32 protein-coding genes and 2 pseudogenes (1 of these 34 only partly in view) are annotated in these 57,671 nt (G+C 48.2%); 12 read left to right on the top strand and 22 right to left on the bottom strand.

Going from position 1 to position 57,671, the window contains the following annotated elements:
• The 4 genes from PSE6802_RS35345 to PSE6802_RS31965 form a co-directional block, all read right to left on the bottom strand.
• Nucleotides 1–6,987 (bottom strand): Calx-beta domain-containing protein (locus PSE6802_RS35345; RefSeq protein ID WP_156815503.1); only part of this gene is annotated, 6,987 nt, incomplete at its 3' end.
• A gap of 399 nt (nucleotides 6,988–7,386) precedes the next feature.
• On the bottom strand, nucleotides 7,387–11,547 hold the full coding sequence (locus tag PSE6802_RS31065; protein WP_019500322.1) for an FG-GAP-like repeat-containing protein: 4,161 nt from the start codon (nucleotides 11,545–11,547) through the stop codon (nucleotides 7,387–7,389).
• 484 nt (nucleotides 11,548–12,031) lie between these two features.
• Nucleotides 12,032–12,907, bottom strand: a complete 876-nt coding sequence (locus PSE6802_RS0112095; RefSeq protein WP_019500323.1) for an Rpn family recombination-promoting nuclease/putative transposase — start codon at nucleotides 12,905–12,907, stop codon at nucleotides 12,032–12,034.
• Between the two features lie 90 nt (nucleotides 12,908–12,997).
• Complete coding sequence (locus PSE6802_RS31965) at nucleotides 12,998–13,126, bottom strand: DUF4351 domain-containing protein (RefSeq protein WP_019500324.1); 129 nt, start codon at nucleotides 13,124–13,126, stop codon at nucleotides 12,998–13,000.
• 53 nt (nucleotides 13,127–13,179) lie between these two features.
• On the opposite strand from PSE6802_RS31965, the gene PSE6802_RS0112105 reads away from it, so the two are divergent.
• Entirely contained in the window at nucleotides 13,180–14,058 is an 879-nt protein-coding gene (locus PSE6802_RS0112105; RefSeq protein WP_019500325.1) for a fructosamine kinase family protein, read from the top strand.
• Nucleotides 14,059–14,070: 12 nt separating this feature from the next.
• Complete coding sequence (locus PSE6802_RS0112110) at nucleotides 14,071–15,147, top strand: class I SAM-dependent methyltransferase (protein ID WP_019500326.1); 1,077 nt, start codon at nucleotides 14,071–14,073, stop codon at nucleotides 15,145–15,147.
• A gap of 13 nt (nucleotides 15,148–15,160) precedes the next feature.
• Here PSE6802_RS0112110 and PSE6802_RS0112115 read toward each other — a convergent pair whose 3' ends face one another.
• Complete coding sequence (locus PSE6802_RS0112115) at nucleotides 15,161–16,147, bottom strand: DMT family transporter (RefSeq protein WP_225902671.1); 987 nt, start codon at nucleotides 16,145–16,147, stop codon at nucleotides 15,161–15,163.
• A gap of 579 nt (nucleotides 16,148–16,726) precedes the next feature.
• On the opposite strand from PSE6802_RS0112115, the gene PSE6802_RS28775 reads away from it, so the two are divergent.
• The 3 genes from PSE6802_RS28775 to PSE6802_RS0112130 all read left to right on the top strand — a co-directional run bounded on the left by PSE6802_RS28775 (nucleotide 16,727) and on the right by PSE6802_RS0112130 (nucleotide 19,171).
• Nucleotides 16,727–17,842, top strand: a complete 1,116-nt coding sequence (locus tag PSE6802_RS28775; protein ID WP_019500328.1) for a sensor histidine kinase — start codon at nucleotides 16,727–16,729, stop codon at nucleotides 17,840–17,842.
• A gap of 18 nt (nucleotides 17,843–17,860) precedes the next feature.
• Complete coding sequence (locus PSE6802_RS0112125; protein ID WP_019500329.1) at nucleotides 17,861–18,535, top strand: response regulator transcription factor; 675 nt, start codon at nucleotides 17,861–17,863, stop codon at nucleotides 18,533–18,535.
• A 300-nt stretch (nucleotides 18,536–18,835) separates the two neighbouring features.
• Nucleotides 18,836–19,171: a chlorophyll a/b-binding protein gene (locus tag PSE6802_RS0112130; RefSeq protein ID WP_019500330.1), complete on the top strand. Its 336-nt coding sequence runs from the start codon at nucleotides 18,836–18,838 to the stop codon at nucleotides 19,169–19,171.
• Between the two features lie 23 nt (nucleotides 19,172–19,194).
• On the opposite strand, the gene PSE6802_RS0112135 is transcribed toward PSE6802_RS0112130, so the two are convergent.
• Nucleotides 19,195–19,416, bottom strand: coding sequence for a hypothetical protein (locus PSE6802_RS0112135; protein ID WP_019500331.1), 222 nt, complete (start codon nucleotides 19,414–19,416; stop codon nucleotides 19,195–19,197).
• A 313-nt stretch (nucleotides 19,417–19,729) separates the two neighbouring features.
• Between PSE6802_RS0112135 and PSE6802_RS0112140 the strand changes: the two genes are divergently transcribed.
• Nucleotides 19,730–21,082 carry a response regulator gene (locus tag PSE6802_RS0112140; protein WP_156815504.1) on the top strand — a complete coding sequence of 451 codons (1,353 nt, stop codon included), beginning with the start codon at nucleotides 19,730–19,732 and terminating at the stop codon, nucleotides 21,080–21,082.
• Here PSE6802_RS0112140 and PSE6802_RS0112145 read toward each other — a convergent pair.
• The 4 genes from PSE6802_RS0112145 to rplI all read right to left on the bottom strand — a co-directional run bounded on the left by PSE6802_RS0112145 (nucleotide 21,065) and on the right by rplI (nucleotide 28,254).
• A complete protein-coding gene (locus PSE6802_RS0112145) occupies nucleotides 21,065–22,432 on the bottom strand; it encodes an FAD-dependent oxidoreductase (RefSeq protein WP_019500333.1) in 1,368 nt (455 codons plus the stop codon). The genes PSE6802_RS0112140 and PSE6802_RS0112145 overlap by 18 nt on opposite strands.
• A gap of 120 nt (nucleotides 22,433–22,552) precedes the next feature.
• Nucleotides 22,553–23,752: an ABC transporter substrate-binding protein gene (locus tag PSE6802_RS0112150; protein WP_019500334.1), complete on the bottom strand. Its 1,200-nt coding sequence runs from the start codon at nucleotides 23,750–23,752 to the stop codon at nucleotides 22,553–22,555.
• Complete coding sequence (locus PSE6802_RS0112155; protein WP_019500335.1) at nucleotides 23,752–27,654, bottom strand: replicative DNA helicase; 3,903 nt, start codon at nucleotides 27,652–27,654, stop codon at nucleotides 23,752–23,754. Before PSE6802_RS0112155 ends, PSE6802_RS0112150 begins: the two co-directional genes overlap by 1 nt.
• Nucleotides 27,655–27,792: 138 nt before the next feature.
• Nucleotides 27,793–28,254, bottom strand: coding sequence for a 50S ribosomal protein L9 (gene rplI / locus PSE6802_RS0112160; protein WP_019500336.1), 462 nt, complete (start codon nucleotides 28,252–28,254; stop codon nucleotides 27,793–27,795).
• 127 nt (nucleotides 28,255–28,381) lie between these two features.
• Between rplI and PSE6802_RS0112165 the strand changes: the two genes are divergently transcribed.
• Nucleotides 28,382–29,518, top strand: a complete 1,137-nt coding sequence (locus tag PSE6802_RS0112165; RefSeq protein ID WP_019500337.1) for a FecR domain-containing protein — start codon at nucleotides 28,382–28,384, stop codon at nucleotides 29,516–29,518.
• A gap of 1 nt (nucleotide 29,519) precedes the next feature.
• Here PSE6802_RS0112165 and PSE6802_RS0112170 read toward each other — a convergent pair whose 3' ends face one another.
• Nucleotides 29,520–31,520 carry a tetratricopeptide repeat protein gene (locus PSE6802_RS0112170; protein WP_019500338.1) on the bottom strand — a complete coding sequence of 667 codons (2,001 nt, stop codon included), beginning with the start codon at nucleotides 31,518–31,520 and terminating at the stop codon, nucleotides 29,520–29,522.
• Between the two features lie 42 nt (nucleotides 31,521–31,562).
• Here PSE6802_RS0112170 and PSE6802_RS0112175 point away from each other — a divergent pair, with 42 nt between their 5' ends.
• Complete coding sequence (locus PSE6802_RS0112175; RefSeq protein WP_019500339.1) at nucleotides 31,563–32,483, top strand: sulfotransferase domain-containing protein; 921 nt, start codon at nucleotides 31,563–31,565, stop codon at nucleotides 32,481–32,483.
• Nucleotides 32,484–32,770: 287 nt separating this feature from the next.
• Complete coding sequence (locus tag PSE6802_RS0112180; protein ID WP_019500340.1) at nucleotides 32,771–34,327, top strand: calcium-binding protein; 1,557 nt, start codon at nucleotides 32,771–32,773, stop codon at nucleotides 34,325–34,327.
• A 322-nt stretch (nucleotides 34,328–34,649) separates the two neighbouring features.
• On the opposite strand, the gene PSE6802_RS33410 is transcribed toward PSE6802_RS0112180, so the two are convergent.
• Nucleotides 34,650–34,841 (bottom strand): hypothetical protein, encoded by a 192-nt coding sequence (locus PSE6802_RS33410; RefSeq protein WP_156815505.1) that lies wholly within the window; start codon nucleotides 34,839–34,841, stop codon nucleotides 34,650–34,652.
• Nucleotides 34,842–34,902: 61 nt separating this feature from the next.
• Entirely contained in the window at nucleotides 34,903–35,706 is an 804-nt protein-coding gene (locus tag PSE6802_RS0112185; RefSeq protein ID WP_019500341.1) for a hypothetical protein, read from the bottom strand.
• A 95-nt stretch (nucleotides 35,707–35,801) separates the two neighbouring features.
• On the opposite strand from PSE6802_RS0112185, the pseudogene PSE6802_RS28780 reads away from it, so the two are divergent.
• The 3 genes and pseudogenes from PSE6802_RS28780 to PSE6802_RS0112205 all read left to right on the top strand — a co-directional run.
• A pseudogene (locus PSE6802_RS28780) lies at nucleotides 35,802–36,434 on the top strand (transposase family protein); the annotation flags it as partial.
• Between the two features lie 74 nt (nucleotides 36,435–36,508).
• Nucleotides 36,509–37,674, top strand: a protein-coding gene (locus PSE6802_RS28785) for an IS3 family transposase (protein ID WP_156815385.1) whose coding sequence is annotated in 2 segments (ribosomal slippage) — nucleotides 36,509–36,779 and nucleotides 36,779–37,674 — 1,167 coding nt in all. Because the reading frame shifts where the segments join, the coding sequence is not laid out codon by codon here.
• Between the two features lie 98 nt (nucleotides 37,675–37,772).
• A pseudogene (locus tag PSE6802_RS0112205) lies at nucleotides 37,773–37,955 on the top strand (transposase family protein); the annotation flags it as partial.
• A gap of 76 nt (nucleotides 37,956–38,031) precedes the next feature.
• On the opposite strand, the gene pheS reads toward PSE6802_RS0112205, so the two are convergent.
• The 9 genes from pheS to PSE6802_RS28795 form a co-directional block, all read right to left on the bottom strand.
• On the bottom strand, nucleotides 38,032–39,036 hold the full coding sequence (pheS, locus tag PSE6802_RS0112210) for a phenylalanine--tRNA ligase subunit alpha (protein WP_019500344.1): 1,005 nt from the start codon (nucleotides 39,034–39,036) through the stop codon (nucleotides 38,032–38,034).
• Between the two features lie 254 nt (nucleotides 39,037–39,290).
• Nucleotides 39,291–42,140: a peptidoglycan DD-metalloendopeptidase family protein gene (locus PSE6802_RS31070; RefSeq protein ID WP_162139222.1), complete on the bottom strand. Its 2,850-nt coding sequence runs from the start codon at nucleotides 42,138–42,140 to the stop codon at nucleotides 39,291–39,293.
• Between the two features lie 598 nt (nucleotides 42,141–42,738).
• On the bottom strand, nucleotides 42,739–43,179 hold the full coding sequence (locus PSE6802_RS0112225; RefSeq protein ID WP_019500347.1) for a tRNA (cytidine(34)-2'-O)-methyltransferase: 441 nt from the start codon (nucleotides 43,177–43,179) through the stop codon (nucleotides 42,739–42,741).
• 107 nt (nucleotides 43,180–43,286) lie between these two features.
• Entirely contained in the window at nucleotides 43,287–44,315 is a 1,029-nt protein-coding gene (locus tag PSE6802_RS0112230) for an ABC transporter permease (RefSeq protein WP_019500348.1), read from the bottom strand.
• Between the two features lie 124 nt (nucleotides 44,316–44,439).
• Nucleotides 44,440–45,504: an N-acetyl-gamma-glutamyl-phosphate reductase gene (gene argC / locus PSE6802_RS0112235; protein WP_019500349.1), complete on the bottom strand. Its 1,065-nt coding sequence runs from the start codon at nucleotides 45,502–45,504 to the stop codon at nucleotides 44,440–44,442.
• A gap of 74 nt (nucleotides 45,505–45,578) precedes the next feature.
• Nucleotides 45,579–46,478, bottom strand: a complete 900-nt coding sequence (locus PSE6802_RS0112240) for a c-type heme family protein (protein ID WP_019500350.1) — start codon at nucleotides 46,476–46,478, stop codon at nucleotides 45,579–45,581.
• A gap of 457 nt (nucleotides 46,479–46,935) precedes the next feature.
• Nucleotides 46,936–47,835, bottom strand: coding sequence for a c-type heme family protein (locus PSE6802_RS0112245; protein ID WP_019500351.1), 900 nt, complete (start codon nucleotides 47,833–47,835; stop codon nucleotides 46,936–46,938).
• A 313-nt stretch (nucleotides 47,836–48,148) separates the two neighbouring features.
• Nucleotides 48,149–55,978, bottom strand: a complete 7,830-nt coding sequence (locus PSE6802_RS0112250) for a Tc toxin subunit A-related protein (protein WP_019500352.1) — start codon at nucleotides 55,976–55,978, stop codon at nucleotides 48,149–48,151.
• Between the two features lie 135 nt (nucleotides 55,979–56,113).
• Nucleotides 56,114–57,671 carry the final stretch of a SpvB/TcaC N-terminal domain-containing protein gene (locus PSE6802_RS28795; protein WP_019500353.1) on the bottom strand. It continues 5,825 nt past the right edge of the window, so only the last 1,558 of its 7,383 coding nucleotides appear in the window; its start codon lies beyond the right edge, outside the window — the gene reads right to left on this strand; its stop codon occupies nucleotides 56,114–56,116.

The raw sequence follows: 57,671 nt of genomic DNA on the forward strand, positions 1-57,671 counted from the left end.
TGTGCCTGGTGCAGTTGGTATAGCGATCGGCGATCCATCTGAAGTGCTGACGAGCGTCACGGTGAAGTCCTCATCCAGCTCGTTAACAATATCTCCTCGTACCTGGATATTCAGGATCTGGCTGGTTTGTCCTGCGAAGAAGGAAAGATAACTAGAGGGGAAGAAACCGCCAAAGTCATCGACATTGGCAGGATTGGTGCCGCTGCCGCTGACGGCATAGTTTACCAGTGCAAAATTGTTGATATTGACATTGCGACTGACATTAAATGTGAAATTTTTATAGCCAGAATTACCTTCTGTTTGGCTGGCGTTGACGGCAGTTATGGCGAAGCCTGAGCGGATAACGTCGTCGTTTTGAATCGTACCAGTCGCAGTAGCGGTAGTAATGTTTGCTCCAGATGCGTCGGAGAGAGTCACCGTAAAGTTCTCATCTAGTTCGACAGTCGTGTCACCGCTGACGTTTACGGTAATCGTTTTGCTGGTCTCATTGGCAGCGAAGTTGACCGTGCCCGTGGGAAGCGTGCCACCGAAGTCAGTCGCATTGGCAGGATTCCCACCCGATCCTGCTACTGTCCATGCTGCGGAGGCAGTACCGCTGGCATCTCCGGTGCGGTTCACTGTGAAGGTGAAGGCTTTGGTGCCGCTGTTACCTTCCGTTTGGGTAGCGCTGGCATCGGCGGCGATCGCTAAGCCTGCGTCGTCGTTTTGAATCGTACCAGTCGCAGTAGCGGTAGTAATGTTTGCTCCAGATGGGTTGGAGAGTGTGACAGTGAAGTTCTCATCTGGTTCTACTGTGGTGTCACCGCTGACGTTTACGGTAATCGTTTTGCTGGTCTCATTGGCAGCGAAGTTGACCGTGCCCGTGGGAAGCGCCCCGCCGAAGTCAGCAGCATTGGCGGGATTCGCTCCCGAACCCGTCACTGCCCAATTAGCCGAGGCGGTGCTACTGTTATCGCCCGATCGCGTCACTGTGAAGGTGAAAGCTTTGGTACCGCTATTGCCTTCGGTTGCAGTGGCACTAGCATCGGCGGCGATCGCCAAATTCGCATCATCATTCTGAATCGTACCTGTCGCCGTAGCAGTAGTAATCGTGGCGGGACTGGATGGATTGGAGAGCGTGATGGTAAAGTCCTCATCGGCTTCTATTACCGTGTCGCCGTTGACTGCAACGGTGATGGTTTTGGTAGTCTCGTTGGCGGCGAAGCTCACCGTACCCGTCGTGCTGCTAAAATCAGCGACATCGGCGGGATTGGTTCCCGTTCCTGCTACTGTCCAGGCGGCTGTGGTGGTTCCACTTCTATCGCCAGTGCGGGTGACCGCGAACGTGAAGGCTTTGGTGCCGCTGTTCCCTTCCGTTTGGATGGCATTTGCCGCCGCGATCGCTAGCTCGATGTCGTTGTCGATAATCGCAACATTGCGTGTAGTTGTAGTACCGAGGACAATTCCCGCTGAGGGATTGGAAATCGTAAAGGTAGCTGTCTCTGGTCCTTCGATCGCGGTATCGTCGTTGACGTTGACCGTGAAGGATCTGGATGTTTGTCCGCTGGGAATGGTAATTTGGGTGGGAATGGTGCCCGTGAAATCGCTAGCAGTGACCCCCGTACCGCTAAGTGCCACGTTCACGGTCTGATCCCCTACCACTGCTTGCGCAGCTGTAGCAGTCACAGTAATTGCGGTTCTGCCTGCTTCCGTACCTATACTGGGTGAAACGGAGAGGTTGACAGGGACATCGTTGTCGGTAATCGCCACATTGCCGGTCGTTGTAGCACCGAGCACAATTCCCGCTGAGGGATTGGCGATCGTAAAGGTGGCTGTTTCCAGTCCTTCAGTCGCAGCATCATCGTTGATGTTGACCGTAAAGGAGCCGGATGTTTGTCCGCTGGGAATGGTAATTTGGGTGGGAATATTACCCGTAAAATCGCTAGCAGTAACCCCCGTACCGCTGAGAGCCACGTTTACAGTTTGATCTCCTGCCACGGCGCGCCCAGCCGTTGCAGTCACGGTAATTGTGGTTCTGCCTGCTTCTGTGCCCGTGCTGGGTGAAACGGAGAGATTAACGGCAGGGAAATCGTTGTCGGCGATCGCCACATTGCCAGTCGTTGTGGCACCAAGCACAATTCCCGCTGAGGGATTGGAAATCGTAAAGGTAGCTGTCTCCAATCCTTCCACTAGAGCATCGTCGTTGACGTTGATCGTGAAGGCCCCAGCTATTTGTCCGTTGGGAATGGTAATTTGGGCGGGAAAATTGGCGAAAGGAATCCCCGCTCTCGTGAAATCGCTAGGGGTAATCCCCGTACCGCTGAGAGCCAAATTCACAGTCTGATCCCCTACCACTGGTTGTGAAGCAGTAGCAGTCACAGTAATTGCGGTTCTGTCTGCTTCCGTGCCCGTACTAGGTGAAACGGAGAGATTAACGGTACGGAAATCGTTATCGGCGATCGCCACATTGCCGATCGTCGTGGCACCGAGCACTATTCCCGCTGAGGGATTAGAAATCGTAAAGGTAGCTGTCTCCAATCCTTCCACTAGAGCATCATCGTTGACGTTGACTGTGAAGGAGCTGGATGTTTGTCCGGCGGGAATGGTAATTTGGGTGGGAATGATGCCCGTGAAATCGCCAGCGGTGACCCCCGTACCGCTGAGAGCCAGGTTCACAGTTTGGTTACCTACCACTGCTTGCGACGCAGTGGCAGTCACAGTAATTGCGGTTCTGTCTGCTTCCGTGCCCGTACTGGGTGAAACGGAGAGATTGACAGCCGGAATGATGCTATCGAAGACAATCGTGCCATAGATGTCATCGTTATCGTTGACTGTGATGCCGTCACCAACCGTGGGATTGGTATTGGCATTATTGGCGGCATTGCTGCCCGCGATGGAGAATTGACCATTAGCCGTGACCGTACCGCCGAGGTTAAAGATGGCACCGCCCTTACCCTGTCCGCTATTAGCTCCAGTACCACCAGTAGCGTTGCCATTAAAAAGGTTGGTATTGGTAAGGGTAAGGCTACCGGCTCTGACGAATACAGCACCACCAAAGCCCGCGCCACCGCCACCAATAAGATTAGCAGCACTATCGCGACCGCCAGCACCACCACCAAAACCACCAGCACCAAAACCACTAATACCACTACCACCACCACCACCAAAACCACCAGTACCACCAGTACCACCAGCACCACCACCGCCACCACCAAAACCACCAGCACCAGCACCAGAAGCACTACCGCCACCGCCGCCGAAGTCGCCGCCAGCAGCACCAGCATCAACAAAACCACCACCACCGCCACCACCGCCACCACCAAAACTACCGGCCTGAGCGGGGATATTGCTCTGGCCGCCTCTAGAAGCTTCAGTAGCGCCAGTGCCACCGCCAGTTACGCCACCAGTCCCTCCAGCTCCAGTAGACGCATTACCACCGTTGCCAATCGTGCCCCCCCCGCCACCACCTGACTGGCCTGGATTGCTGCCGCCCCCGTTACCTCCATTACCTACTAAACCACCGCCACCGCCACCGAAGTTACCAGTTCCACCACCGCTTCCCCCATTACCACCAGCGCCACCGCCACCGCCACCGCCGATTAACCCACTAATATTATTAGTGCCGCCGTTACCACCGATCGCGGTGTTGCCAAGAAATGTGACGTTATCGAGCGTGACGTTACCACCGTTAATAAACAATCCCCCACCCATACCAGCACCACCGCCGCCACCAGGAACTCCAGAGCCGCCGTTGCCGCCTCTAGCCCGACCGCCTGAAATTGTGAGGTCAGACAAGGTCACTGTTCCAGATTGGACAAAGAATGGACGCACGTCTCCACTGTCGTTAATGGAATTATTGTTGACATCCCCACTGACGGTAAAATTGCCGCCGATGAATCTGATATTGCTATCGATTGTGACTTTCGGTACGGCGGTAAATCTCACGTTGGTTTGGAAAGTTACCGTATCATCGCCACTTCTGGCATTAGCTTGAGCGATCGCCCAACTCAGCGTGTTCAGCGTATCCCCCAACCCATTATCGGTAGGTTGCGTGACGATGAGGGGACTATTACTGCCAGTACCATCAATTATTGTGGCAGTGACTTGCTGCGTGCCGTTCTCTGCCCCATTCGTCACACCAGTGATATCGACGATCGCCGTCTCATTCCCTTCTGCAATGATATCGTTAATGCCAGAGAGCGTTATCGAACCCGTCATGCTACCAGCCGGGATTGTAATCGTGTTGGCGGATGAATTGTAGTCGATATCTTTGGTGGCAGTGCCGCTAAAGCCAAGATTGACCGTGACGTTCTGCGTGGAAGGGTTGGAGAGCGTCGCTGTCACCGTTGCCGCCCCTCCGTTCTCGGGGAATGGCGATCCGCTCAGACCGAGCGTGACCGTAGGAGCACTTTCGTCGTCGGCAATTGTGGCGGTAACTTGTTGCGTGCCGTTTTCTGTCCCATTTGTAACGCTAGAGATCGCGACGATCGCCGTCTCATTCCCTTCAAATGTGGCATCGTTAATGCCAACGAGGGAGATAGAACCCGTCGTCCTCCCAGCCGGGATTATAATCCTGGTGTCGACTGGGATTCTGTAGTCGGTATTTCCGGTGGCAGAGCCGCTAAAGCTGAGATTGACCGTGACAATCTGCGTCGAGGGATTGGAGAGCGTTGCCGTTACCGTTGCTACCCCTCCATTTTCGGCAAATGGCGATCCGCTCAGACCGAGCGTAACCGTAGGAGCGCTATCGTCGTCTGCGATCGTGGCAGTAACTTGTTGTGTGCCGTTTTCTGTCCCATTCGTGACGCTAGCGATATCGACGATTGCCGTCTCATTCCCTTCAAATGTGGCATCGTTAATGCCAGTGAGCGTTATCGAACCCGTCGTGCTACCAGCCGGAATTGTAATCGTGCTGGTAGATGGATTGTAGTCGGTACCTCTGGTACCAGTGCCGCTAAAGCCGAGGTTGACCGTGACATCCTGCGCGGAGGGATTGGAAAGCGTCGCCATCACTGTCGCCACCCCTCCATTTTCGGCAAATGGCGATCCGCTCAGACCGAGCGCGACCGTTGGTGGGGTATTGTTATCTGCGATCGTAACAGAGGCGGTTTCAGTACCAGCAGCACCGAGGTCATAGGTGGCGGTATCGGTAAGCGCGATCGCGACCGTTTCGCTACCTTCAGTAATCGCATCGTCAACTGGGGTAATTGTGACATCGACCGTGCTGGAACCGACCGGGATCGTGGCCGTACCTGTGAGTGTGGGGGTGTAGTCGGTGCCGTTGGTAGCCGTCCCTGCGATCGTATAGGAGACATTCAACGCGGTGCTGGTGTTGCCCGTGCGATTAATCCTGAACGTGCCGGGGTTAAGCCCTGCTTCGGCGGCATTGGGGTCGGGGGCAGCGATCGTAACGATGGGGAGAGCGGAAACCGTAGTATTGAGCAGCACCGACACGTTATTGGAAAAGAAGTTCGCCGTCGCTAGATCGGGCTTGCCATCGCCATTGAAGTCACCCGCCACCAGTCCAACAGGACGATTTCCCGTCGCGAAAGTAGTCAGGGTACTGAAGCCACCATTACCATTCCCCAATAGCACCGAGGCATTATAGAAACCAAGTCCCGCCATAGCTAAGTCAGCAGGCCCATCGCCATTGAAGTCACCCACTACCAGGGAACGAGCAACATCTCCCACTGCGAAGGTAGACTGGGCACCGAAGCCGCCACTACCATTTCCCAACAGCACCGATACATTGTTGGAGCCATCGTTCGTCACGGCTAAGTCGAGGCGACCGTCGCCATTGAAGTCTCCCACCGCCACGGAAAAAGGCTGAGTTCCTACGGCAAAGGAGGTCCGGGAAACAAAGCCGCCACTACCATTCCCCAACAGCACCGATACATTATTGGAGCCATAATTCACCACGGCTAAGTCGAGGCGACCGTCGCCATTGAAGTCTCCCACCGCTATGTCATAAGGCTGAGTTCCCACCGTGAAGGCAGTCGGTGCCACAAAGCCGCCACTACCATTCCCCAACAGCACCCATACATCGTTGGAATCGCGGTTCGCCACGGCTAAATCGAGGCGGCTATCGCCATTAAAGTCACCTACTGCCACGTTAACGGGCTGACTTCCCACCGCGAAGGTAGTTTGGGCGCTAAAGCCACCACTGCCATTCCCCAATAGCACTGATACGACATTGTCGAAATCTTCATTTGCCACGACTAAATCGGGGCGACCATCGCCATTGAAGTCTCCCACCACTACGGAATCAGGCCGACCTCCCGCCGCGAAGGTGGTCTGAGCGCTGAAGCCACCGCTACCATTTCCCAACAGCACCGATACACTGTCGCCCAAAAAATTCGTTACGGCTAAATCGGGGCGGCCATCGCCATTGAAGTCACCCACCGCCACCGAATTGGCTCCAGATCCAGCAGTGAAGGTGGTTTGGGCACTGAAACTCACCAGCACGCCTGGATATACCTGACAGGTCCGATCGCTAAAGGCAAGCGTTTCCAGTCGGTTGCCATGGCGATCCTCTAGCTGCCAGTTACCACCCAGGTCTGCACGACCGACTTTTCCCGTAGCCGCCGCCACCCTCGCTCCAGTTTGTTCGCTGAGTTGGGCAATCAGATCTCGATCGCATCCCACTTCGCAGGCATAGAGGGCAAGTTCGCTAATTCCCCAAGTTTGGAACTGCTCCTGATACTGGTTCAGATTGCCTCGATCCAGTCTGCCATTGCCCAGGTGCAATCGCCCAACCCCATCCTCATAACTGCCATGACAAACAACGTGCAGCGCTGAAACGGGTTGCTGTGTTGCCTGCCTTAATGCCAATCGGCGGCTAATTTGAGTGAGACTGTCTTCGCGATCGCCCAACAGTAACACCTCAGCGCCTGGTTGCAACCCCGACATCAGTACTTCAGGATCTTTGACATTTGAGGCGATCGCCACCAGCATGTTTGTTTTGGGAGAGACAATCTGGTTTTGCAGAGCAGGTTGGGAGATGTTCACGATCGAAGCCTCGTTAATCTAGAATAAGGGCAGCAATTGCCATATATTATCCCCAAATAACGATTGATACCCCATTCTTTTCACTAATTCTTAATCACAGCGATCGCCAGCCTTTATCAGCTATTTGTACTAGGAATCCGTTACCTTTAGATAAGCGATCGCTATAGCGTTTTTCAATTGAGAACGGATTTTATTGACGGGGTGAAGGGGTGGAACCCCTTCTTGGGGGCAACGCCCCCAAACCCCCTTCTCGTTTTCATCTGAAAACCGCTATATACCCGCGTTTGCCTGATATCGCTTAGTTGAAACATTGCCTCTATCTCATGCTGACTTAACTTAGAAAACTTCGACACTAAAACTGTCTCTAGCGATCGCCCCTTATTTCGCATCAGCCTGGGCTTAAACCGCAATGAAAGAGAGTGCTGTGGGAACGTTACCCTGCACCACGGCAACCAGATCCGAGCCGAGATAAAGCGCCGTGCCGGAAGCGATCCCTGGCGGTCTGGCTCCACCAATCGTCAATGGTTCGCTCGCATGGACTTGAATCAGATCGCCAGCACCAAAGTCAGTAATGAGGGCATAGTCGGATATCCCATTACCAAGGTAGTAAGTTCTGGTGCTATCAGCCAGGATAAAGCGATCGCTTCCTGTTCCGCCAGTTAATCTATCGATTTCTCCCTGTCCAAATCCACTGGTGGGATCGACTCCATTCAGCGTGTCATTTTCAGTGCCACCCAGCAGAGTATCGTTACCCAAGCCTCCAGTCAGAAAATCGTTACCCGCTCCGCCATCAATGGAATCATTCCCTGCTAGACCGGATAACGTATCGGAACCTGCTAAGCCCGAAATCGTGTCATTGCCTGCACTGCCAGTGAGAGGATCGTTGCCTGCACTACCGACAATAATGTCGTCGTTGATAATCGTACCTGTTGCAGAGCTAGTACCAATAATCGCTCCATTGGTCGCGTTTGAGAGAGTAACCAAAAAGGTCTCATTTGGTTCTACTACCGTATCACCGCTGACATTGACTGTGACAACCTTACTGGTCTGCCCTGCGGTAAAGCTTAGTATATTTGAGGCTAGCGTACCGCCAAAATCAGTCGAGTCGGCACTTATACCGCTTACTGTCCAGCTCACATTATTTACACCTGTCGTATCGCCTGTGCGCGTCACTGTAAACGCGAACGCCTTATTCCCAGAATTGCCTTCGGTTTGATTGGCATTCGTAGCTGCGATCGCAAATGTAGGCACGGTATCATCATTGAGAATCGTACCCGTAGCACTAGCCGTAGCGAGCGTAGTACCAGGGGTAGGGGCTGAAAGAGTAACTGTGAAGCCCTCATCTGCCTCTAGCAAGATATCTCCTTTGACATTCACTGTAATAACTTGACTAGTTTGACCGGCGGTAAAGTTCAAAGTGCCGCTGGGCAAAGTAGTGCCAAAATCTGCGACATTGGCGGGATTCCCTCCACTACCCGCAACCGCCCACTTGACGGAAGTGGTGCCTGTGGTATCGCCACTGCGCGTCACTGTAAAAGTAAAGGGTTTGTTCCCAGTATTTCCTTCGGTTTGGATGGCATTTGTGGGCGCAATCGCCAAATTCACGAGATCGTCATTTTGAATCGTGCCCGTAGCTTTGGCATTGGTAATTGTGGCTCCTCCAGTGGGAGTAGATAGGGTGACGTCGAAATTCTCATTTGGTTCAAATGTGGTATCGCCATTGACATTAACTGCGACCGTCTTGCTTGTCTCACCTGCCGCAAAGCTAACAATGCCTTTGGGCAAGGCATTACCAACGAAATCAGCCGCATTAGTGGGATTAGTGGTGCCACCCGTCACTGCCCAGTTGACATTAGTGCTGCCCGTGGTGTTGCCGCTGCGGGTGACTGTAAAGGTGAAGGCGGTGCCACCGCTATTTCCTTCTGCTTGCACGGCGGTAGGATCGGCGGCGATCGCCAGACTCGTATCGTCATTGAGAATCGTCCCCGTAGCACTACCAGTGGCAATCACAGCATTATTCGTGGGGTTAGAGAGAGTAACGCTAAATCCTTCGTCTGGTTCGGCGATCGCATCTCCCTTGACATTGACCGTCACCACCTTGCTAGTCTGACCGGGGGTAAAACTCACGGTGCCTGCGGGAAAAGCCGTCCCGAAATCTGTCGCATTGGCGGGATTAATACCGCTACCCGTCACCGCCCAGTTGACGCTGTTACTACCAGCGGTATTGCTGGAGCGGGAGATAGTGAATGTGAAAGCCTTGGTACCGGTATTACCCTCAGTTTGGCTAGCATTTGTGGGCGCGATTGAGAATGAAGGAGCCTCATCGTCAGCAAGCGTGGCGGTTACCTGTTGCGTGCCACTTTCTGTTCCATTTGTGACATTTGTGATATCAACAATCGCCGTCCTATTACCTCTAAATACCGTGTCATTGATGCCAGTGAGTGATATCGCACCTGAAGTGTTACCAGCCGCGATCGCAATCGTGCTGGCGGATGGATTGTAGTCGGTGCCATTGATGGCAGTGCCGGTAAACCCGAGATCTACCGTAACATCCTGTGTGGAGGGATTGGAGAGTGTGGCTGTCACTGTCGCTATGCCTCCATTCTCAGAAAATGGCGATCCGGTTAGACCGAGCGTGACAGTTGGCTGGGCATCGTTGTCAGCGATCGTGACGGTAGCGGTTTCGGTACCAGCCGCGCCAAGGTCGTAGGTGGCAGTATCGACGAGTGTGAGGATAGCAGTTTCGCTACCTTCAAAAATGGCGTCGTCAACAGGCGCGATTGTAACATCAGTGAAACTGGAACCAATAGGAATCGTAGCTGTACCCGCGAGCGTGGGGGTGTAGTCGGTGCCATTGGTAGCAGAACCCGCAATCGTATAGGTGACATCCAACGGAGTGGTGGTGTCGCCCGTGCGGCTAATCCTGAACGTGCCAGGGTCGCTGCCTGCCTCGGCGGCGTTAGGGTCGGTGGCAGCGATCGTAACAACAGGCAGAGTCGTAGTATTGAGCAGCACCGACACATTGTTGGCATCACGGTTCGACACGGCTAAATCGGGGCGGCGATCGCCGTTGAAGTCCCCCACCGCCACGGAGACAGGACTAGCTCCCGTCGCGAAGGTGGTCTGGGCCGCGAAACCACCACTGCCCGTACCCAATAGCACCGATACAGTGTTGGAAGTAAGGTTCGACACGGCTAAATCAGGGCGGCTATCGCTATTGAAGTCCCCCACCACCACGGAATTAGAAAAACTTCCCGTTGCGAAGGTGGTCGGGGCAGAAAACCCGCCACTGCCATTCCCCAATAGCACTGATACAACACCGCTGAAGGTGAAGAGCGCCACCGCCAGATCGGGGCGGCTATCGCCATTGAAGTCCCCCACTGCCACGGAATTAGGGTTATTACCCGCCACGAAGGTAGTCGAGGCAGCGAACCCGCCACTGCCATTGCCTAGTAGCACTGATACAGTGTTGGAATTGTGGTTCGCCACCGCCAGATCGGGGCGGCTATCGCCATTGAAGTCCCCCACCGCCACGGAACTAGGAGCCCTGTCCCCCACCGCGAAGGTGGTCTGGGCAGAGAACCCGCCACTGCCATTCCCCAGTAGCACTGATACATTGTTGGAATTGAAGTTCGCCAGCGCCAGATCGGGACGGCTATCGCCATTGAAGTCCCCCACCGCCACGGAAAAAGGAAAACTTCCCGCCGCGAAGGTGGTCTGGGCAGAGAACCCGCCACTGCCATTCCCCAGTAGCACTGATACATTGTTGGACCTGCTGTTCGCCAGCGCCAGATCGGGGCGGCTATCGCCGTTGAAGTCCCCCACCGCCACGGAAAGAGGACTATTTCCCGTCGCAAACGTGGTCTGGGCAGAGAACCCGCCACTGCCATTCCCCAGTAGCACTGATACATTGTTGGAATTGAAGTTCGCCACCGCCAGATCGGGACGGCTATCGCCATTGAAGTCCCCCACCGCTACGGAATAAGGATTACTGCCCGCTGCGAAGGTAGTCTGGTTACTGAAGCTTACCAGCACTCCTGGATAGGTCTGACAGGTCTGTTCGCTAAAGGCAAGGGTTGCTAAAATTCTGCCATCTCGATCCGCTAGCTGCCAGTTGCCCCCCAGCGCAGCATTTCCCACCTTGCCCGTAGCAGCAGCTACCCTTGCCCCAGTTTGTGCGCTCAAATTGGCGATAAAATCTCGGTCTTGACCCACTTCACAGGCATAGAGCACAAGCTCGCTTACTCCCCAAGTTTGGAGTTGCTCCTGATACCGGGCAAAGTTACTTTGATTGAGAACTACATTGCCCAGATGTAATTGCCCATTGCCCTGATGATACGAACCATGACAAACCAGATGCAGGGTTTGGGCGGGTTTTACTGCCAAGATGCGGCTAATTTGAACGATGCCGTCTTCGCTGTCATTCAGCAGTACTACTTCAGTCCCAGGCAGCACTCCTGAAATTAGCACCTGAGGGTTTTCGACATCGGCGGCGATCGCCAGCATATTTGCTTTGGGGGAGGCAATCTGGTTTTGACGAGCAGCTTGGGGGATGTTCATAATTGAAACCTGGTTAATCTGGACAAAGGAATATCAAGCGCTATGTTTTCACAAATAACGATTGATACCAAATCCTGGGTTGTTAACCCTTTGATTTGAAAGCCTACACTTGCTAATTTCTATTGATGGCTCAAGTCTTTAGCGTTTAGATCCAAATGGGGGCAATCCGTGTGGATTTGGGATGAGGTTCATCATAAATGGGTTAGCGTGTTGCCCACATCTAATAAATGTCATTTCCAGACCGTTACAAATGTCATGACATGCCCATTACATTTATCACAATTAAAGACTCTTTGTGTCATCCTTACTTAATTGTGGAGGTGCTATCAGGCCTACTGTCTGTGCTGCTTACTTGACCGTCTACCGCTCCGACACTAACCTCAGTAGATGCCACCGCAGTCTTTTTATCTTGTCGGTGGTTCTGCGGTACCGTACTTTTAGTTTTTCACTGCTGTAATGGCTTGCAAAATCTCTCTCATAAATCTCAGCGCTCTGCAAATCTAACCTCTAACCAGCGATCTAAATCAGAGATATTCTCAAAATCCAGCAGTGCTTCACCCAAATCTTCTAGTTGTTCGAGTTCGAGATTATCGATCGCCTGGACATAGCGATCGCTCAGCTTGCCAAAACGTTTGGAGAACTGACGCAGTAATAATCTAGCTTCGCCTTCTTGCCTGCCTTCTTGCCTGCCTTCTTGCCTACCTTCTTGCCTGCCTTCTTGCTTAGCCTCTTGATATACCCGCGTTTGCCTGATATCGCTTAGTTGAAACATTGCCTCTATCTCCTGCCGACTTAACTTAGAAAACTTCGACACTAAAACTGTCTCCAGCAATTCTATGATACCTTGCCGAACTGCTGCATCGGTAATCTCAATCCTGGTGCGTTGCATTATTTCTGTGACTAGTTCTGAGGCACGTTTCTCCTGACTGACGATTAGTTCAATCAAATTAATTGCGATTGACCCTGGGGGCAACTCGTCAAGGTAGATGCGGACGATCCGACCACTGGCAATCAATTCTTGCTGATAACCAGACAATGTCTCGGGTTCCAGGTTGCGTTTAGCAAATATGGCGACAGCCTGCCAATCTTGAACTGGTTTGTATTGATTGAGGTAGATATTAATTTCGGCAATTAGCTCCCAATAGAATTCTGGCTTGTTTTGACTCTGAACTTCCACAAAATAAATGGGTTTCTCCACGCTGTCGGGCATAAAGATGCCATCGAAGCGAAATGCTTTTTCTTTAACCTCGACTGAGGTGAATTGATAGCCATTCGCATTCTCTAATGGTTGACCGAGCAGCTCAAACAGCAGGGAATGGAATGTGAGAAAGAGTTGGTAGAAGATCGTATCAGTTCGCATTGACTGATTTTAGCATGGGGCGATCGGGGGCATCCCAATTTTGCCCCCTCTGCCTCTGGCACCTCCTCTTGGCAAGGGAAGGATGGGTGGTTAGCGATCGCATTCCTCCAGGTTAGCGAAATCCAGGAGAACAAGACCGAATTCTTCGAGCTGTTCGACCGCAAGATTATTGATGCGTTCGGTAGTGCGATCGCTCGGTACGTCAAATCGTTTAGTCAAGAGATGGGCGACTCTGTTATGCTAATTTGTCGTGCGTGCAAACTTCCTTTTCCATGTGGACTGAAATTACCAAACATATATCCCAATCGACAGGTCGGCAATTTGGCAGCGATCGCGACTTCGATCGCCAATCGGTGAGTGGTGGCAGTATCAACCAGGCATATCTGATTCGAGATCGCTACCAGCAGTACTTTGTCAAAGTCAATACTGCGAGTAAAGTTGCCATGTTTGAAGCAGAAGCGATCGCGTTGCGGCAAATGTATACTACGCAGACGATCCGCGTGCCGCAACCGATCTGCTGGGGTGCAGCCGAGCGCTCCGCTTATATCGTCATGGAGTGGCTGGAACTGGGTGGTGCGGGCAACTGGGAATTAATGGGGCAAAATCTGGCGGCGCTGCATCGCATTACCAGTCCGGATGGGTTTGGCTGGCAGCAAGCCAACACGATCGGCTCCACGCCCCAAATTAATACGTGGACGAGAAATTGGGTCGAATTCCTCACCCAGCACCGTTTGGGTTATCAACTCCAGCTAGCCCGAAAACGGGGATTTAACTCCAGCGTGCCCGATCGGGATTTATTTGATGCCATACCGCATCTGTTTCAGGACTATCAGCCCCTACCATCTATGGTGCACGGCGATTTGTGGGGCGGCAATGCAGCTTTTAGCCGCGATCGCGAACCCGTCATTTTCGATCCGGCTTTATATTTCGGCGATCGCGAAGTCGATATTGCCATGACCGAGCTATTTGGTGGATTTCCCGCCCAATTTTACCAAGCCTACGATCGGGCTTTCCCTTTAGATTCTGGATACAAACGGCGCAAAACCGTCTACAATCTTTACCACATTCTCAACCATTTCAACTTATTTGGCGGTGGCTACGGCCATCAAGCCAACCGCGCGATCGAGCAGATATGCACATATTCGTTCTAGGAGAAAGGATCTTTGGTTTCACAAGCACCGCAACCCAACCAACCATCACCAATCGTCACCGATGCCAAAATTTTAGGTCAGACCGCTACTTACAGGGTAAAACATCTGACCAGCGTGGCAGGGGAGCTGATTATCCCATGCATTCCCAGCTTTCTGGACTACTACGTCCAGCAGATCTCCGGGCTGTTCGTAGCGCTAGGCCAAACTTTTTCCGCCGATGAATTGGCCGATCTCAGAACGGCGATCGCCAAAAAATTAGAGGAGGGATTTAATGCCTCCCCCGATTCTAAACTGGCCTTTCGATATGAATTAGCTAATCTCGAATTAGGTCTAAATGGGGGATTACAGCTCAGCGTCAACCTCCGCACGCCAACCACAGAAGAGACATATGAAGAATGGACGAAAACGCGGGAGGGGCCTTTATTTGGCAGTCATCCCGATGCCAAAGTGATGGCGGTTATCAAAGAATTAGGCGATCCTGCCAATGCCCCTATTCTCGATGTGGGTGCGGGCACCGGTCGCAATGCCATACCCCTGGCGAAGCTGGGCTTTCCCGTGGATGCCCTGGAGTTAGCGCCAGCATTTGCCACGCGCCTGAGTAACATGGCGGTCGCGGGCGACCTATCCATTAACACAATTACAGGCAACGTCATCGATCCCAACATCCCACTGAAGTCATCGCATTACAAGCTCGCGATCGCGTCGGAAATAGTTTCTCATTTCCGCAACTTAGAACAGGTGCGTCAGTTCCTCGTCCGCATGTGCGATGCGATTCAACCTGGTGGATTGCTGTTATTCAGCTCTTTCCTGGGATTGCCGGGTTATGAACCAACCACGTCCGTGCGCGAACTATCTCAAGTTCAATGGTCTTTCATCATCACGCCTAAAGAGATGCTAGGGGTGATGGCTGGTCTACCACTACAGGTACTTTCTAACGAGTCGGTTTTCCTCTACGAACAGGAACATCTACCAGCAGAAGCATGGCCGCCAACCAAATGGTTCCAAAATTGGGCTATAGGGAAGGATGTATTCCTCGCCGATCGAGAAGCACCAATTTCCCTACGTTGGGTTCTCTGTCGCCGCACGTAGGGATAGGAGAATTTCAAACTCCTTTAAAGCCAACTTCCATATCCATCGCGATCGCCACGGGCATGCGTGTAGCGGCGCGATCGCTCATGCGCGATATGCCAATTTGCCCCAGTACGATGCCGAGCAAAATTAAACTGCCGCCAATGTATTGAGCCATATTCGGCACCTCACCTAAAATAAAATAAGCGCCCAATATGCCTGCGATGGGGTTAAACGAGTTAGCGAGCGAAACCTCCGACGCTGTGGATTTCCTTAATCCCATAAACCATGCCAACTGACCCCCAACAACGATAACAGCACTGTAAACCAGCATCCATTGCCAGAGGAATGGAGAGAAGACATCCATGAAATGTTCCACTCCGTAGAGTTTGAGGACTACACAAAAGAAAACTAAAGTTCCAACTAACATTCTAAAAACGCTGAAAATACCTAATGGAATGCGACTGAGCTGCACTTTGCTGATAATTGCCGATACAGCTAGAGCTAGAGCCGCGATCGCGATCGCGAGTTCGCCTTTACCCAAACTAAAACCTACTTGTTGGAGTAAAACGGTAAGGGCTGCTCCCATAAACGCGGCGATCGCGCCAGCTACAACCCAGATGTTAACTTTAGCGCGAAGCAACCAGACGGACAGGGCAAGCGCGATCGGTGGTTCGATCCGCCCGATCAACACCACATTATTCACTGCAGTCAGCTCTAAACCTGAGAAAATCAAGGCAGGTGCTAAAGCCCCGCCCAGAAGCGCCACAATTGTTAATGCCATCCAGTCTTTCCAAGTTATGCGCTTTAACCGTTGGGCATTTAATTCGCGGTGATAAATTAAGATCAGAACTATTAGCGCGCACAGATTGCCGACGAACAAGCTATTGCAAAAAGAAATGGGATTTCTCCCTTCCACGAGATGTTGCGCGCCGAGGGTGTGGAGTTGGCGCGTTACGGCATTTGCCGCCCCAAAAATGAGCGTGGCGATTGCCAGATAAGCTCTGCTTGGGAATTGCATAATTAGAGTAATTAGTTTAGGCATAAGCCAGGAGAAGTGGAACGTTAGTTCTATTAAAGGCGATTACCATTAGCGATCGCTGAGAAGTAGATTTATCTTGCTTGCTGTTTTTTCTCAGCAAAAACTCAGATTTTAATTATGCGTATTTCATCATATATCTAACTACTACAGCTAAAGTTAAATATATAGCTATAGCCAATAGGTTTAGGATGGGGTGCAGGGGTTCCACCCCTGCGTGGGGGCACAGCCCCCACACCCCCTGTCCTAACAGATCTGTCTACGGCTATATTAGGAATAGAGAGAAACAGTAATCTATGCTTATCTAGCACCCTCACAGTTAAGAGTTGCGCAGACAGAACTCCCACTTTATTTTTCTTCAGCTTAGGGGGTGATGGTTTCAGTATATAGCGGTTTTCAGATGAAAACGAGAAGGGGGTTTGGGGGCGTTGCCCCCAAGAAGGGGTGGAACCCCTTCACCCCAAAAATAAAACCCGTTCTCAAGTGAAAACCGCTATATTTTGCTAAACGTGGATCGCCTGAGGAACAATTCGAGATACTTAATGCAAGCAATGTAATGATATGTTGACAAGGTATGGGAGAAAAATTTATCGGATTAAATATTGGTTGCTCCGTTACCTTAAACAGCTACCATTACAGATTTCATTGCCAATAGGGATATCGATCGTTACTATTTTAGGAACGGTAACTGTGGTTGGCTACGTTCACTGGGAAATGCAAATCCTGATGCATGCAAGTCAGACACATAGTTCATCTGCTAGAATAGCGGAGATGAACAAAAGGATCTCCCAAGCTAGCGCGCTTGCGATAATTGGTACGAGCGTAGGGAGCTTTTTCTATACCAAGTCAATACTAGCACTTCGCAGGGTCGATCGGATATCGACTGAATCAGTGCCGGAATCCAATCCCCAAGTTAGCTCAAAAACCTTACCGGATCGGCTAAAAACAATGGATAATGCCGATCGCAATGCTGACAATCGCATCTCCAGACTGCAAGAGCAACAGCAGCAGTTAATCGATATTATTTCCCATGAACTACGAACTCCACTCACAGTTGTGTATGGCTATCTACAAAGTGCATTACGACGCAGCAATAATCTTACCTCCGCTCAACGCAAAGGCTTAGAGATTGCGACGCAGGAAACAGATCGTACAATAAAATTACTCCAGGAATTATTAGAACAGGGACGGTTAGATAATGACTATACCGACTTCGATTGGGAAAATCTCGATCTGAATATATTAGTTATGGAGGTGGTAGAGATGGTGCGCGACTCACCGATGCCGATGCCGAGTATTACGCTTGAGGTATTTAACTCGCCAATTACGATCGCGGGTGATCGCACGAGACTCAAGCAGGCAGTCATGTGGATAATCGATTACATGCTCGATCGGTCTAACCCACAATCCGATATCTCGATCGGGCTGGATCTGAAAGGCAATCGAGCTATCCTCCAAATTAGCGATCGCAGTCGCGATATTCCATTAGAAGAACAGGCGAACCTGTTTGACCGCTTTTACCGCATCAATGTTGCTCGACCTGCTGCCGCCTCTGGCGGCGATCGCAGTTTGGCAACAGCTAAAATGTCGATTGAGGGAATGAACGGAACGATTGCAGTGCGATCGCGTTGCGGTGAAGGCAGTACGTTCACAATTAGTTTACCAGCCGTAGTTTAGGGCTAAGTTAAGAACACTATGACCAGTCATATTCTCTTAGTTGAAGACGAAGTTAAACTCGCTCGATTTGTCGAACTAGAGTTAAGCTGTGAGGGATACCGCATCAGCGTCGCTCACGATGGGTTAACGGGGCTGATGATGGCACGAGAATCATCTCCCGATTTGCTCGTACTGGACTGGATGCTACCTGGCTTGACCGGATTAGAAGTCTGCCGTCGTTTGCGCGCTACGGGTAGCGACGTACCAGTCATTCTCTTAACCGCAAAAGATGAAATTAGCGATCGCGTTGCCGGTCTTGATGCTGGGGCTGATGATTATGTCGTGAAGCCCTTTAGCATTGAGGAACTGCTGGCGAGAATCCGCGCCCATCTACGGCGCACCCACGAACCGGATCGAGATATCTTGGAATTTGAGGACTTAACTCTGAATCGACGCACGCGCATGGTGCATCGAGGGGAAAGAGAAATCGAATTGACAGCGAAGGAGTTCGATCTGCTGGAATATTTAATGACAAATCCGCGCCAGGTCATGACCCGCGACCAAATTTTAGAGAAAGTTTGGGGATATGACTTTATGGGCGACTCCAATATCATCGAAGTCTATATCCGCTATTTGCGCCTCAAGTTGGAAGCAAATAATGAGAAGCGCCTGGTTCACACCGTTCGCAGCGTTGGATACGTACTGCGGACTTGAACTCTTCTCCAATTCCTCCTTTTCTCAAAAAGGAGAAAAGGGCAGCTTCTGCACTGATGCCCGGAATTATAGCGTTTTTCAATTGAGAACAGGTTTTATTGACGGGGTGAAGGGGTAGAACCCCTTCTTGGGGGCAACGCCCCCAAACCCCCTTCTCGTTTTCATCTGAAAACCGCTATAACCTGGCGATCGCTCGTCGCTTTGCTGCTCGCCCAGCGATTATTTCCTGCGACAGATTTACAATACTTAACAAAACTTGACATAATTTTCGCAAGCTTAGAAACGAACGGCAGGAAGTTTATGACCACCAATATTGCTACTAACTCAACCACCAGCACAACCATCAACAAGATTAATCTGGACGAACTCAACGTCAATCCATCCGGTCAGGGCGTATTTGGTTTCAGTAACTTTGCCGAAATCTGGAACGGTCGGATGGCCATGCTTGGATTCCTGGCAGCACTAGCTAGCGAAGTAGTAACTGGCAAGGGAATTTTGGGGCAAATTGGTATTAACACCACAGGTGGCGGCATTTTAGTCGCCTTGTTCCTCACTGGCTTCACCGTTGCCACTACGCTTGGCTACTATGCCGTGAAACTCAACCAAGTTAAGGGCAATGAGCCAAAGAATCAATAGAACTTATACCAAATCCTGGTTTGCTAACCCCTTTTTACTTGAAGTCCGCGCAGGCAGATTTTGTTTGTGCAGCCGCGACTGCCAGTCGCCAGCCAATAAGGGGTAATTAATGCGGATTTGGTATTGCCCGACATGGTGTAGGGCAGGTTTGATTGTGGATTGTTAGATCGATCGCACAGATCGTGCGATCGCGATCGCATACAGCAGGTCAGAATGCGGTCAATATATATATCGAGATAGAGCATTCAAGATTACCCCTGGCAACTCTAGCCAGGGATTTTTTTTGAGTTATAGCTGTCACCGCCGGGTTTAGGAGGGGGTGCGGGAGTGGAACGCGGCTTCGGAATTTGTCCAAATCGCTCTTTCTTTTTATTCTTCATGAATAATGCGGGTTCTTTACGATTTCATTACCTTTTCCTTACTGGTTACTTACTATCTTTTGTTAGTCTGAGGTCATCGCTGAGTCTTAGGGGTGCAAAATTCTAAGTTTTGTCGCCTTAGTACCCCTACGACTGTGTCGCTGAATTATTTAACTTAATATTATTCTATGTTGCAATTATGTCTAACATGACTTCAGGAGCTTCCAAAGCTCGTTCTATTTCAGTGTGGCAGGAAGATCGTGAGGGAACCATCTTTACGGATAGTCAGAGTCTGGCTAAGGGTTCTCCTCTAAAAATTTTAGACGAGCTTTGTCGCGATCGAGTAACTGGGCTGGTTCGCTTAAACAGCGATCGGATTAGTTGGATCGTGCGGTTAGAGAATGGCATGGTGACCTATGTCAATAATTCAGCTGAACCATTTGAGCGCCTGCTTGGTAATTTATCTCGTTTGAGATTGGAAGTTCCATGTTTAACTAAGGAACTGTTTTCTGAGCTACGCTCCATGTTTAAGCATGTTTCCCATCCTATTAACCAGGATACTGGCAATCCCAGCTTCCAAACTAATGATTATTCAGCCCTGTGCTGGTTAGTAACTCATCAATATCTCACGGATGATCGCGCATCTTTAGTTATTCAAGGCTTAGTATTAGAATCCATCGAGCCTCTATTTTGGTTAGAAGAAGTCAGCTATGAATATATTAGCCAGATTGGTAGTCCACTCACGCTTTGCAGGCTAGATTTCACCAACCTGGCAATGCAATGCTTCCAAAGATTGACTTATTGGCAGCTACTCTCACCTCACATCCAGTCAGTATATCAACGTCCCTACTTTTTTGGGCCAACCGAGCAGCAAAAGAAGCTACTGCCCGAGCTACAGTTGCATCAAAAATTTAGCTCCATTCTGCATGGCTTTAGCTTTAGACATCTAGCTACCTTGTTGAAAAAAGACGAACTGAAACTAGCTGCCAGTTTAATACCTTTCATTACTGAGGAAATAATAGTTTTAAGGGATCCCGAAGAACCTTTCGATCGCCTACCCAAAATCCCATCTACTATCCCACATGCATTCCAAGAATTTGCACTTCGGTTGATTAATGGTGGTCGAGGTGAAGAGAATAGCGATCGCGAAGAACCCCTGACACCAGAGTTAGATACTGCGATCGGTCAAACTCCTACGTATAAGGTTGTTTGTGTAGACGACAGCCCCGCAGTACTTAGAGAGATCCATCGCTTCCTAGATGATAACGATTTTGAGGTATTTTCATTTGAAGATCCGCGCAAAGCGATGGTACAAATTCAAAAGATTAAGCCCGACCTCATTTTGCTAGACATAATGATGCCTCAGATTAATGGTCACGATCTTTGCAAGTTTCTACGCAAGAATCCTGCCTTAAAGCAGACACCCATTGTGATGATTACGGGGAATCTGATGGATCGCGCTAAGGCAAGTCTAGCTGGTGCTACGGATTATCTGCCGAAGCCTTTTAGCCAGGCTGAACTGTTACGAAAGACTTTAAGCTTGCTGAGCTAGGTCTGGCGATCGAATATCCCATTGTCGCCGCCAGTTAAACCATCTCTCTAGCCATCTTTGTTTGCGGAGATTGCGGCTGTAAATCTGTTCGTCTAGTTTGACTGCCAATTGGGCGATCGGGCTTGGTACTGCATCCGACAGGCGCGATAGTTGGTAGATATTTAGTTTTGAGTGCATGGCGATCGCAACTGTTTCAATCAGAGAAATCGCATTACTCCCAACCGCATGCGCTCCGACAATTTTGCCATTGTGCCGACAGAGCAACTTGTACGATCCAGGATTTTCTCCATCAGTCTGGTGTAAAACATATAAATCCTGACCGTATTGCAATCTTGCCTCAATTTCATTCATGCCTACACTGGCATTGGGGGGTGACATGGCGATCGCCTGCGGTACCATTGCTCGATCTTGTTTTGCAACTTTGGCGATGGGCAGAAATAGGGTATTTGTGAGAATGGTATGTATATCCGTGCGATGTTGGCAAATATAGATGCGACGATTTGTAGTTTGTCGCTTGCGATTTACGCGGATCTCGCCCACTGAAAAAGAGATGCCCGCACGCGCCAGATTGAGCTGATTTTCCCAACGATCGTAGGGAGCTTGCAGATAGTTGAGATGCCATGAGGGCAGTAGAATCTGTTCGTAGCGAAAGGTAAGATCGCCCGCCCACACCTGATAGGTAGAGCGCTCTAGCTTGGTAACGGCGGTAATGCGCGTAGAGGTGTAAATCTTTGCTCCATCAACTTCCAATTGTGCCTGTAAGATTCTGGCAATCTCCACATCCAGATCGGCCAGGATATGGGGGCCATCTGTGAATAGAGCAACCTGATATCCCAGGCGACAGAGGATTTGGGCGATCGTGCAATCGATCGCTCTACCACCAATGACAGCTACTTGTTTTGGTAATTTATCCAGATGCAGCAAATGCTCGTAGGTTAATGGCGCAATCTCATCCAATCCCATAATCTGACGTAATTGCGGCGGGCGATCGCCAGCGATCGCAAAAGCTCGCGCCCGGATGTCTCGCGATGATGGAGCGGCGGTGGTAAAGGTAGCGCGATCGCTAAATTGTCCCGTTCCCAAAATTACATCCACACCTAGTGCCTGTAAGAATTCCAGTCGATTGTAGGCATACAGGTCTTGCTGAGTGCGGGCGATCGCTTGAGGAAATTGCTCGGGCGGCGTGCGATCGCGCAACATTTGCCCCAAGCAAGCCAGGAGATGCTCGAATTCGAGAGCGCTGGCTTCAGTCACTAATGCGACTCTTGCCTTGAGTTGCGCGGCTCGCTGTGCCAACAACACAGCTTTTTCACCATTACCAATAATCGCCAGATCGTAATCGACAGCCATAATTAATTTACTTAACCTATGCGGATTATGCGGATTATGTTCCTCGCCCCTAACCCGTCTCCCTGAGGGAGAGGGAAAACCATGTCGGGGGCTGCGCCCCTGCGACCCCATCGGTTATCTCTATCCCAACCCCCAACGAATTTTACGCCATAACCGTTCGTATTGCGCCGTAGTTTCTGGGGAGAGGGGCAGGAGGGTTTCGCTGTTGGCGATCGCCTCGGGCTGCGGAAATTTTAGCGGATTAGCTTTGACGCTAGCAGGTATTTTGGCTAAATCTGTAATTGGCGTGGTGCCATCCGTAAGCGCGGTAATCTGAGCCGCAATTTCTGGTTGCAAGCAAAAGTCAATCCACTGGCGCACAAAGTCAAGGTTTTGCGGTCGCGTTTCCTGCAACAGCTTTTGCTTGGGCAATACCCATAGATCGGCCCAGAGCGCAGTCCCTTCCTTGGGGACAACTACTTTAATTTGTGGTTCTTGTTGCAAGGCACGGCGCATATCCTGCGACCAACCCACCGCCACCCAGGTATCCTCAATCATGAGGGGTTGGAGGTAAGTATCGGAGGAATAGAAGCGCGTTTGGGCATTGAGTGCGGTTAACTCGGACTCCAAACTTTGTACCGCATTTAGATCGGCAGTTTGATAGGCTTTACCGAGTTTCTTGAGCGCGATGCCAATTACCTCGCGGGCATCGTCTGGCAAACTCAGCTTTTGCCGCAGCTCCGGTCGCCACAGGTCTGCCCAACTGGTAATTTCAAAGGGGATCTTATCGGTACGATAGGCAATTACGGTCGTGCCCCAACGGTACGGCACGGCCCATACTTTTTGAGGTTCGCGGGTAAGCAGGCTTTGCCATTTCCGATCCAGGGGTTGGGGTGACTGGACAATTTCGGCCAGGTCGGATGGTGCCAGCTTTTTTAAGATCTGGCGATCGCGGGTGACGCTATTTTTCCATTTGACATCGAGATTTTGCCATTGGGGAATCTGGGCTAGTTCTTGTTCTGAAAACGGTCGGATCAGCGATTGGTCGATTGCCATGTTGAGCCAACCGTCGCTCAAGCTCATGACATCGGGAATATTATTGGCATCCTGGCTTTTATTAATTTCCTGGAGTGCTTTCCACAGTTCGGGTGGAGTTCTGGCAGCGACAAATTCGACGGGCTTACCAAATTTTTTCTCAAATTGTTCGACGATCTTGCTGGGTATGGAGCCGGACAAGCCCACAATTCTCAGTCGCTGCGGGTCGGCAAATAGACTGCATCCACCGCTGCCTAAACCCAAAGTTACAGCCCCTAAGCCCCATATCACCTGTCGTCGTTGCATTATCTTTGTGTTGACGTTGCCATATTCTCAAACCATGTAAATCGCGGCTCGAATAGTAATTTCACGGTGCCGACGGGGCCATTTCTGTGTTTAGCAATAATAACCTCCGCCACGCCGCGATCGGCACTATCGGGGTTGTAATATTCATCGCGATACAAGTTAATCACTAAATCTGCATCCTGTTCGATCGAGTTATGCAGAACAATATTGTTGCCAATGAAATTATGCAGTCTCTCAACCGTAAGATCGTAGACTGCTTCCTCACCATCAGGTTCTATAGATAGGATCTCATCCCAATAAATGTCACTGGTTGCTAACCTGGCTATTGCCTCAGATTTAACAACTTCAGCCAGTCTTGTTGCCCTCTCCCTGCTCGTATTTTGTCGATAAAGACTGGTTCCGCAATATGCATTCCCTAGTTGAGCCTGCATTTGGCGTTGTGTAAGATTATTGTTTTGCATAGCCGGTATGGCATATATCTGCCAAATATCATTTGGTATGACATCTCTATTCGTATTTTCAAACTTACTTCTAATGTAATTAGAGATTTCTTGTAAGCTTGCCTGTTTGTATTTCCCGACAGCTCCAATCAAATCGATGAATTTTGATGCGTCTGTTTTACCACTTATAGCTACCTGATATTGATCTCTCCCCTTGTCTTTTTGTGAAAGTATTCCAATTCTGGCATTGATGCCAAGATGTAGTAATAGCGACTGCACATCACTTGCTAGCCTTGCGCTGCTAGAAGAATAATAGATCGAAAAGTAATTTCTATTCTTGCTCAGTCTGATACAACCATCTGTACTCCACAAGTGACGCAAGAAAATTGCGATCGCTTCTTGAGGTTGCTCGAATACTTGACTGGGAACAAATTTTTCGTGGGATCTAAGTCCAAAAACTCCTAGGTTTTCTAACCATTTGGCAATAGGGTTTTTAACGTTATGAGTTAAGTGATAACTAGCAGATAGATAGACTTGATACCAATTTCGCTCAAACTTAATGCGAGGTTCAATAGCATCTCCAAATACTTGAATTGCTAAGTTTTGCACAATTTCTGCCAAGTCATGCTCTTTAGTAGTGTACTGAATAGAATGACGGGGGAGGGTGCAGCCATCGCCGATTAAATGACCAAGTAGAGCGAGTTCGCTATCGCTCATAAGTTGCAGGGTAGAGCTAGGAATATGGCGGGGTAGAGCCAGGCGATCGCCAAGTTGCAATTCGTCTAAGCGCTTCCAGCCATGAATTGTCAAAAATCTGTGATTGCCAGTCGCTTTAACATTCCTACCCAGTCGAGTTGTAAGCGTGTAGACAGGCTTAATGCCAGTACAAAAAGCTTTACTAACAATAGCTTTTTCTAACTTCAAGCTGGTTTCATCGATCGCCCAAACAGCAAAGCCAGAGCGATCGACTAAATCTCGAATTGGCACTCGAGCGCTACTGTCCGCCAGAGCAATCAGGGTATCTCCACTCACGCAACCTGATTCTCTTAGATCGGAGAGCATGGGGCGCTTGTTGGTTCTAGCTTCTACGCCGCGACTGAGTTGCGAAAGCGCAATTACGGGTACCTGTAGCTCCCGTGCTAAACCTTTGAGCGATCGCGTGATGCGAGATAACTCCTGCACGCGGTTGTCGGAGCCGGAACCCTCCATTAATTGCAAATAATCGATCAAAATGAGACCGAGCGCGCCGCCTTTTTCGGACTGCAATCTGCGGGCTTTAGAGCGCAACTCCATAATCGATGGATTGGCGGCATCGTCAATAAAAATTGGCAGATCGGAAAGAGTGCCGATCGCATTGGCGATCGTGCCCCATTCATGTTCGCTAATTTGCCCAGATCGCAACCGACTGCTATCGATCTTCGAAGCATTCGCCAACAAACGATAGACGAGCTGCTCCTTCGACATTTCCAGACTAAAGATCGCTACGGGCAGTTTGTGTAAACTCGCCATTTTATAGGCGGTAGCCAAACTAAATGCCGTGTTGTGGACGCAAATATCGTTAGCAACAAAATTATGGGTTTCAGGAATTGTCAGATCGTAGACCTGTTTCATCCCCACAGGTTCAATCTCAACAATTTCATCCCAATAAATATCACTAACTGCAAGGTTCTGCAATTCGTCATTTTCTAAAGCCATCGCAAGTGTCAACAAACGATCGCGAGTAGGAGCGCGTACCCCAACATGAATGTTGGATTCACCTCTAATACCAGCGCGACGTGCCAGATTTATCCATGATTCCTTGCCTTTAGCAACTGCAATTTGTTCCCAAATTCCGATTGGGATTAGATCGCAGTTCGTTTGATATTTGCGATCGCCTAAGGCATCCTGTACTTTCTCTAAATTTGCCTCTTTGCCGAAGATACCTATTTCAGAGATAAAAGTTTTAATTGAAATTGCATCGGTGATATCAAGTTGCCATGCCTGATTTAGCTGGGATTTGTACTTTACCGCCCGCTTTTTCAGCCGCGCCACAATTCCAAACCTGAGGAGTAAATGCTGAATCTGACGTGCTAGCTTTTCACTGACTGAAGCATAGCCTAGTTGTGACTGACCGCTAGCCAGAACGCAAGCCCAGCCATCAGTGGCAAATAGGCGGTTTAGAAAGAGAGCAAGTTGCGATCGCTCCAGTTTGAATATAATTTCCGGCACGAACTTAGCATGAGAATTTTTGCCCCATAGCCCTAGTTTTCGGAGCCAGATCGTGAGGTAATTTGGCTGTCCTCGGAGATCGACAGAGACGCATAAACTAGTTGCACGGGTGCTATTTGATTCATCTAAGCGAACTTTTAGCTTGGCAAATTCCCGTACAGCATTCGTAAAATCCTGTAGTAGGAGAGGATTAGTATTAGTAAATTCTGGAGTGGTATCAGTTAAGCAGCCATCCCCTAGCAAATAGCCCAGTAATTTAACTTCGCATTCTCGCAGTCGCTCTTGACCAAATATCGCTAGCCTGCGCGGTACAGCAATTTTGTCACCGGATCGCAGGTCAGACAACGCTCTCCATCCATTAATAGTTAAGTAAGGGTGAGTCAGCGTTGATGCGATACACCTACCCAACCTGGTGGTAACGCGGAAAGCAGGCTTAATACCATCATCGACATAGGCAGAAGGCTGGGTAAGCCCAAACCGCCAGTTAGGTTTGAGCGTAAATAACTCCGCTTGACGGCGGTGGTAAAGATCGGCGATCCTGGCGATGCTACCATCAGCCAGGACAATTTCGCTATCTGCAACCAAACACTTGCCCATCGATGGCCTGCCCGCAATGATGATCAAATCGGAGCGCTGAAAGCCCTGAGTCATGGAATCGAGATCGTAAAAACCAGTAGCCAGACCAGGATAGTTGGTGCCGGAAGTACTGAGGTTATAGCGATTTTCTAGCTCTTGGAAAGTTTTAGTGAGGATGTCACCAGCCAGGGTCAGCCCCTGCTGCGCGCGCGATTGAGTGACGGCAAATATTTTTTGCTCGGCTAAATCGAGCGCTTGGGGCAGTTCGACACTGGTGTCGTAGCTAATATTGACAGTTTCCCGACCCGCTTCCGCCAGACGACGGCGCATGTATTTTTCCGCGACGAGCTGGGCGTAATAGTCAACATTAATGGCGCTGACCGTGCGATCGCAAAGCTGCACGATCTTGCTTTGTCCGCCGACTTTCTCCAGCAGCTCGCGATCGCTCAACCAGGTGGTAACGCTCATCATGTCCGTCGGATTGGACTGACCGTGCAGTTGCAGGCAGGCGCGAAAAATTTCCTGATGCGCCACGACGTAAAACATTTCGGGCTGCAACAGGTCGATCACGCGACTGATGGCTTCTGGATCGAGCAGGACACCCCCCAGAATTGCCTCTTCCGCTTCAATATTCTGAGGTGGCAGGCGATCGCCTACTCCTTCAAACTCATTGGCCATACTTAAAAAGCTAATAGCTAATAGCTGATATAGCTGTAGACAGATCGGTTATTACAGGGGGTGTGGGGTCTGCGCCCCCACGCAGGGGTGGAACCCCTGCACCCTACCCTAAGCTTGCTGGCTATAGCTTTAGCTAATTTATTCCGGTACGACTTCTAGCTTAATCGTGGCAGTCACCTCAGCATGCAACTTGATGTCAATGTCATAGTTACCGATCTTTTTGATATCAGGTACGGAAATATCGCGGCGATCGATTTCCATCATGGCTTTTTGGGCGATCAGTTGCGCTACTTCGCGATCGGTAACGGTACCGAAAATGCTATTGCCTTCGCCCACCGCCTTTTTGATGATAAAGCCGCCAATCGTGCTTAGTGCCACTTTTTTGCTTTCTGCTTCCTGGCGGATAGCAAGTAAGCGTTGGCGCTCTGCTTCCTTGCGTCGTTCTACTTCTTGAACTACTCCTGGTGTAGCGCGTACGGCGAATCCTTTAGGAATCAGGTAGTTTTGGGCGTAGCCAGGCGCAACACCTACTAAATCTCCTATTTTTCCTAGTTTTTTCACTTCCTTGGTCAGCATTACCTGAACATCGCTCTTTGACATGGTTTGTCTATTCCTTATCCTTGCAGTTTTGGGTCAATGAAGGCTAAATTAAGATTTGTTTAAGTATTAATTTACTTAGTGCTGGGGTTAGCAGCTTTAACCAGAATTTCTAGTATATCGAAAAAACGTGATCCACAAAACTCAGATACAGAAAGCGCGATCGCGGCAGCTCTGGCGGCTAGTATCTTTAATTTGCTTAGGTTCAAGTTTAGCCGTTCTGCCAGCTTGCAATTTTAACAGCCCAGCTAAGCCGTTTAGCAGCGAAGTCAACCCTACAGACTCGGTTGCCAAAGTTACCGAAGTTAAGAGTCGTCCGGTATGGATTCGTTTTCTTAATGCCGATAGCGAACAATCTGCTACGGTCGGAACCTCGGTCAAACCTGGTGAGGTCATTCGCACCGAAGAGGCGGCGCGCGTCCAAATTCACCTGCTCAGCGGCGACCTGGTTCGCGTTGAGGGTGAATCATCGTTGAAGATCGCTAAAAAAGATACTGTCAATCTTGATAAGGGGCAATTACTTGCCTGGTCAGCCCCCGATCGCTCCTCTCCCACGCAGATCGAAACTCCTTTTGGCATTGTTTCCTTGAAAAACACAACTGTATTCATCGATATTCCGAAGGATGCCGCCAAAGATAGAGTTATTCTGGCTTTACAGGGTAATGTCGAAGTCAAACTTAATAGTGGCTCCGTGCCCATTAACCTCAAACAAGGGCAAGAGCTGACAATTAAGTCAGATGGCACGGTCTCAAAACCCAAAGACCTTGATGTGGCAGCGGTTGAAAAGAAATTCGCCAAGAGCAGGTTGATCTATGGCTTTGATAGTCGTTTAGAGAGCTTAGCGGCGATCGAGTCGCGCTATACAATCTCCTCCAATACAACTGAAACTGATAAAGTCCCCTACAGTAGAAAGAAGAAGACAGCACCTGCTCCAGCCAATAATCCACCACAAGCTAGTAACACTCCTCAAGAGACTGCTCCTGAGCCCTACAGACCGCCAGCGCGGTACGAAGCTCCCAGAAGAGATCCCGAACCGCCCCCGCAAACCACCACTCGTCGCTCTGATCCAGAGCCACAAGCTGACCCGCTAGCCGTACCGCGCCGCGCCGAACCAGCCGCACCACAAGCGGCAGAACCACCACCTCAGCCAGTTCAACCTGAGGTAGCTCCGGCTCCTCTAGAACCACCGCCTCTACCAGTTCAACCCGAGGCTCCGCCACCGCAGGCAGCTCCCACACCAGCACCCGAAGAACCCAGGACACCTTAGTCTATGGCTGACGATATGCGCTTAGAGCGATCAGCACCTCACGAAATACGCTTTGCCAATCTCCAGCGCGGGGTTGGCGAAATAAGCGCATGGTATGAGGATACCAAGGACTATCCTGGCGCTCTAGCAACCAGCGCCAATCAGATGCAAAGGGAAGCAATACCCAGGTTGGTTTACCCATTGCGCCTGCTAGATGCACTATAGATGTGTCCACAGAAATCACCAGATCTAGTCGATCTATCATCGCCGCCGTGTCGGCAAAGTCGTCGATGCGATCGCTGAGGTCGGTAATAATTTGCGCGTCAGGCTCGTCGCTGAGATAGTCGTACAAGTCCGCCACATCCTTTCCCACCTGAAGGCTGTAAAAGCTAACTCCAGGCACTCTCAAAAGTTCGACAAAATAAGCAAGGGGACACGATCTTTTTTTATAGTCCTTAAGCAGAGCGATCGTTTCATCCTTATAGCCACTTGCCCAAGTAATTCCTACTTTGATGCGATCGGAGTAGAAAATCTGTAGATGAGGATAATCGTCGGGATGTGACTTGGGAAGTGCCTGAAGATAAGGGATTTGATTGGGAACTGTTGCTAAGGTGGTGCCGAGAATTCTTGGCAGGCTCATAAAGTGCGCGTAAACATCAAACGCTGGCAACTCTGAGCTTGTTTCTACTAGTTGCTCAATGCGATCGCAGGTCGAAAACAATTTCATGAGGGCGGCAGGACACTGTACGACGATCCGTCCACCGCATGCAGCCACCAATGGCACGTAGCGCACGAATTGAATCATGTCACCAAAGCCCTGCTCCGCTACGAGCAAAATTGTCTTACCCACCAAAGACGAGCCATCCCAAAGCGGTTGGGTAAAACCAGGTGGCGACATAAAGTCGCTCTCCCAACGATATTCGTATTCCACCCATCCTCGTTCGAAATCGCCCAATTTTAACAAAGCTAATGCCTTATTCCAGCGGGCATTGACATGATTTGGATTAATTGCGATAGCTTTGTCATAGCAGGCGATCGCATTCTCCACCTGATTCTGTACGTAGAGAATCAACCCGAGGTTATTGTGCGCCTCTGGGAATTCTGGATTCAGCGCCAGAGCTTTATGACAATACTCCAAAGCTTTTTTAAGATTGCCAGTCAGAAACGAGGTATTCGCTAAGTTGCAATAAGCACCGGCAAATTCTGGCTTTAGCTCGATCGATGTTTGCAAACATTTTATCGCCTCCTCATACTCGCCTTTTTGCGCTAGGGCATCCCCGAGGTTGCACCAGACCTCTGCTTGATGGGCATTTAATCTCAGTGCTGTGCGGTAAGTAGTGATCGCGCGCTCGTGTTGGCGCAGTTTCATATACGCTAACCCCAATCCCTCATGAGCTTTAGCATATTTAGGATCGAGAGCGATCGCGCCCTGGTAAGCCGTCACCGCGCGCTCGTATTCACCTTGTTGTGTCAGGACATTACCTAAGTTAAAACTAGCTTGGGCATCATGGGAGTCTAGCTCCAGGACGCGTTGGTAGCTGGTCGCAGATGCTTCTAAATTGCCCAGATCGCGGAAGATGCACCCCAAATCGAAATAGGCGTTTGGATCGTCAGGACGCAATTGCAGTACTATGTTGTAGGTTTGGATTGCCTTCTCAAAGTTGCCCTGTTGCGCGAGACTGCTAGCCAGCATAAATAGAAATTCCACCTTTTGGGGTTCCAAGTTAACTGCCTGCTCGTAGGCAGCGATCGCTGCGTCTAGCTGCCCCAATTCCCGCAGCACGTTACCCAACCCATAATGAGCCAGCGCAGAGTCTCGGTCAATTGCCAAACCACGTCGGTAACTTTGCACTGCTGCTTCGAGTTGGCTCAGTTTGCGAAAAGTCACGCCCAAATTAAAATAAGCATTGGCATGTTGAGGATTCAGAGCGATCGCCCTCTGATAGCTCGCAACTGCCTCATTCAGCTTGCCACGAGCAACCAGTGAATTAGCTATATTAAACTGTGCATCAGCGTCGTCCATATCTCTGCTCTACTTTCCCAGATCTACCTAACCTAACAAGCCATGCTCGTCAATTTTCTCATCGTCGGCACCCAAAAAGGAGGGACGACCGCATTAGCTCAGTTTCTATCAAACCACCCCCAGATTTGTATAGCCCCCGCCAAAGAGGTTCACTTCTTCGACTACGACCAAAACTATCAAACCACTCACCCTACCTGGCTGGGCGTTCCACCTCATCTCCTGCCCCCAGTTAAGCATTTGCGCAATAATCTTGGTACCAAGCCCAGGCATTCCGCGCAAATGCTTAACCCCTCCGATCCTTCCGATATCCCCGATATTTGCGATATCCCCAACCCCCAACCCCCAACCCCCACGGATCGCTACCACAGCTTCTTCCCCAACTACACCAACCAACCTGCCGTCGGCGAAGCAACTCCCATCTACATGTATTTCCCCTGGATTGCCGATCGCATTAAAGCCTACAATCCCAACATGAAGCTGATCGTTCTGCTGCGCCATCCCGTAGAACGCGCCTACTCTCACTACCAAATGGAACGAGCTAGAGGTTGGGAGTGGCTGCCTTTTCCTTTAGCAATCCGCTTTGAAGCATTGCGGTTGCGCATCGCTAAGATCGCAGAGAAATATGACAAGCCAGAGCGATCGGGGTTAAGAACCCATTCCTATAGCGATCGCGGCTTTTATGCGCGACAAATCCACCACTTGCTACGCTATTTTCCCAGAGAGCAAATGCTCGTACTCCTCAACGAAGACCTCCAGAAACACCACCACCAAACCCTGAAGCGCGTCTATCAATTTCTCAATGTTGACAGTAATATCATCCCTCCCGAGCCAGAGCGAGTCTTAAGCGGTAACTATCAACCCATGTCTCAACGAGATAGAAATTATCTACTGCGACTATACGATCGCGAAGTCGATACCCTGGCTAAATTCTTAGAATTAGATTTAAGCGATTGGAAGACCTGAACGCTTTGGGGTAGGGGATTATAAGCGATCGTAACTTGGATCTGTAAACTGCTGAAACCTGCAACATTTAAAGGTTAAGGTTATGTTATCTTGACAATGCAAGGTGGTAAGTTCTCAGTTTAAAAACATGTTCTAGGTACGCTTACAGGTACCCGTACAAATATCTCCTGGCGGCAACAACGCAACGGAATTGTCGTCTTAGTAGGTAATGTGCGAATGGATAAAGTGCGAAATAGAAGACCAGGCAGAACTTGTGAACTCAAAAATTGAGAGGAAGGGCAACTAAAATGGCAATTTTTATAGGAACCGACGCTAACGACAGTTATTTAGCAACTACCGAAGGCGATAACGCTAGAGGTGCCAGAGGCAATGACACTCTGATCGGCAACAGCGGCAGAGATACGCTCAATGGCAATGCGGACAACGACCTTTTGTTTGCAGATAGCTTAACTCAAACCGCAGGTGGCAACGACAGCCTTTTTGGCGGTCAAGGGGCTGACACCCTGGTAGGCGCTCGTTTTGGCTTCAGTGCTGACAGCCTCGGCGGTAACAGAGGCGAAGATTTGCTGATCGCTTCTACCAATGGTGGTAACACCCTGTTTGGCGGTCAAGGTAATGACACGATCTACGGTAGTGTCGCCAACTCCAACACCATGAACGGTGACATTGGCGATGATGTGGTAATTGCTGGTAACGGTAGCGATCGCATGTTGGGTGCGGATGGCAACGACACCCTAATAGGCGGCGCGGGCAGCAACGATATGTTTGGTGGGACTGGCAACGACCAGTTCCAATTCTTCACCGCTGTACCGCAAGATCTGGTTGCGTTTACGGGCGCGGAACAAGTAGTCAGAAGTAGAGGTGGCTTCGGTGGTTCTGACACCATCTTCGACTTCTCTACCGGCGACACAATTTCCATTTCCCAACTAGACCGCAATGCTACGGTTAGCATCACTACCAACTCAGCTGGGGCAGCGGTAATTACCATTGCCGGCACGGCTAGCGATGGCACGCCTGCCAACCAAACGATTACGGTTGTGGGTGCGAGCAGAGATGCACTATTGGCTCCTGGCGCGCAGTTATTCGCCATCAACGGCAGTTTCATCACTACCAATGACACGGTCAACTCTGGCGATACATCTGTCTTTACGGTTGGCAACGGTCAACCTGGGGGCAATATCAGAGGTAAGAGCCTGGTGGGCAGTCCTGTGGCAGATTCCTTTACGGATGACCCTGCCGCTGCCACTACCGCCGCTGGCATTCAGCTAGTCACGACTGTCAACGACGACACGCTAGCTGGTAATGAAGGCGACGACTTTATGTTTGGCAGTGCTGGCAATGACAGCATCAATGGTGGCGACAGTTCCCTCGATCCTTTGTCAGGCGATCGCAATAATACAGCTTCTGGAGTTGGCGATACCCTCATCGGCGGTCAAGGTTTTGATACGTTGACTGGTGGATCTGGTTCGGACAACTTCGTCCTCGATATCTTCCAACCTGGCATCATCGATACGATTACGGACTACAAACCCGTGACCGAATTTGACAACATCTTAATTAGTGCAGCGGGCTTTGGCGGTTCGCTGATCGCCGGACAGACTGCTTCTGGCGCAGCGCCTGCACAGTTCCAAGCCTTTCTTGGAGCAGGTGGTGTGGAAGGATCGAACTCTACGATCAATGCTGCAACGATTGGCACCTCAGCGTTTTACTACGACACCGTAGGCGGCGGTCTCTACTATGACGTTGATGGTGGTGGCACTGGTACGGTCTACACGCAGGTGGCCCAGATTAATCCTCAGTTTGGTAATGCCTTTGCGATTAATCAACTCGTAATCGTTGCTTAGTCAGGTAAGCGCACTGTCAAGTAGCTTTGCAGCTTAGATAGAAAAAGAGGTGGATCGTCACCACCTCTTTTTTATAGGTTTGAGCCTTCTTCCTTGTCCAAAAATGTCTAAATCCCCTTAGTTAAGAGATCGCTGGTTGATAGGGAATTGATGGCGCGATCGCTCTGTGTTTTAACTAATAACGTATCGCAAGCTGAATGAGAATTAAAAGGGCGATCGCTTCGCTGTTTTTAACTGGCAACAGATTGCTGGTTGATAGGGAATTAAAATCGCGATCGCTTTGTGATTTTTAACTGGCAACAGATCGCTGGTTGACAGAGAATCAATGGCGCGATCGCTTTGTTGATGGGATAGGGCGATCGCAAGCTAAGTGAGAATTAACGGCGCGATCGCCATGTAATTTTACTAGCAACAGATCGCTAGTTGGGAGAGAATTAAAAGGGCGATCGTTTTGTTGATGGGATGGAGCGATCGCGGCTGACAAAAAATGCGATTTCGAGGGTGCTCGCTTCAATAGCCGGGATCGTTATCGATTGACTCCACCTCGCAATGCAGGGCTATCATATTCTTTGCATTTACCCGCGCCTCCATTTTGTGTATAGTTTGGTGATATCAGTTTTCCATAGAGAATCAGGGGCTAAGTCAGTCGGCATTGACTTTATTAGATTTAGTCTAACCTCAGAGATAGAGCTTTCTATTTGATTTTTTGGGATCTGTAATCTTCTTTTCTCTAATTCCTCATTATAAAAGGAGAAATTTTGTTCGTTCCATCTTAATTCATTTTGCCATTCCAGCTTTCTTGTTAGTTTCTGTTTTGGAGCATTTAGTTCATATGTATAGTCGAGTAAGATAGCAAGTTTGTTCGCATTACCCCTACCAACAAATTGATAATTTGCCTTCAATTCATGCGTGTGATTCCCTGCAGAAAAAGCTTCGACATATCTCGTGGTCTCAATAAGGATGGGAACAAATCTACCATTGTGCCAGCCGAAAATAGTAAGAAGATCTTGACTGATGCCAGTACCCTTGGCTCCTTCAAGATCGTTAATTATCAAAAACACCCTTCCATCTCCAATTAAATCTTCGAAAGAAATCCTCGCACGACCATACCACGATGGAATTACAAATTCTGTCACTTTGTGAAATTCGCCGAGACCGTTGCGATCGTAGATGTTTAGTATCACTGAACGTTTATAAAAAGCTCTTTGCGTGTATACTCCTTCATGTTCTCGCTCTTCAATCACACAGTTTGTCAGCGCATTATTTTTTAGCTTGAGTATTTTGCACCCACCTTTCAAAGCCTCAGCTTCGTTTTTAAAGCTATTGGGGATTTTATTGTTTATAGGAGTTTTGTTCTTTACCTGACTATAGGTTTGCATTAGACCTCTTGCAGATTAGGTTGAGGTTGAGTTGCCAAAGAACCCCAAGATAGGAAAATATCAGGACATAGCAATAACGAAAAAGCGTCCTGATGATGAACTATATAATAGCGCAAACCCTACCTGCTGCACACTTTAAGCGTCGATTTGGTATCGAGACTAATACGTTCAAAGCAATTGTGAAAGTGCTTAAACCAGAGTGGCGAGCAACGCCAACACCTGGAGCCAAGCCTAAACTCGGACTAGAAGACCGCATATTGGTTGCCTTCGAGTATTGGCGGGAATATCGCACCTACTTTCACATCGCCACTAGTTGGGGCATCAGCGAGTCTACAGTTTGTCGAATAGTGCATTGGGTAGAGGAGACTTTAATCCGCTCACGTCGCTTTCGACTACCTGGGAAGCGCCAGTTGGTGCGGGGCTTTGGGATACCTACAGTCGCGATCGTTGATGTGACTGAAACTCGCATTGAGCGTCCTAAGCGGCACCAACGTGCCTTTTATAGCGGCAAACAGAAAGGGCACACGCTCAAATGTCAACTCATAATTGACGCTCTTACTGGGCAGATTATCTGTACGTTTTTCGGCAAGGGGCGACGGCATGATTTCAAGCTGTTCAAAGCTTCTGGCATCCATTTCCATCCTCAAACCGAGAGTTTGCAGGACAAGGGTTATCAAGGCATCCAGAAACTGCATCTCTACTGCCGCTTACCCCACAAGAAACCGAAAGGTGTGAGGTGGACCCCAAAAACTGGACAGGGGGTTAAGCTCTGAACCACACAAAATAATGATAGGAGTAGTTCATGAGTAACAAACGCAAGCAGTACAATCCGCAATTCAAAGCGAAAGTTGCCCTGGAAGCGATTCGGGGCGAGAAGACCATCTCGGAATTGGTAAGTCAGTATGAAGTTCATGCAACGCTGATTAACAACTGGAAACGACAGTTGCTGGATGAAGCCATTAGCCTGTTTGAGAAAAGTAGTGGGGCGCATAAAGCTGATGAGAGCCAACAAGCCGAGATTGACGAGTTATATCGTCAGATCGGACAGTTGAAGGTAGAACGGGATTTTTTAGCCAACAGGTCAGCACAGTTGGGGTTGAAGAACGCAAAGCCCTGGTAGTGTCTGACCATTGTGAACTGAGTATGGTGCGGCAATGCCAATTGCTAGGGATTGCTCGTTCCAGCTTCTACTATCAACCGCAAGCACCCACAGAGGAAGAGTTGAGATTGTTAAAGCTGATTGACCAGCAATACTTAGAAACACCATTTTATGGTAGTCGTCGCATGACCGTAGTGCTGCGCCAACAAGGTCATGAGGTGAATCGCAAACGGGTACAACGGTTGATGCGTCAGTTGGGGATAGCAGCGATTTATCCCAAGCCCCGTTTAAGCCAGGCACATCCAGAGCATCAGGTATATCCCTATCTGCTGCGTGGATTAGCTATTACCGACGCCAATCAGGTCTGGTGTACTGATATCACCTATTTGCCAGTACTGAAAGGGCATTTCTATCTCGTGGCAATGATGGACTGGTACAGTCGGAAAGTCTTGTCTTGGCGGATTTCAAACACCTTAGAAGTAAGGTTTTGCATTGAAGCCTTGCAGGAGGCAATTGCTCAGTATGGCAGTCCTGAGATTTTTAACTCGGATCGAGGCAGTCAGTTTACCGCAAATGCCTTTACAGGATGTCTGAAAGCCTCTGGAGTGCAAATCAGCATGGATGGGCGTGGACGGTTTTACGACAACATTTTCATCGAACGGTTGTGGCGATCGCTGAAATACGAGTTGATTTACTTAATCGCTTTCGAAGATGGTATTCATTTGAATAAGGAAGTACGAAAATGGTTTAATTGGTATAATCAAGAGCGTCCGCATCAAGCATTGAATTATCGCACCCCAGAACTTGTTTACTGGGAAAGGCTTTCAGGTAGTGTCTCCACTGGAGAATCATTTCCTAAAACCACTTGATGAGGAAATTAGAGATCTCAATTTCTCAGAGCTTAGAGATCCCTCAAAGTTGTTCAGGCGATTGGGGCCACTTCAGTGGTCAGCTTACGCCCGAGCAGAAAGCGTTCAACCGCCAACTTGCGCGCCAACGGGTTGGCATTGAGCATGTTAATCGCCGCTTGAAGATCTTCCGCATCTTATCTGGACGCTATCGCAATCGTCGTCACCGCTTTGGTTTGCGTTGCAATCTAATTGCTGGTCTCTACAATTTTGAACGCTCTCAAGGCTCCTCAGTTGGCTAATTTGCAAGAGGTCTATTGAAGTGGACCCGGAGCCACTGCCGCGTTCCACCCCTGCATTCCGTCCTAAGCCCATTAGTTAAAATTGTTGTAAAAAGCGCAGATCGCTGCTGAAAAAGCGGCGAATATCGTCGATCTGGTGCATCACCATAGCAATGCGCTCGATCCCAAATCCCCAAGCAAATCCGGTAATGGTTTCAGGATCGTAGCCAACTGCTTTGAATACGTTGGGATCGACCATGCCACAGCCACCTAACTCCAGCCAGCGACCGTTCCACTGTACGTCTACCTCAGCGGAGGGTTCTGTAAATGGGAAATAACTGGGGCGGAACCGCACTTCTCGTTCGCCAAACAACTCTTCCACAAATGTCGTAACCGTGCCCTTGAGATCGCCAAATGTCAACCCTTCCTCCACAGCCAGTAACTCTATCTGGTGAAACACGGGCGAGTGGGTGGCATCGATGTCATCTTTACGATAGACGCGCCCAGGGCAAACAATGCGCAATGGTGGCTCGTTTGCCTCCATGTAGCGAATCTGTACCGAAGATGTTTGCGTGCGCAATAGCTTGCCATCGCTCAGGTAGAGAGTATCCTGCATATCGCGGGCAGGATGGTCGGCGGGTGTATTCAGGGCTTCAAAGTTATAGTAGTCAGTTTCAATTTCTGGCCCTTGCGCCACTGTGAAACCTAAACCAACCAGGATATCTAAAACCCGATCGATCGTCCCTTGAATTGGATGTACTCTACCTTGGGGGGCGCGAATTACGCCAGGCATTGTCACATCAATGGTTTCTGCTTCCAACCGTCGATTAATTTCTGCTTTCTGCAAAACTATTTTGCGGTCTTCAAGTTGGGTTTGGAGCGACTGCTTAATTTGGTTGGCGATCGCGCCCACTTGCGGGCGTTCGTCCGCAGACAGCTTCCCCATTGCCCCTAGGATCTGCGACAGCACTCCTTTCTTGCCCAGATACTCCACTCTAACCTGCTCTAGTTGTTCGGCAGTTTGCACTTCAGTTACAGCTTGCTCTGCATTGTCAGCAAGGGATTGCAGTTGGGATTTTAAGTTATCTAAATCGGCAGTCATTACATCTACGCCAGAAATTTGCTATGCCTACATTATGCCTAATAATGCGAGTTCGATATTTCAAAATACCAGGTTTCTCGTAATTCCTAATTCCTATAGTCGTACGACAGATCGGTTATTACAGGGGGTGTGGGGGCTGCGCCACCTTGCACCCCGTCATGAGCCTATTGGCTATAGCTATAAAATCGAAGGAGCGGGCAGTATGCCCGCTCCTTCGATCGGTGATTTTCAGGTTAGTTGCGCGTTATAAAGATCTATCTTCTAGCGAAGAAAGCCATTGGATCGACTGCTCTGCCGCCTTGTGGTCTGATTTCAAAGTGCAGGTGAGGACCAGTGCTAAATCCAGTACTACCCATTTCAGCAATTAACTGAGACTGATTCACTGACTGACCTTCTTTGACCAGAATGGCATTGAGGTGAGCGTAACGGGTGATCGTGCCGTCGTCATGACGAATGTCGATCATGTAGCCATAGCCACCATCATTCCAAGCTGCATACTCGACTGTACCAGCCGCTGCTGCCAGGATAGGAGTGCCAATCGGGCCTGCAATATCAATACCCTGGTGAACCCGACCCCAGCGCCAGCCAAAACCAGATGTCAGAGTCCCTTGCGCAGGCCATATGAAGCCTGTGGAAATGCCATAACCTGAGGTGTCGGGCAAGTAGGCTTTAGCTACAAGCTCGGGCAGTTCTGGTGCTAGAGGTGAAGCTTTACCTGTATTAGCGATCGCTTCTCGGGTACTGTCAAAACTGGATGGGCTGATGTTGGCTGCAGCAACTTTGGCAGTTTCAGCACGTCTCAGTTCTTCGGCACGCCTTAGCTCCTCGGTGCGACGGGCAACTTCAGCTTGGCGGGCAGCTTCAGCGCGACGGGCAGCGGCTTCAGCTTCAGCCTGTTTTACTTTGTCATTGAGCTGGTCGATTTCGAGTTCCAAGCGGCGCATTTCCATTGAAGTCATGCGAGCTTCGGACTCTGGTAGCAAAGCTAAATCGGTAGGCTTTGTTACCGTAGGGCTGCTCTGCTCGATTGCTTTAGCTGGCTCCGTTGGTACCTTAAAAGATACAGAACCTTTTCGCAACTTTACGGATGGCTCAGCTACGGGCTGAACGGGCATGGCTTCCATGGGCAAGTCCCGCGCAGCAATCTTTTGCTCGACAAGTCCTGCGGAGGGAATAGAAGCAGGTATTGCCTGTTTGGGTAACTTGGGTAAGCTAACCGAAGGATCTTGGGCTGGTTGTTCTGTAACCGATTCCACTGGATTTTGCTTGGCAAGCTGTCGCTCGACAACCTCAGGCGATTGAATCGAATTCAAAACCGCAAGCTTAGTGACATCGACTGATGATGGCTCAACGACTGGCTGTGTTAGTGTGGAACTAACAACTCGACGAGCTGACTGGTTAACAACCCCTAACCTGGTGTTTGACTCTACAGGGAGTTCAATTTTTTTCAGCAACGAAGTTGAAGGTTCGATTGTTGATTTAGAGACCTTTACAGGCATCTCCGTTGCGGGCTGCAACACGGTGAGATCGAGGAGATCTGGGAAATCGAGGGAGAAAGACTCCCGATCGCTGGTGCGCTCTGCGATCGCTCCTGCAGATCTAGATTTGATTTTGGGTTTATCCGATTTAAGAGCGTGCGCGATCGACTTAGCAGGTCGAATTGATGGCTCTTGGGCTGGCTGTACAGAAGGGATAACCTTAGTAGCAACCGCACTTGCTTGTTGTTCTATCAACTTATCAGGTGTAAATGGAAACAGCGATGCTGCCATCTTTAAAGTTGACTCTGTTTCCACAGGCAAAATCGGAGTCGCTTCAAGAGAATGTCTAGCAGCGGCGATCTGTTCTAAAGGAGCCTGGCTAGGCATATTCTTGGGCAAACTGCTCCCAGCTAGCTGCATTAAACCATCCAAAGTTGATGGCAGAGTAGCTTGCATTTGAATAGGCTGGCTTGCAGGCGATGGAGTTGTTGCTGTTGAATTTTTCGCCGGAAGAATCATGGGTGTAGCTGCTTTTACCTGCATTGCTACAACTTCAGTCCGCTCGGGATCGGGCTGGCGAGCTTCAACCTGCCCTAACTTACTTCCTACCTTACCAGCTTTAATATTAGGAGTGGTGTTCTCAGAAATAGCAGGCTTTACGTTCGTGCTACCTGTATTCGAGAATACGACCTTCATGGGCTTTTGGCTGTTGTAAGCAACCATCTGCATCGATGCAGTATCTTTCCCGGATGGTATTCTCAACTCGCGCCCTAGTTCTAACCAATTTGGGTTATCTAGCTTGTTGTGCTGTGCGATTAAAGTTTGAGAAACGCCATGCTTTCTCGCAATTGTTTCGATTGTATCGCCGCTAAGAACCTTATAGGTAACGAACTGTGGTTGCTTTTTGAGCGAAGACGAAGAATGACTGACTAAAACAGGCTTGCCTTCCACCTCTTGCAGTTTTTGGCGCAAGCGATCGCGCTCTGCAGTTAGCTTCAGTTTGGCATCATCCTCGCGTACTTTCATCAGGCTCGCAACATTACCTGGGATCACTAGAGGCTGATCGACAGCAATTAACTCAGGCGACTTCAAATCCGTATATTTGATGATGTCGCTCTTAGGCACTTTGTAAAACTTGGCAATCGAATCCAGCGTATCCCCCGATTTCACCTTATGGATGATGCCACTCACAGGAGGAATAACCAGCTTAGCACCGGGCTGCAAAGGTGTGGCAGCACTGATGCCATTAGATGTAGCGATCGCCGCCGCATCTACCTGATATACCTGAGTCAGTTTATATAGGGTTTCATCTTCGCGCACCTCATGCACTACTACACCCGTATGCTTGTCCCAAGTGCCCGCTGCAATTGCAGCACGAGCCATTTCATATTTGCGCTCCTTGTTCTGCGATAGAACATCAGCAAGAGTTTGAGGTGACTGAGCAACTGGTGTCACGCGCAAAGCTTTAGAGTGCTGTTGGTTAACTAATGCCCCCACCGTACCAACAGAAAGAGCTAGACCTAATAGTGCAAACGACTTACGTACTTTCAGAGAAGATTCTGAAGTATTTAGTATCGTTGTGGGCACTTCCGTGCAATCTTGCTCCTTAGAAGATATTCCTTTCAAAAGTAGCCTCCTTAAACTAGCTGCGCCCGAATTTGTTTGCGACGCAGGTTCTGTGTACATTTACCTCCAACAAAAGTTAATGAATTCTTATGAATTCAGGAGGAGCTTCAAAGATTTACGTTACCCTGTGTTAAGGTACATCGATCTTTTCCGGCAGACAAGTTCATGGTGAACAGAAATAAACAGCAATTTGTGCATGACACTCGCATGAAGGTCTCGGAGCATAAATACTTATTCATTGTCAACATGGAATTACAGGAAATAAACTTTTAAAACCCTGGAATCTTAGCGTTCCCATTTCGGTAAATGAAGTGCACTTTTATGAAAATAAATAAAAATTAATTATCTGCAACGTTCTGTAATTAGGCTTTTTGGGTTTCTAGGCTCGTATAACAAAATTAGGAAGGCCATAATCCTACGAACCAGACTTTGAGGTAATATACTCTGTTTCTCTCGCTTTATCGCGTGTTTAGTTCAAAATGCTAGGTATAATGTCGAGCAAAAAAAATTATTGTTACTAAGTAAAAAAATATTTACATATTTTCTTAATTTTTCCTCTAATCAAGCATAAATATTTTTACCTTCGGAATGAGTGGAGCTATGGCATTAATTGACGACGAGCCTCAAATAAGCCAATCGCTACGCTGACGGACAGATTAAAGCTGCGAACCATCGGCTGTTCTATGGGGATATAAACACTGGGGTGCCGTGCCAAAACTTCGGGGGGTAATCCATTCGTTTCGCTGCCAAATAGCAAGCAGTCATCTTGCCGATACTGAAACTCGCGAAAATGGTAGTCGCCTTGTTTAGAGAAGCACACCCAACGGCCTGAAATTTGAGCTAATTCTGCCAGACTGGCATGGCGATGCAGATCGACGTATTCCCAATAATCTAAGCCAGCACGTTTGAGCGTGCGATCGCTGATCTCAAAACCCAATGGCTCTACCAAATGTAGTGGTGTTTTCGTCGCAGCACAGGTACGCGCAATATTTCCTGTATTCGGGGGAATTTGTGGGTAAACGAGAACAACCTTGAGCATTTCTAGTAGACAAAAACAAAAGTGTTAAAAAGGGGGAAGGGTTGCCCTCTCTTCTGGGGGCGCAGCCCCCACGCCCTCAATTACTGTAGGACTGACGATCTGCAGCACTAGTAACGAATACGCGGATCGATCCAAGCGTTGATAATATCAACAATAATGCTGGTAACAACCACAATGATTGCAAAAAATACCACTACTCCCTGAACGACGGGATAGTCTCTGGCGGTCAAAGCTTCAAATAAGCGATTTGCCAAACCAGGCCAGGAAAAAGTTACCTCTGTCAAAACTGCCCCGCCTAACATGGCTGCAAAGGTTAAGCCCAGAATGGTAATTACGGGAATTAAAGCATTCTTAAGCGCGTGGTTAAACAGGATGCTACGCGCGGTAATTCCTCTTGCTTTTGCTGCTTCTACATAGTCGGATTGCAGTGTTTGCTTAAGGTTGACACGCACTATGCGTTCAAAGATCCCGCTAATCACGATTCCTAGGGTTAATGCTGGTAAAGCTAGATATTGCAGGCTTACCCAAAACTGCTGACCATTACCAGCTAGCAAGGCATCGATCGTATAAAATCCCGTTAGGTTGGTTGGAGGGGTTAGGGTAACAGGAAAGCGGGTGCCAAAAGGAACCCAGCGCAGTTGCACTGCCAGCAATAACTGCAATAACATGCCTACCCAAAATACAGGCAGAGAGTAAGTAACGATGCCAAACAAACGCCCAAATACATCCCACTTAGTATTAGGTCTAGTTGCAGCGAGAATACCTACACTCAAACCGATTGCCAGGGCGATCGCCATTGCATATACTGCTAACTCAGCCGTGGCAGGAAAAAAACTTTGAATAATTTCCCATACGGATTGCCCCTTGGTACTGAGGGACGTACCCAGGTCAAACTTCAATAAACTCTTCATGTAGCGAAAATACTGCTGCCACAATGGGCCGGATAAGCCAATTTGCTCTCTTAAAGCATCCTTAACAGCGATCGGCGCGCGCGGCCCTAGAATTGCATCGATGGGATCGCCTGGCGTGGCACGCATTAAGCCGAATACAACGGAAGCAATTAGCCCTATCATCAAAGGTGCTAGCAGCAACCTGGTCAATATGTAGAAAAAAAGTGCCTTTAAACGACTGGACATAGCTCAATAACTAAAAGATTTAACTAGCTATTAGCTATTAGCTAGCTATCAACATCCTCCGTCATAGGCTGTCAAAAAGCTGACGGCTGATTGTTTGAAAAGGCTGACTGCTAAAAGCTAATTTTTAAGGATAAAACGCTAGCTGGGGTAACCCCGTCGTTTCTTCCCAACCCATCATAATATTCAGGCATTGTAATGCTTGAGAAGCTTGCCCTTTCATCAGGTTATCGATCGCCGATACCACAATTACCCGCCCCGTGCGCGGATCTACTTCTAAGCCGATATAACAAAGATTAGTGCCGCACGCCCACTTAGTTTGAGGGTAAACCCCATTAGGCGAGATCTTGACCCATTTGGAAGACCGATAAAACGACTTGTATATCGTGCGCAGATCGTCTTTAGTTAACCCAGGATCGCGCATACGAGCATAGACCGTTGCCAAAATACCCCGCACCATCGGAATTAAATGCGGTGTAAATTGCACCAGCACCTCATGCCCCGCGACTTCAGAGCAAATTTGCTCGATTTCAGGCGTATGGCGGTGATTGGTGATGCCATAGGCACTTAACGAACTATCGGCTTCGGCTAAGAGCAAATTGGTCTTAGGAGGCTGCCTGCCACCACCAGAAGTACCGGATTTGGCATCGATAATAATACTGTTGAGATCGATCAGCCCCTGCTTGAGTAGAGGTAGCAATGCCAATAAGCTAGCCGTGGGGTAGCAGCCGGGACAACCGACAAGGTCGGCTTCAGCAATGCGATTGTGATATAGCTCCGGCAACCCATACACGGCTTTGCTGGCTAGATCGCGATCGCGGCGCGGCTCTCCCTTATACCAAGCTTCGTAGGTATTGAGATCTCTAAATCGATAGTCAGCAGAAAGATCCAGGACTTTGCAGCCTTTTGCCAGCAGTCTTGGGGCAAGATTTGCTGCTAGGCCATTCGGTAGCGATAAAAATACCACCTTAGCTCTCTGCGCGATCGCTTCCGGCTCGCAATCTTCAATTGGTAAGCTGATTCTATGAGATAGGTGCGGATATAGATCGGCAAAAGTTTGACCGACGCTACCACTACCGCCCAAGTAAGCAATTTCAACTAGAGGATGCTCTAACAGCAGTCTGACAAGCTGAACTCCTCCATAGCCCGATGCCCCAACGATCGCAACTGGTAACCGCTCCAAATCACCCATAACCGTCTCCCAACCCAGCGTCAACTTCAGTATTAATGTAAGATACACCCTCGGTGTAATTTCGACTGCATTAATTACTTCTGTTTATTCAGCATCTCCATCGCCATAGACAAGCTCAGCTTCATGCGATTGAATGCTGCTGCCAGTACGCCAATTTCATCGTGGGATGTTTGCTGGAACTCCGATCCCAAATTACCTATACTGACATCATGGGCAACCCTAGCCATGCGGTTCAGTGGTTTAACCACTGCCTGGCGCAACATAATGTTAATCAGCAGGATGGTAACTGCAAAAACTCCACCAACTGCCGCCATCACCAGCAGTAGCGATTGCCTGCTGGCGTTAACTACCTCACTAGCAGGAACGGAAATGATTTGCGCTCCCACAATCTCGTTTAACTGCCAGCCAAACCCACGGTTTCTGCCATAGGTTGCGATCAGGCTCTTAGGGGCGGCCTCCGGCGTGCTGTGACACTCCAGGCAACTCTGTTCTGGAATAACGATCGGACGGGCAATGTAGTATAGATCTATGCCAGGGGAAGAACGAAAGCCTGTCAACTCTTTGAGATTGCGATCGCTCCTAAAGCGCTCGACTATAACTTTTTCATAGTCATCAGCCAGATCTCGCAGGTTTGTGGGGTTTAAAGTTGCTTCTTTGTAAAAGAAATCGCTGTATTCCTTATTGTTACGCAGATTCTCAAACACTTCTCGGGCTGAGTAGGCTTGTATCGTTTGAGGCAAAAACTCTGGCTCTGTTATCAACCTGTCCTTGAGTTGAGGATATATCTGGGTGCGGGTATAGTTACGCACCGAACTCATGGCCTGGATCAAAATGAGAGCCTTACTCGTAATTTGGTTTTCAGCATTACGATTCAAGATTGCTGCCAAAGCAGCTCCGCTAATTAAGACACCAATTAAAAACACCGTCACCAGGAGCAAATTAAACTTTGTTCCAAGTTTGAAGTTCTGCAACATTATTCTCAATATTAGTTAGCAAGTTATAGTTATAGCCAACAGTCTGAGGACATGGTTCTATCCCTTTGTGAGGGCTGCACTCCCCTGCATTAATACCAAATCCTGGGTTGTTAACTCTCTTTATCTTGGAGTCTGTGCAGGCAGACTTTGTTTGTGTAGCCGCGACTTCTAGTCGCCAGACAACATTAGGGTTAATCAACGCGAATTTGATATGACAGATTCTGTCTACTGCAGCTATAGCCAATAGGCTTAGGACGGGGTGCAGGGGTTCCACCCCTGCGTGGGGGCGCAGCCCCCACACCCCCTGTCCTAACAGATCTGTCTACGGCTATATACATATCGAAATTATAATTTGCTAACAAGCTATTAAAAGCTTGGAAAGTTAAGGAAAATACAATTAAGCGGCCATTTAAATAGACATTAATACATAGATTTTGTCGCGTGTAACCCGAAGCGTCTACTGCTGTTTATTCAGCATCTCCATCGCCATAGACAGGCTCAACTTCATGCGATTGAATGCTGCTGCCAGTACGCCAATTTCATCGTGGGATGTTTGCTGAAACTCGGAGTCTAACTTACCTACGCTCACATCATGCGCGACCATAGCCATACGGTTGAGCGGCTTAATTACTGCCTGGCGGAGCATGAGGTTAATTAGCAGGATGGTAATTGCGAAAACTCCGCCTACTGCCGACATTACCAGCAGCAGCGATTGTCTGGTAGTGTTTACAACTTCACTAGCAGGGACGGAAATAATTTGCGCTCCCACAATCTCGTTTAGCTGCCAACCAAACCCGCCGCTACGTCCATAGGTAGCGATCAGGCTTTTAGGAGCAGCCTCTGGCGTACTGTGGCATTCTAGACAACTTTGACTTTTAACAGCGATCGGGCGAGCAATGTAATAGAGGTTTCCGCCAGGGAAAGTACGAAAGCCCGTTAACTCCTTAAGATTTTGGTCGCTGCGAAAGCGTTCGATCAAACCTTTTTCGTAGTCGTCAGCTAGATCGCGCCGATTTGTGGGGTTTAATGTGGCTTCGTTGTAGAAGAAATCGCTGTATTCTTTATTACTCCGCAGGTTCTCAAACACCTCTCGTGCCGAGTAGCCTGGTACTGTCTGCGCTAAAAATTCAGGCTCAGTTTTCAGTCTGTCTTTTAACAGTGGGTTTACCTGCGTGCTGGTATAGTTACGAACCGAGTTCATGGCTTGAATTAGAATTAGAGCCTTATTGGTAACTTGGTTCTCAGCACTGCGATTCAAGATCGCTGCCAAAGCGGCTCCGCTAATTAAGATGCCAATTAAAAACACCGATACTAGCAGTAAGTTAAACTTTGTTCCGAGTTTGAAGTTGTGTAACATTGGTGTTCGATCCAGGTAGAAACTATCCCACTGTAATGGGAATATTATAATCGCTAATTAAGCTATCAAAAAGCGGGTAAAGTTAGGGGAAATACAGTTAATCGGCTGTTTGAATAGGCATTAATACATGAAGTTTTATTATGTATAATGGAATGGCACTGAAATAAGATGGGACGACTAGCTAGCCTAGGTTCGAGAGGATATAACAGGATCTGTAGGGGTAGTGCCTACCCCTTACGCATCGGGGCAACCACAGGGGGATTGTCCCTAGGACAATATTCCGTGTCATGGTCATTTGCGATCGCACCGATCCCTAAACCTTCTGCTGTATTTTGGTAGTTTTTTGGGAAAAGACGATACTATGGACGGCTTCTTTGAACTCACCTTCTCCAGCATCAAGGGCCGTGTAACTCAAATTGATGATTACATCAGTCAGATTGTCAAAATCAATCTGTTTATTGGTTTCTTTTGGTAAGCTGAGTTCCCAGGTGGAAACCGCTCCCGTGCCTTCAAAGGGCAGATAGCGCTCGTCTCTGAAATTCAACTCAAACAAACCAGAATCATTTACACCCCTAGAAAGAGCGATTTTTTGATTGCGTCGCCAACTGCTTCTGAGAATAGATGTATCTGGCTGCGTACTCGAATTGCCAAGTAAGTATTCGACTGCACCTACATCTGGTTTAATCAGTGTTTTGTCAGATAGTTGGGTTAAGGTTGCCTTAATATTTTGATAGGGGCCGATGACTGCTGGGATGGAAATAGAGATTGTCTTGATTTGACGGCAGTAGTGACCGGGAAAGTCCAGATCGAAGAGTTTTTCGCTCAAATCAATTGTGCATGTCCCGTTTGTTTTCAGGGCATTAAGGGCATGTTTTTTATTTATTTTATCTAACTCAGAGAGAGAGATGGTTTTCTCAATTTCTAGGGTACGGAAATTGCCCTCAATATAGGCTTTTTCGAGTTGGTTCAATCCCAGCATCAAGCCTTCGCCAGCTAAGAGTCCTTTCTTCAAACTGTCCCAATAATCGAAGCTGATGTAAGTATCATCTTGATTGAGTTCGTATTGATAGGCTTTTTGGGCAGCTAGCGCCATGTCTAAGGCGATTTTAAAGGTCTGGAAATACAGAATAGCTAGGCGGCTAACCATCCATTGGTATAGATCTTGGTTGGAAAACTTATTTTGGAAGAAGTTTTCAACTTCATTGGCTTGTTCGATGCTCTTCAGGTGTGCATTCAGTTCGGCGGTGGCAATATCAAGATTAATTTGGCTGGCAGTAATTTGTTGGGTAATGAGAGCGACATCATCTTGAGCCATTTGCAGTTGTAGTTGCCAGTCTTCGGCACGGCGCTGATATTGGGCGATCGCTCCAGCCAGAGAAGATCCTTGATTGAGTGTATTGGCAGTTCCACTCAACGATGCGCCTATTGTCGCTACGGCAGCACCAAAATTCATCCCACCATCAGCGAGTCCATAGATATCAGGGGTTAAATAAGCAGGCGCTGCCAGAGTGTTAGACACGGTTGCAGCTACTTCAGTTAGAATAGCATCTCCAGCTAGCGCAACGCTCGCTATTTCAGCGGCATTCCATTTGCCGTCAATCAAGTTTTGATAATGGTTAAGTCGATTTTGGGCTGCGTCGAGGCTCTTATTCAGAGAATCCACATTTGCCTGAGCTTCCGTAATTTGTTTTTCCTTGGTCATCTGGATCAGCCGTAAAATAGCTGACTCTTGGGTTGCTTTCAGCAAGGAGATCTGTTCTGCATCTTTTTTCTCTAAAGCACTTAGGAGTGACGATCCAAGCTGGATGACGGTGGAGGTGATATTCTTCGCACGCTCTAACATATAGTCAAAACGATAGTTGGGAACTTCTGCTCTCAGACCTGACACCACACTCATCGGCAGATTACCACTCGCCACGGCACGAACGAGTTGGTTGGGATCGATCGCAGGTTCAAAGAGAGCTAGTTGACGCATGACTCCCTCTATGTTCTGGCAGTGGCGGATTTTATACAATCGATCTTCTACCCGATCCCAATAGGCGGTAAATTGTTCGTTTTCACTGACGCAGAAGTAAGCGTTGATATCGTTGAAGGGAGTATTGGTTAAGCTTGAGCTTTGACCAGTGCCAACAAGTTGCTCCAACTCGATTAAAAACTGCGGAATCTTATCCTTATATTGGGTTTGGATACATTGGAATGTTTCAGGCTGTGGAGATTTCTCCTTGCCTAAGTCTTCGGGTTTTGCTCCTAGCAGGTCGTAAGCTAATAGATAGAGCAAGGTTGCCTGGGTAATTGACTCCCAAGTGTCCTGAGCAAAAAGGTTATCGCCCCAGTCCAATAGGTTATCGATATATTTCATCACGATCGCTTTTTCATAAGCCCCAATTCTTAGCTGGGCGATCGCATGAGGGTCAAAGGGATCGTTATTGTAAGCAGCGATCGCCTTATCGTCGGTTAAAATCGCTTCGAGCTTTTTAAGGGTATTGCCTCGGAAGGGTAGGTAACGCCAAAAGCGATCGGAATTCCAACTCTGGCTGTTAGGTTGAATTTGTTGAGTGGGATTGAAAATATAGTGATACCACTTCTGAGCCTCGGCAAAGCGTTGGTTGGCGTTGAGGGTGTTAGCGACTAAAAATGGGATATGGAAGAAGATTTCTTGGAAGTACAGTCCATAGGAACCGTTAAAGTCCAGTGCCTTACTGGTCGGTGGAATGACTAGATTTGACGGATTAAACCTAGCGAAGTTGAGTTCGGGGGTGAGTTGTGAGTCCGGCGTTAATAAATGGTCTATTCCGCCAATAAACGCTTTTTGGCTCAAATGTCGAACCGTACTGGTTGTTAATCTTGTAAAGGTATATTTCTCTGAGTTCGATGGCGGATTATCAGTATAAGATAACGTTATAGCTCCATTTGAATCAGTCTCAACCACTAAGGAATCGCTGATTGGTTTGAGTTTCTCTGCCTGTGGCATAACCAGAAAAGCTTCGTCGCCGTTATCAAAGGTGAACCACCCAGGCTGGTTCTTAACGGTGAGAGTAAAGCTGTTATTCTGCGAGACTTCTGTAGTTAGTAGAGGAGGGCAGTGAAAAATGGAAGAAAGGATCTGATCGGAGGTAAGACCTACATTCCAAATGCGGATTCCAGCCATTCGACCACTAAAATAAGCATCAGGGTTGCTTTTTCCGTCGTCTTGACTACTTTTACCGAAATAGCAAGAATTTCGTAAGATGTTTTTGGGAACGTCCATTTGACCTACTTTGATCAGTTCCCCATCCCTATAAATTTTGCCAGTTCCTGAAGCATCGACGGTTGCTACTAAGTGCATCCAAGTATTGGCTGGTGAAACCTCTGGTGTTCTAATTCTTCCAAATAAGAGGGTCTTCCCATCCTCGTAGTCGCTAGCAAAGATAATTCCATTTTGTGCTTTGTTATCACTGAAATCAATGATTCGCGACCCACGATAATATTTCTTAAAACATACCCAAGCTTCTATAGTGAATCCTTGAGAATAATCAAAATCCATAACAGGTAGATTAACGAAACTATACGTGGTATCACTATGAAAATTCAATTGCAATACATAACGATAACCTCCAGGAAAATCTTCAGCCAACTCCCAGTTATTGTGAGACTTATCAACGTTTAACAACGTCCCGTTGAAATCAGTATTAGTAGCATGAACGGTTTCCCCAGACATCTCATTCATTGGCCAGTTGGCTACTGGCAAGGGTAGATTTTTATCCGACGGACGGTTGGCTATTACTGGTGGGTGCGAGGAACAAAAATCACCAAGATAATTATCAAGAGGCTTTGGCATTCTGCCACTTAAAGTCTGACTCTCTATCAACAAATCACTGGTTAGTGTTGGAGGTTTAGGAATGTCTGCAAACAAAACCAGAAACTTTTCTGATTCTGTACCTTGCCCAGGGATAGTAAGCGGATAAACCTTCTTCAAAAATGCATCCAAGTCAGTAGTAGAAGTAGAGCGATCGCCAGTAGTAGTACTAACTACAATATCTTTAGAAAGTGTTTGGGGCTGAACCCATTTCTTGCTGACTGTCTGGAACGTGAACTTAATCGTTGCTTTTTGAATAGTAGTTTTTTCAGTCATACCATTCATCAGGGTCGAGGTCTTATTCTCTGTGATTTCGACCCAAAAGACAAAGAGCTTATTGAAGGCAAAAGCGGGAGAGATATAATCCGAGTTAATGTGGATATCGATTTTTGACCAGGGATTCCAGGTTGGGGGATTATTAGTTGGATTGAGGCACTCGCGGTAATAATAGGTGTATGGTTCGGTGGCAGTTCGACCGAAAATAAAGAGGGTATCGAGTTTTGAGCTATCTGGTTGTTGGACAAAACAACGGTATGTTGCAGCTATACGCAGCTTCGCCAGTTCTGCTAATTTATCAAAGTAATTGTAATAGGCAGCTTCGACTGATTCTTGAGTGATATCAGATTGCATTAACTCCGATTCTAGTTCTTTAAACAGATCGGATTTGCTCTTCCTGAGATTCGGTTCGATGTAATTTTCTGGATAGAGGAAAACTTTGCGGTTGGCTTCCCAAATTCGGTAATTTAGCATCCACTCCCACCAGACTTCTGGAATATTCACATTGAGTACGCCTGGTTCCACGTTTAGCCGACAGCGTTGCATGTACATTTGCAGTGAGAGAATGGCCTGCTTGATGTAGGAAATCGTGGCACACCCTGTAGTCTCTACGTCAATCAGCAAGTATTCTGACAGATTGCGTAGAGTTTTAAAACTATGGTCTTCCTGATTGAGCTTCCATAGGGCATATCCAGTTAGGGCATTGCGCTTTAGCTCATTGAGCGTACTATTTAGCTTGTCGCTGACTTTTGCCCAGTCATCATCGCTATACTTTGCCTTGACAATTTGAGCAATTGATTGGGCCGTTTCGTTGTAGGCTTTCCAGTTATCATTGTCTGCGGCGCTCATAGTCGCTAGAGCTTTTATCTGCCGATAAAAAGATATATCCGCTCCCAGTGATTTACTTAGGTCGAAAGCGTTTTTGAGCTTGGCAATTCCTTCAACCGAGTTATAGAGGTTGGCAACACCCATAAAATTGGTTGTTGCAAGTTCCTCAATTTGCTCTTGTTTCCAACCTGTGATTTTTTCTAATTGAGTTGCCTTTGTTTTATTCTCCGAATCAGCTAGCGATGAGAATTCAGCAAAATACTGGATTAACTCATCCTGAGTGTCGTTACAAGCCTTAGTCAATTGTTTAAAAGTGTAAAGGCTTTTTATATTATCGATACTCAAGTTCTGGAAATCTGATGCAATGCCGTAGCAAGTAGGATGACTAAGAACGCTGGCAATTTCAGTTTGAGTAAACTGGAGTTTCTGGTTCAGCACCAACCCTCTGGATAAAGCACTTATGACTTGCTCAATGTACTCAAAATTGCGATTGCTGGGGTCTGGAGTTAAAAATATATCGATATAGCTATGTACACGATTAGAGACTTGTATAGGCAAGAAGGGTGTGAGTTTAGGAATTAAATCAAGGAGAGCCTTGATTATATCTGTTGTACTTCCTAAAAATGTAGCCAACTGTTCGATCAGTTTCTCTTTCCATTCGTCCCCAATTTTACTGATATTGCTCTTAGCAATTTCGGGATAAGATGCTTCCAGTAGTAAACGATTGAGCTTTTGAATTTCGTTTTGAGAGAGAACTTCTTTTGATGTCAAAAGTTTTTGGGCTTCTTCTGCAACAGTTGATAATCCCGGAGTTTGGTAAAAATCTGGACGTTTACAGAAGTCATTCAAATCCTGGATAATCGTGCATTTTTGTGTTTCTGACAGACTTGTATTACTTGTTTCTGTTTGTGCCGAGTGTAGTGTCAAAGCCAATGCCGTCTGAATGTCTTGAGAAAGCGTTATTAGACCTGTTCGGGTGCTTTGACCTGGTGGGGGATTCAGTTTAGTTACAAAGCCAGTCCAGTCTGTGATGTCACTGACTTTAATTTCGGGTTGTGGACTGAGGCTCAAAGCCCAAAGTGTTTTTAAGAATGGTTGAATATCTTCACCTTTGTATTTCTTATCTACAAATTTGCTTTCGATTCCATTCAAGATGTAGTCTAGTTCGTAGACGTTGCAACCTAAATTCCCCAACCATAAAGCACTTTCCAAGACATAGTCAAGATCGTCGATGGAAAAAATTGACAACTTTTTACCGATCAAATGCAAGAAAATTAGATATTGGTCGATGGGGAGTCTCAGCAGTGATGCGAGGATAGTATGACGATAGAGAACTGAAAGGTTTTCCACAGTTAGATTCTTATCGGTACCCCAAAATGCCTCTACAAGGGCTGTTAAATCATCCAGGCTAATTCGCAATCCGGCGGCAATTTTACTTTTTATATGTGGGGGTGTGAGGGCTATGGGAGCATTATCAGTATTTCCGCTGTTTTCAGTTGGGAGTGTGAGTGCAGTACATGTATAGAGCGAATTTCCAGAATAAGCAGGATGATAGGGGGGCTTGCCGTTCAGAAGTTCAGCATTGTTGAAGATAAGATCGAAACGTGCTTGGGAAGTCTCGGCATCTCCTACACCAATGGTTTTAATGTCATGCCAAAAACTACACAGTACATCCAAAGGCAGATTCAATTTTGCTTGTAGTTGTGCGATCTTGGCGATTTTTTGGATGGCATCCAGATCTATATCCTTGGTTCCAGTTACACCAATCGAGGTCAGTACCCAATCGAGATCGGCAAACGACCAGTTGAGTTTTTTGGCAAGGCGCACGAAGCGATTAATTCGGTCTAGAGTTGCCAGGTTAAGATTCTGGATAGTATCGGGAGCCTTCTGGTTACTTACAATCTGAAGATATTGGCTTTCTAGAACTTGGTTGATATAGAAATGATGAGCTAAACCGCTATTCAACTCTTTTTGCGACAAGTTTTGATAAAGTAGGTCGTGTAATTCTTGTCGGGATAATCCTGTCTGGTGTAGGAAGGTGTCCAGATTTATCAGACCGCCGAGGTTAATTCCCGCAACAGCAATCCCATAGACGCTCAGTAAATCTGTTTCGGTAGGTTTAGGAGTAGTTATGAGGTTGCATTCTTCAATTGAAAGCCCTAAAATTTCTCTAGCAATCGCTCCTTCTGAAACATTAAAGGTTTTGTAGATGGAAGCGAGGTCTGTTTTTTGTTGACCAAGATAGCTGCGGATTTGCTCTAGTGGCAAATTAAACGGTAGGTTAAAGGGATAGGTTGCGGTTGCGAGGAATTTATAGGCACCATCTATCTTTTGGTCTTCGGGCGTTGTCTTTTGGTCTTCGGGCGTTGTGGGTAGGCTAGGGTTATCTTTTAAACCATCTACCTGAAGGGCTACGACCTTGTTAACGATGTCGAGGTAAGGAACCAGATCGTTGGTTTGCTCGCAGGTGAGGGGGATTTGTGCGAGATCGGGGCGGCGAAACTTGAGGGTGGATTTCGAATCGATGTTGTTTTTAGTTGTAATCGATGCCTCAGTTATCCGCATCAAATCGACAAAATAGGCGGCGGGACTGAAAATAGAATGGCAATGTTCGCATTCGTAGTAATTAAGGCTACCGAATACTTCTTGATAATCAGGGAAATTCTCAAATTGATGGATATCATCCCCCACATTATTAGTCAGCATTGCCCGAAAATGAGGCGATGCAACCGTATTATGGACATTTGCCCACAAAAGAGTCGTTTTAGCTTTCACCGCCGTGGCATTTTGATGAATTTCTTTAGCAACTGCTTCACCACCGACAGTTGCCCCATAGTCTCTGACGAACTGTGCCTGCGGTATGGCAGCTATGGCATGGGCAGAGTCAAGGCTGCGTTTGGGTTGCGTGGCACTGACAGCCAGGGTAGCAGTCAGAGCTTCTCCAGAAGTAGGTGCAGGTTCTACGGACTGGGGCAGCGGTGAGTTCAACAGGGCAGTAGCAACAGATGGTTCGGGATGCAGCCGCAGTAATCGCTGATATTTTTTTAATAGCTCCAGGATTGTTACTTGCTCCTGCTCCAACCCCTGCCAGTGTAACTGGGACAGTTCAGCTCGATCGCTAAAATTAAACTTAAGGATGTCAAAATCCGAGTTTTGACTGTAAAAGCGATCGAGATTGTTATCCGAGATTTTAATAGTTGCCATTTTAGTTTCCTCGTTTTTACTAACCGAACAGTACAAAGTCACTGATATTTTAGAAAGAGCCGAGCTTTGTTTATCAAATCAATCTAAAATGGTTTGAGTAGCACTTTTATCATCTTCTTTCTCCATTGCAATTCTCTATGGAGGAGTCCAATTTGCTGATGCCCGAGTAACATCACCAAATACTGTTTGCGCCTGCTCATGCAAATTTGCGCAATTAAGACACGTTGGTTTATCCGATCCGGATTTTTGTACCCTTAACTGTCTTTTTGCTGCAAAACGTTTTGCATGCGTCTCTGCATGAGGATAAGACGTTATGATTACAGTATGCCTGCCCGCACTTGATTGTACATTCTGTACATTCTTTACTGATATTTTTGCTGCGCGAACTACAGTTTGGAATACTGTTGAATCAAGAGATAGTTCTCCTTTCCCATTTGTTAAGGCTTTCCTGAAAATATTACCGCTGAACCACACTTTCAATCTGGAATTATTTGTCTTTATTTTAAAAGATACATTTCCAAGTCCCGCTACTCTTAAAGACTTTGTTTCCCCTGAGTTAATTGTTGTCTGCCTTTTGTTTGACTCCAACTCTTTCGATTTTAAAAATCTAAGTGGAAAATTGAAATTACGTTGACTAAGATTTTGAATCTGCTGCTGGCTAAATGACCCTCTACCATTAAGAGTGGCAATATAAGTACCGTTACTTAGTTCCGAAGTGGCAACGGTAGACTCAGAACGAAACCTAAGCTTCTTATGGATTTTTTGGGCATCCTGAATAAGATATTGAACAGTTTGGTCTTGGGGTCTTAAATATGTAAAGTTTGAAGTGCTTATGTTCATTCCTGTCAGATCGACAAAACTAGTGGGATTCCCCCCCACAAACGCATACACATTCAACCCATCCACCGTCCCCGCTGGGTCGGGATTCATCCACCGCCCCAACCAGGGCGCATAATACCGCGCACCATAGTAATAAAGCCCCGTACTATCATCCCGTTCCTTGCCGCTATACCGATACTCCTTCAACTTCACCTCCTTCTGATTCCTCCCCGCAATCAACGCCGTTCCCCCATAAGGAAAGTACTCCTCATAGCTGATAATCTGCGCATCATTATCCACCTCCAGAGAAACCGAACCCAGATGATTACCCAGTTGATAGCGCAGGCTTCTCGTTCCCGCTTTGTCAACTTCCCGTTGCGAATCATCCTGCTCCCAGTAATGGATAACGACACCCATCACGATCAGCGTTTGCCGCTTTAGAATAGTGGCTTCCCCATTCTGGGTTACATTTTTGATGAATTTCTCCTCATAATTACCTAAATACCTTTTCTCCTCTTTCCAAACGATCGCTCCACCATTTGCCATCCGCTCCGATACCTTGCGGGTTCGCATCTCATTACTGTCATAGGTGTAATAATTGCTATCATCCATCTCGTCAGGACGTTGGATAATTCCCACCTTCACTAAGTTATCGCAACAACTCCAGGTCAGGCTGACATTACTGTTAATCTTGAACTGTCTCATGTTTCCCGAATTGTCATAACTGACATCCTGAGCATCATTAACCCCATTGCCAGAGCGAATCGTTTTTAAGCGATTGGAATCGGGCATGATTTCCTGACTGCGCGTCCAGGCATTCGTTGCCCTATGAGCGGTTGTAATTAAATTTCCCGCCTCGTCATAGGTGTAGCTT

The sequence above is a fragment of the Pseudanabaena sp. PCC 6802 genome, from assembly GCF_000332175.1.
In the GTDB taxonomy this organism is placed as follows: Bacteria; Cyanobacteriota; Cyanobacteriia; order Pseudanabaenales; family Pseudanabaenaceae; genus PCC-6802.

What these genes read in the sequence shown, in the direction of transcription:
- PSE6802_RS0112145 (WP_019500333.1), bottom strand. Translation starts at nt 22,432, where the DNA reads ATGGCTGTCGATTACGATCTGGCGATTATTGGTAATGGTGAAAAAGCT.
- PSE6802_RS0112170 (WP_019500338.1), bottom strand. Translation starts at nt 31,520, where the DNA reads ATGGACGACGCTGATGCACAGTTTAATATAGCTAATTCACTGGTTGCT.
- PSE6802_RS0112150 (WP_019500334.1), bottom strand. Translation starts at nt 23,752, where the DNA reads ATGCAACGACGACAGGTGATATGGGGCTTAGGGGCTGTAACTTTGGGT.
- PSE6802_RS0112125 (WP_019500329.1), top strand. Translation starts at nt 17,861, where the DNA reads ATGACCAGTCATATTCTCTTAGTTGAAGACGAAGTTAAACTCGCTCGA.
- PSE6802_RS0112230 (WP_019500348.1), bottom strand. Translation starts at nt 44,315, where the DNA reads ATGTCCAGTCGTTTAAAGGCACTTTTTTTCTACATATTGACCAGGTTG.
- PSE6802_RS0112105 (WP_019500325.1), top strand. Translation starts at nt 13,180, where the DNA reads ATGTGGACTGAAATTACCAAACATATATCCCAATCGACAGGTCGGCAA.
- PSE6802_RS0112095 (WP_019500323.1), bottom strand. Translation starts at nt 12,907, where the DNA reads ATGCGAACTGATACGATCTTCTACCAACTCTTTCTCACATTCCATTCC.
- argC (WP_019500349.1), bottom strand. Translation starts at nt 45,504, where the DNA reads ATGGGTGATTTGGAGCGGTTACCAGTTGCGATCGTTGGGGCATCGGGC.
- PSE6802_RS0112135 (WP_019500331.1), bottom strand. Translation starts at nt 19,416, where the DNA reads ATGCTCTATCTCGATATATATATTGACCGCATTCTGACCTGCTGTATG.
- PSE6802_RS0112180 (WP_019500340.1), top strand. Translation starts at nt 32,771, where the DNA reads ATGGCAATTTTTATAGGAACCGACGCTAACGACAGTTATTTAGCAACT.
- PSE6802_RS0112250 (WP_019500352.1), bottom strand. Translation starts at nt 55,978, where the DNA reads ATGGCAACTATTAAAATCTCGGATAACAATCTCGATCGCTTTTACAGT.
- PSE6802_RS0112225 (WP_019500347.1), bottom strand. Translation starts at nt 43,179, where the DNA reads ATGCTCAAGGTTGTTCTCGTTTACCCACAAATTCCCCCGAATACAGGA.
- PSE6802_RS31065 (WP_019500322.1), bottom strand. Translation starts at nt 11,547, where the DNA reads ATGAACATCCCCCAAGCTGCTCGTCAAAACCAGATTGCCTCCCCCAAA.
- rplI (WP_019500336.1), bottom strand. Translation starts at nt 28,254, where the DNA reads ATGTCAAAGAGCGATGTTCAGGTAATGCTGACCAAGGAAGTGAAAAAA.
- PSE6802_RS0112115 (WP_225902671.1), bottom strand. Translation starts at nt 16,147, where the DNA reads ATGCAATTCCCAAGCAGAGCTTATCTGGCAATCGCCACGCTCATTTTT.
- PSE6802_RS0112240 (WP_019500350.1), bottom strand. Translation starts at nt 46,478, where the DNA reads ATGTTGCAGAACTTCAAACTTGGAACAAAGTTTAATTTGCTCCTGGTG.
- pheS (WP_019500344.1), bottom strand. Translation starts at nt 39,036, where the DNA reads ATGACTGCCGATTTAGATAACTTAAAATCCCAACTGCAATCCCTTGCT.
- PSE6802_RS0112175 (WP_019500339.1), top strand. Translation starts at nt 31,563, where the DNA reads ATGCTCGTCAATTTTCTCATCGTCGGCACCCAAAAAGGAGGGACGACC.
- PSE6802_RS0112140 (WP_156815504.1), top strand. Translation starts at nt 19,730, where the DNA reads ATGTCTAACATGACTTCAGGAGCTTCCAAAGCTCGTTCTATTTCAGTG.
- PSE6802_RS0112155 (WP_019500335.1), bottom strand. Translation starts at nt 27,654, where the DNA reads ATGGCCAATGAGTTTGAAGGAGTAGGCGATCGCCTGCCACCTCAGAAT.
- PSE6802_RS28775 (WP_019500328.1), top strand. Translation starts at nt 16,727, where the DNA reads ATGTTGACAAGGTATGGGAGAAAAATTTATCGGATTAAATATTGGTTG.
- PSE6802_RS0112245 (WP_019500351.1), bottom strand. Translation starts at nt 47,835, where the DNA reads ATGTTACACAACTTCAAACTCGGAACAAAGTTTAACTTACTGCTAGTA.
- PSE6802_RS0112130 (WP_019500330.1), top strand. Translation starts at nt 18,836, where the DNA reads ATGACCACCAATATTGCTACTAACTCAACCACCAGCACAACCATCAAC.
- PSE6802_RS0112185 (WP_019500341.1), bottom strand. Translation starts at nt 35,706, where the DNA reads ATGCAAACCTATAGTCAGGTAAAGAACAAAACTCCTATAAACAATAAA.